The organism is Sphingomonas faeni (genome assembly GCF_003053745.1).
In the GTDB taxonomy this organism is placed as follows: Bacteria; Pseudomonadota; Alphaproteobacteria; order Sphingomonadales; family Sphingomonadaceae; genus Sphingomonas; species Sphingomonas faeni.
Genome location: NZ_QAYE01000003.1, coordinates 283,739 through 340,059, shown reverse-complemented (window position 1 = coordinate 340,059; position 56,321 = coordinate 283,739). Strand labels below are relative to the sequence as shown.

The window sequence follows — 56,321 nt, the reverse complement described above, 5'->3', positions numbered from 1 at the left end:
CGCCAGACGTTTCCACTGATCGCGTGTTCGACACTCACGCTTCTTCGTGGATTTTCGAATGAGACACGTGGTCGGCTCAACCGACGTTCTAATGAATTCGGAGTTTCTACCTTCGTAGATGCGCCCCATGTCGATTTGCGATATTCGACCAGTATCTACCTGTGATTGTGCATCCGCCGCACCGGTGACTAGCAGACCGATCAAAATAAGCCCCGCGTTCCGCATCGCACTCTCCATGCCAGACGTTTACGAAATTAAAGGTAACGTACTGAATCGCCGACGGGCACGCAACGCCCCTAGATATGCTTTGGCTCTCGGGATGATTAATAATCTTACGGCTCTTCGAAAGGTCCTCACTTCCGCCCGAACAGCTTCTCAATATCGCCGTGCGCGAGCTTCACCCAGGTGGGGCGGCCGTGATTGCATTGGCCTGAGTGGGGGGTGACTTCCATTTCGCGGAGGAGCGCGTTCATTTCGGGGACCGACAAGATGCGGCCGGCGCGGACGGAGCCGTGGCAGGCCATCGTGCCGGCTACTGCGTCTAGGCGCTCTTTTAGCGAGAGCGCTTCATCGAAGGCGGCGAGTTCGTCGGCGAGGTCGGTGACGAGGCCTTTGGCATCGCTTTGGCCGAGGAGTGCGGGTGTGGCGCGGACCAGCATGGCGTGGGGGCCGAAGCGTTCGAGGTCTAGGCCGAATTCGGAGAGTTCTTCGGCACGGGACTCGAGGCGGTCGCAGGCGGATTCGTCGAGTTCCACGACTTCGGGGATCAGGAGGGCCTGGCTCGCTATGGTGCCGCCGATCAGGGCTGCGCGCATGCGTTCGAGGACGAGGCGTTCGTGGGCGGCGTGCTGGTCGACTAGGACGAGGCCGTCTTCGGCTTCGGCGACTATGTAGGTTTTTGCGACCTGGCCTCTGGCTACGCCCATTGGGAAGGCGGCGGTTTGGGGCGGGAGTGACCAGGCCGGTTCGGCTCTTGCCTGCGGGGGTGCGGCGAAGAAGGTGGGGCGGGCTTCGTTTACGGTGCTGTAGCTTCGATTTTCCAGCGGGAGCCTTTGGGGCGTGCCCTCACCTTCCCATTCGCTTTGCGGACGGGCCCCTTCCTCTCCCCTGAGGGGAGAGGAGATGTTTTCCGGTTGCCACATCGAGAGGGCGGACTCGCTGGCGCGTTGGCTTCTGTGGCCGGCGGCATCGAGGGCGCGACGGAGGCCGGAGACGATCAAGCCGCGGACCATCGCGGGGTCGCGGAAGCGGACTTCGGTCTTGGCGGGGTGGACGTTGACGTCGACCTGGTCGGTCGGGATGTCGAGGAACAGCGCGACGACGGCGTGGCGGTCGCGCGGGAGCATCTCGGCATAGGCGCCGCGGATCGCGCCCATCAGGAGGCGGTCCTTTACCGGGCGGCCGTTGACGAAGAGATACTGGTGGTCGGCGATGCCGCGATTGTAGGTCGGCAGGCTTGCGACGCCGCCTAATACCACGCCGTCGCGTTCGAGATCGATCGCGACCGAATTGTCGGCGAGCGCGCGGTCGGTGAGCGTCGCCACCCTGCCCGGCCGGTCCTCGACCTGCATCGCCGACAGCGCGCGGCGGCCGTCATGCTCCAGGGTGAAGCCGATGTCGGGCCGTGCCATCGCGAGCCGGCGGACGACGTCGAGGCAGGCGGCGTATTCGGCGCGGGGGGAGCGGAGGAACTTGCGGCGGGCGGGGACGCGGGCGAACAGGTCCTCGACCACGACGCGCGTGCCGGGCGGGAGTGCGGCGGGGCCTTCGCGCTCCACCCGGCCATTGTCGACGGTACGTGCCCAGCCTTCGGCGCCGCGAATCCGGCTTTCGATCGTCAGCCTTGCGACGCTCGCGATCGAGGGCAACGCCTCGCCGCGAAAACCGAGCGTCACGACCGATTCGATAAACTCGTCGGGCAGCTTGGAGGTCGCGTGGCGTTCGAGTGCCAAGGCCATGTCCGCGGGGGTCATGCCGCAGCCGTCATCCGCGACTTCGATCCGCGAAGTCCCGCCTTCCACGAGGAGAATCGCGATGCGTCCTGCCCCTGCGTCGATGGCGTTTTCGACTAACTCCTTCAACGCGCTGGCGGGTCTTTCCACCACTTCACCGGCGGCGATGCGATTGACCAGATGCTCGGGGAGACGCCGTATTGACATGGGTTTGCGTCTAGACCAAGCGACGGCATCCCGCGACCCGCAAACGCAAGCACCCGGTGAGTTAAACACCGGCGGGCCACGCGAGATTTTTGTGCGATGGGCTGCCCGTCCGGCGGCCAAGGATTACGGGACCCTGATTGAATGGCCTTCTACTCGCGTTTCTTCAAGTTCATGTCGCACGACATGGCGATCGACCTCGGCACCGCGAACACCGTCGTCTACGTCCGTGGCCGCGGCATCGTCCTGAACGAGCCGTCGGTGGTCGCGGTCGAGACGATCAACGGCATCAAGCGCGTCAAGGCGGTCGGCGACGACGCCAAGATGATGATGGGCAAGACGCCGGGCAACATCGAGGCGATCCGTCCGCTTCGCGACGGCGTGATCGCGGACATCGATGTCGCCGAGCAGATGATCAAGTATTTCATCCAGAAGGTCCACGGCCCGCGCAAGTTCGCGCGCTGGCCCGAGATCGTGATCTGCGTGCCGTCGGGCTCTACCAAAGTGGAGCGCCGCGCGATCCGCGATGCCGCGTCGAACGCCGGCGCGTCGCAGGTCTGGCTGATCGAGGAGCCGATGGCGGCGGCGATCGGCGCGGACATGCCGGTGACCGAGCCGATCGGTTCGATGGTCGTCGATATCGGCGGCGGCACGACCGAAGTCGCGGTGCTGTCGCTGCGTGGTCTCGCCTACACCACCTCGGTGCGCGTCGGCGGCGACAAGATGGACGAGGCGATCGTCTCGTACGTCCGCCGCAACCATAACTTGCTGATCGGCGAAGCGACCGCGGAGCGAATCAAGAAGGAGGTCGGCATCGCCAAGCCGCCGGTCGACGGCATCGGCATGATCATCCAGATCAAGGGTCGCGATCTCGTCAACGGCGTGCCCAAGGAGATCCAGATCAACCAGGGTCAGATCGCCGAAGCGCTCAGCGAGCCGGTCGCCACGATCGTCGAGGGCGTCCGCGTCGCGCTCGAGAACACCGCGCCTGAGTTGGCCGCGGATATCGTCGACCAGGGCATCGTGCTCACCGGCGGCGGCGCGCTGCTCCAGGGTCTGGACGAAGTGTTGCGCGACGAGACCGGCCTGCCGGTGACGGTTGCGGAGGATCCGCTGACCTGCGTCGCGCTCGGCACCGGTCGCGCGCTCGAGGATCCGTTGTTCCGCGGCGTGCTGATGAGCGGCTAAGGGTTTGTTTTTGCTTTAAGACACGCGGACACGAAATCGCGTCGTCCGAGTCGCGGGGGTAGGTCCCCCTGCGCTTTGGCGGCGCCCGAGACAGGGGGACAGGCGCATGGCGCCAGCCCGCGACCGGCGCACGGGGTTTTCCCGGCGTCGGCAATATGGTGTGTTCATGGGCTATGTGCTCGCCGTCGCCGGTGCGGTGGTGGGCCTGGTGCTGCTTGTCGCGTCGACGTTCAATCCGCCGGCGTTTTCCGCACTGCGGATGGGCGTGGCGGGCGTGACGACGCCGGTGTCGACGGGACTCGCCACTGTTGGATCGTCGATCTCGGGGATTCCCGATGCGATCGGCAATTACTTCTTCGTGAAGCAGGAGAACGTCGCGTTGCGCGCCGATCGCGAGCGGACGCGGGCGCTGCTGATGCGCGCGCGGACGATCGCGTATGACAATCGCCGGCTGCGCAGCCTGCTCGCGATCCGCGAACGCTCGACTGTGCCGGTCGTGACCGCGCGGCTGGTGAGTTCGAGCGCGTCGAGCGGGCGGCGCTATGCGTTGCTCAACGCGGGGCGCTGGAACGGCGTGCTCCCCGGCATGCCGGTGCGCGGCCCCGACGGGCTGATCGGGCGCGTGGTCGAGACCGGCCCCAACGCGGCGCGCGTGCTGCTGCTGAGCGACGGGGACAGCATCGTGCCCGTCCGCCGCACGCGCGACGGGATGCCGGCGATCGCGGCGGGGCGCGGCGACGGGATGATCGACATCCGCTCGGTCAACGCCACCAACGTGCGCTTCAACGCGGGCGACCTGTTCGTGACGACCGGCACCGGCGGGATCTACGCGCCCGGCGTGCCTGTTGCGCGCGTCACCAAGGCGGGCTCGGACTCGGTGATGGCGCGCGCGTTCGCCGATCCCGACGCGCTCGACTTCGCGCTGGTCGAGCGGATGTTCATGCCGGTCCCGCCCCCTCGCCCGGTGACCGAGCAATGAGTCGCGCTCGCGTCGTCGATAGCGTCGACTACAAGCCGTTCGAGACCAAGATCCCGGCAGGCCGGTCGCGTGCGATCCCTTGGGCGACCGTCATGGCGGGATCGCTGATCACGATCATCCCGGTGGTCGCGACGATCCCGCTGCTGCCGCCGTTCGGGTTCGTCATGCTGCTCGCATGGCGGCTGCTCGCGCGGTTCGCGTTCAAGCCCTGGGCCGCCGCGCCGCTTGGTTTCTTCGACGACCTCGTCAGTGGCCAGCCGCTTGGCAGCGCCGTGCTGATGTGGTCGCTCGCGTTCGTCGCGATCGACATGATCGAACAACGCTTGGCCTTCCGCGACTATTGGCAGGACTGGCTGATCGCCGGCGGGCTGATTGCCGCGTGCATCCTGGTCGGGCGCTTCATCGCGGTGCCGGTCGGCGCGCATGTCGACACAATCCTGATCGCGCAGATCGCGGTCACGATCCTGATGTTCCCGCTGGCAGCCCGCATCGTCGCGGCGATCCAGAACAAGCGCGGTGCCGAGTGAGGAATACACCGCGCATCGTTACCGAGATGTCGCAGGCGTACAGCTTCTCGCGGCGCGCGTGGATGCTGGGCGCGGCGCAAGGCGGCGTGGGGCTGCTGCTCGCCGGGCGGATGGCGTGGCTGTCGATCGCGCAGAACGAACGCTACACGCAAATGTCGGAGAGCAACCGCGTCAACATGACGCTGTTGCCGCCGCGCCGGGGCTGGATCGTCGACCGCCACGGCGTGCCGATTGCCAACAACCGCACCGATTTCCGCGTCGACATCATCCCCGATCGCCTCCGCGACAAGGAGCGCGTGCTGCCGCTGCTCGGCCGCATCCTCCAGCTACCGCCTGAGGAAGTCGAGCGGATCGCGATCGATCTCGAACACGCCGCCGGGTTCCAGCCGGTCCAGGTCGCGGAGAATCTCGATTGGGAGCGGTTCGCGGCGGTCAGCGTCCGACTGCCCGAACTGCCGGGCGTCGCGCCCACCCGCGGGTTCGCGCGCAGCTATCCGGCGGGCGCCGCGGTTGCGCACCTGACCGGCTATGTCGGCGTGCCCAACGCCGAACAATACAAGAAGACGCACGATCCGCTGCTCGTCACGCCCGGCTTCAAGCTTGGCAAGGACGGGCTCGAGAAGATGCTCGAGGCCGAGCTCCGCGGCGTCGCCGGTGCCAAGCGCGTCGAGGTCACCGCGCGCGGCAAGCTCGTCGCCGAACTCGCCACCAAGCCCGACGTCCCCGGCAAGACAGCGCGGCTGACGATCGACGTCGGGCTGCAGGAATACGCGGCACGGCGGCTCGGCACCAACTCCGGGTCGGTCGTCGTGCTCGACACCCGTACCGGCGAGATGCTGGCGATGGTGTCGATGCCGGCCTATGATCCGAACAGCTTTTCGGATGGGATCAGCCATCTCGAATGGCAGATGCTGAGCGACGACGATCACGTGCCGCTGATGAACAAGGTCACGCAGGGGCTGTACCCGCCGGGCTCGACCGTCAAGCCGATGAACGGCCTCGCGCTGATGAACGCCGGCGTCGATCCGCTGACCCGCGTCAATTGTTCGGGCGCGATGCGGCTCGGGACCAGCGTGTTCCATTGCCACAAGAAAAGCGGCCACGGTCCGCTCGATCTTAAGAACGCGATCATGCAGAGCTGCGACATCTATTTCTACGAAATGGCGCGGCGGGTCGGCTACAACGCGATCGCGCCGATCGCGCGGACGCTGGGGATGGGCCAGAAGTTCGACCTGCCCTTCTCGACGCAGCGTTATGGCACAGTGCCCGATCCGGCGTGGAAGCTGAAGAAATACAAGCACGACTGGACCGTCGCGGACTCGCTGAACGCGTCGATCGGCCAGGGGTATGTGCTCGCCAACCCGTTGCAGCTCGCGGTGATGGCGGCGCGGCTCGCCTCGGGGCGCGCGTTGCAGCCGAGCATCCTGGCCGCCCAAGTCCACCGCGACTCCCCTGCCCTCGCGATCGATTCGGAGCATCTCGCGCGTGTTCGCGACGCGATGTTCGGCGTGATCAACCAGGGCGGCACCGGCGGTGCGGCGAAACTGCTGATCCCCGGCGTCGCGATCGCGGGCAAGACCGGCACCGCGCAGGTCCGCCGCATTACGATGGCGGAGCGACGCTCCGGCGTGCTCAAGAACGGGCAGCTGCCGTTCAAGATGCGCGATCATGCGCTCTTCATCGGTTTCGCGCCCGCCGATAATCCGCGGTACGCACTCGCAGTCGTGCTCGAGCATAACGGTCATACCGTGCGCAATCTCGACACGCCGATGATCGGCCGCGACATCATGACCTACATGCTCGACCGCGAGCGTGCGCTGAAGTCGCTCGCCGAAGTCGAACCGACCTGGGGCGGCGACATCCGCACGCGCATGGCGGCGACCGCGGAGACGTACCGCAAGGCGCAGTCCGCGCCGCCCGCCGCGATCGCCACCAAGACCGACGCGATCGTGCCCAGCGACGCCCCCGCGGTCGAGAACGCCACCGACATGGCCAACGCCACGCAGGAAGCGCTGACGGCACCGGGCGCTACGGTCGCCGAAGATGATTCAAGGGACCGCCAGCCGTGAACCGTACCGAGCGTCAGCGATGAACCGTATCGTCCCCGAACCGCTCGCAAAGCTGCCGTGGCGCGTCCTCCTGCTGGTGGTCGCGATCGGCTGTTTCGGCCAGGTGGTGCTGTATTCCGCGGCCGGCGGCTCGCTCAAGCCCTGGGCGCTGTCGCAGGGCATCCGCTTCTTCGTCCTGCTCGCCGGTGCGATCGCCTTGTCCTACGTCCCCGAGCGGACGTGGAAGGCGGGCTCGCTGCCGGCCTATGCGCTGATCGTCGTGTCGCTGGTCGCGGTCGAGATCCTCGGCAAGGTCTCGGGCGGGTCGCAGCGCTGGCTCGACCTCGGCTTTATCCGCCTGCAACCGTCCGAGTTCATGAAGCCCGCGATCGTGCTCGCCTGCGCGAAATTCTACGACATGCTTCCGCCTGGCGAGACGCGACGGTTCAGCGCGGTATGGCCCGCGGCGCTACTGATCGGCGTCCCGGCTGCGATCGTCATGAAGCAGCCCGATCTCGGCACCGCGTTGATGATCTGCGCGGGCGGCGCGACGGTGATGTTCCTCGCGGGGATCCCGCTACGTCTGTTCGTCGGCGGCGCGATCACCGCCGCAGTGGCGATCCCGCTCGCGATCAACTTCGCGTTGCACGATTACCAGCGCAACCGCATCCTCATCTTCCTCGACCCCGAGAGCGACCCGCTCGGCACCGGCTATCACATCAGCCAGTCGAAGATCGCGATCGGCTCGGGCGGGATCTGGGGCAAGGGCTTCCTCCAGGGCACGCAGAGCCACCTCGACTACCTTCCCGAAGGCCATACCGATTTCGTCTTCGCGACGATGGCGGAGGAATGGGGCCTGGTCGGCGGCTGCCTGCTGATCCTCGCCTTCCTGCTGGTGATCCGCTGGGGGATCGAGGTCGGCCAGCGCGCGCAGACCCGCTTCGGCCGGCTGACCGCCGCCGGGCTGTCGACGACGATCTTCTTCTACGTCGCGATCAACCTGATGATGGTGATGGGCCTCGCCCCCGTGGTCGGCATCCCGTTGCCGCTGGTGAGCTTCGGCAGTTCGGCGCAGATGACCGTGCTGCTGTGCCTCGGCATTTTGATGTCGATCGACCGCCAGAACCGCAAGACGGTCGGCTGGTAGGGCGAAAAACCGACTTATTTCGCGAAAAAGCGGCGCGATCGACGAAAACGGACTCCGATCGACGAAAAGGGGGTTGCGGGTCCCGATGAGTCTGCTAACAGCGCGCCTCCAGCAGCGGGGCGCCACACCAGGGCGCCGCTCAAAACCGCCCCGGAATGGACGCATAGCTCAGTTGGTAGAGCAGCTGACTCTTAATCAGCGGGTCCTTGGTTCGAGCCCAAGTGCGTCCACCATTCTCTTACAGCGTTAGATACCGGCACCGATTGGCCGCATCGGCGAGTGACCTGCATCAGGCAACTTTCGCAGAGCGGCGCCTCGCGCTATCGGTCGGCATGGCGCGTGTCCAAAAGCTGAAGGTGTACCGGACCGTAGCGGGTTTCTACGATGCGTATGTCGCTGCGCCGAGCCAGAAGGCGGCACTGGCGGCGTGGGGTAGTGACCGCGACTTGTTCGCGCGGGGCATTGCCGAGCAAGTCACGGATCCGGCGTTGATGGCGGAACCGCTGGCCTCCCCTGGCACGGTCGTGAAGCACTCGCGTGGGACGACCGCGGAACAGATTGCGGCACTGCCCGAACAGCGGGCGCCTGCCGCGTCGCGCGATACCGATGCGGATGCCGATCCTAAACCTACCGCGAAACCTCAGGCTAAACCCAAACCCAAGCCAAGGCCGAAACGCGACGAGCTTGATGCGGCTGAGGACGCTTTGACGTCGTTACAAGCAGACTTTGACCGGAAGAAGAAAGATCTCGTCGAACGCGAGGCGGCGCTTGCGCGGGATCGTCGCGCTTTGGAGCAGGCTCGCTCCTCCAGCATCGAGGCTGCGGAAAACGCGCTGAGGGGGCAAAAGCAGGCGTATGAGGAAGCCGTGCGTCGGTGGCGGGCGTCCCAAGAGTGAGTACTGCACGCGGATTTCTGACGTAGGCGTCGATAGTTGCGTATGTTCCGTCCGGGGGACTCCTTGGGGGCGAATGTCCTCGTCGGGTCGACGTCGCTACCGCGATGACGGTTCACGCTTCAGAGGTCTTGTGTAGAGCGCGCGCATTGCCGCCTCCATCTTATCGCGGTCGACACGAAAGACGACCGTCTGCGCGCGTTCGCCGAGATGTGGGCGGTATGCGTCGTGCCACGACAGGGTATCGCCATATCCGGCCGTCTGGCTGGTGTCGAAATCGATGTAGAGCGTCTCGGCGCGTGTGACGATGGCGGGCTCCAGCCAGACCATCGCCGCAATCTCGTCCCACATCGGAAACCCCGGTTCGAGCCCGGTCTGAAGTGTGTCGGTGAGCGCCGTGTGGGCTGGCTTGAGGCTGTCGAGGAAGCCGCGCGTCCACTGCGTGCCCGTCGACGGATCAATCGGGACCATCGTCACCTTCGGCCACGCGCCGTGCGCCATGATCCGTGCGGCTTCGGGATCCCAGCGGATGTTGAACTCGCGGCGCGGCGTGTTGACGAATTCGCGCGCAAACTCTGCAGCTGCCGGCGTGTCGAGCGACTGTTGCGGATTGAGGCTGCCGCCCATGTAGACGAGTTCCTTCACGTTCGCGGCAAAGCTCGGGTCGAGGCTTTGCGCGATCGCGATGTTGGTCATCGGGCCGGTGGCGAACAGCGTGATCTGGTGCGGGTGCGCGCGGACCATCCGGACGAGGAACGCGGCGGCGATCTCGGTGGACGGCTTGGTAACGGGATCGCCGATCGGCAGGCTGGGCACGACCGAAGGCGACGGCGTCCCGGAGGTGGACTGGCCCGAGCCGGCGGACGCGGGCTCCGTCCACGGCCCCTTGAACTCGAGCCGACCGTACAGCCCTTCCCACCGCTTGGTCGCCGCCTCGCTGTTCACCAGCGGATAGGTCGCGCCCGGCACCACCGGTACGTCGGTGCGCCCTAGGATCTCGACGGTCCGCAGCGCATAGGCCGTGGCGGTATCGCGCCAGACCGAACCACTGGTCGTGGTGATCCCCAGCACCTCGACGCCCGGTGCCTGAAGGAGCAGCGCGGGCGCGCCGTTCAGACCGACGACGTCGTCATCGATCAGAACGAGTCGCTTGCTCGGCGCTCCCTTCGCCGAGATGGCAATGGGCATCGCGAAAGCCAGCAGACCGAGGCCGACCGTAGAGAAGAAACGAAAGGCCATCGCGCAATTCCCTGCCTGACCGGCTAACCCGTCGCCTCATGTAAAGGCCGCGCGGAACCGACCGGTCACGCTCTCCGATCAGATCAGCACCTTGTCCAGCGTGATCGGCAGGTCGCGCACGCGCTTGCCCGTGGCGTTGTAGATCGCGTTCGCCACCGCTGCGGCGACGCCGGTGATGCCGATCTCGCCCACGCCGTGCGCGCCCATCGGCGTGTGCGGGTCGGCGATGTCGGTCCAGATCACGTCGATCTCGGGGACGTCGAGGTGCACGGGCACTTGATATTCGGCGAGGCTCGGGTTCATGATGCGACCGTTGCGCTCGTCGAACTGCGTCTCCTCCATCAGCGCCATGCCAAGGCCCATGACGATCCCGCCGCGGAACTGGCTGCGCGCGGTCTTGGGGTTGAGGATGCGACCGCAATCGAATGCGCCCAGGAAGCGGCTGACGCGCGTCTCGCCGGTGACCGCGTTGACGCGCACCTCGCAGAACAGCGCGCTGTGCGAATGCATCGACCAGTGCATCAGTTCGAGCGGCTGCGACGCCTCTTCGCTGACGACGACGCTCTCGCGCTGCGCCCGATCGAGGATCGAGACATAGCTTTCGCGTCGCAACGGATCGTCGAGCTTGGCCAGTCCGCCATCCTCGCTGCCGACCTCGTCGAGCGACAGGCCTGCGAGCGGCGAATCATTGCCCGCGAGTTTCAGCAGTTCGGCGACCAGCGCATGGTGTGCGGCGATCACCGCAGCGCCGATCGCCGCGGTCTGCTGCGACCCACCGGCCAGAATCGCGCCGGGGATGATCGAATCGCCATAGCCGACCGAGACGCGTTCGAGCGGGAGTCCGAGGCGATCGGCGGCGACCATCGCGGTCGTCGTCGACGTCCCCATGCCCATCTCATGCGCGGCGATCTCGACAAGGGCATGCCCGTCACGGCGCAGCGTGATGCGTGCGGCGGCGCCCGGCATCCGGTAATAAGGATAGGTCCCAGTCGCGCAGCCCATGCCGATCAGCCACTCGCCGTCGCGACGTGTTCCCGGCTCGGCGGTCCGGTCGTTCCAGCCGAACCGCTCCGCGCCGCTGCGCCAAGCCTCGACGATGTGGCGTGACGAGAATGGCAAGCCCGTGGTCGGATCCTTGTCCGGCTCGTTGCGGATGCGCAGCGCGATCGGATCCATGTCGAGTTCGACCGCCAGCTCGTCGATCGCCGATTCCAGCGCGAACGTGCCGACCGCCTCGCCGGGCGCGCGCATGAAGGTGTTGGCGAGCATGTTCATCGTGACCGTCTCGACCGACAGCTTGAAGCTGTCCGCCGCGTAGCCGCCGCGCGTGCCGAGGATGAACGGTTCGGGCATGTTGTTGTGCGGCGTCATCGCGGCGATGCCGGTGTGGACCAGCGCCTTGAAGCGGCCGTCCGCGTCCGCACCGATCGCGACCCGCTGTTCGGTCAGCGTACGGCCACCGACGACGCGGTACACGCCCTCGCGCGACAGTGCGATCCGGACCGGACGCCCAGCGAGCTTGGCAGCCGCGGCGCCGAGGATCTGGTGATCCCACAGGCATTTGCCACCGAACCCGCCGCCGACGAATGGCGAGGTGACGCGGACCTGCGCCGCCTTCAGGTCGAACACGTCGGCGATCGTCTGCGCCTCTGCGGTGACGAGCTGCGTCGCGTCGTGGACGACCAATTCGTCGCCGACCCACGCGATCGTCGCGGCATGCGGCTCGATCGCGTTGTGATTATGGCGCGGCGTGCGATAGACGTGATCGACCTTGTGCGGCGCCGCTGCCAGCATCGCATCCGCATCGCCGATCTGGTTGAGCAACGGCTGGCCCATGAACAGGCCCTGCTGGGGTCCTTCAGCCTTGGCCGCGGCGAGTGATGTGGTCGAAGGCTCGGCCGCATGGCTCGCGACGATCAGCGACTTGGCGTGATCGGCCTGCTCCTGCGTCTCGGCGAGCACGACCGCGATCGGCTGGCCGTTCCAGTGAACGCGGTCGTCCTGCATGACCGGCAGGTCGGCAGGCCCCGCCGCGGTGGGCGAAGAGCCGAACACCGCCGGCGGGTTCATCCGGGGCGCGTTCAGGTGAGTCATCACCGCCACGACGCCCGGCGCAGCCTCGGCGGCCGCCGTATCGATCGCCGCGATCCGCCCGCGCGGGATCGTCGCATAGGCGAGCGCGGCGTAGACCATGCCCTCCAGCGGAAACTCGGCCGCAAAGGTCGCCGCGCCGCGCACCTTTAGCGGACCATCGAGCCGCGAGACCGACGTACCAATCAGCCCGTGCTGCTGGCGGATCAGCGGATCGGGCACGCCTCCCGGAACCCAGCTGTCGGGGGCGAGCGGCACGAGCTTGCTCATCGCGCCCTGGACCAGGCCTTGCGCGGTTTCCTTGACCGTATCGACGATGCTCATGCTGCTGCTCCGGCAAGGTCGCCGAGCACGGCGACGAGGGTCCGCTTGGTCAGTGCGATCTTGAAACCGTTGTCGCGCAGCGGCACGGCGTCCGCCATCTCGGCGACGGCAGCGGCGAGGAACGCCTCCTCGGTCGCCGGACCGCCCCGCAAGACCGCCTCCGCCTTCGACGCGCGCCACGGCCTGTGCGCGACCCCGCCGAGCGCGATCCGCACGTCCTTGATGATGCCGTCCTCGATCTCCAGCGCGGCTGCGATCGAGACCAGCGCGAAGGCGTAGCTCGCCCGGTCGCGCACCTTGCGATAGGTCGAGTTGGTCGCGAAACTCAGCGGCGGCAGTTCGATCGCGGTGATGAGTTCGCCCGGCTCGAGCACGGTATCGAACTCCGGATGCTCGCCCGGCAGGCGGTGAAGATCGGTGAACGGCAAGGTGCGTGCCCCGCCCCGCCCGTGCAGATGCACGACCGCATCGAGTGCGGCGAGCGCCACGCACATGTCCGACGGATGCGTCGCGACGCACGCCGACGACGCACCGAGGATGGCGTGTCCTCGCGTAAACCCCTCGATTGCGTCGCAGCCCGACCCCGGCGCACGCTTGTTGCAGCGCGATCCGTCGGTGTCGTAGAAATAGGTGCACCGGGTTCGCTGGAGCAGATTGCCGCCGACCGTCGCCATGTTCCGGATTTGCGCCGACGCTCCCGCCAGGATCGCGCGCGACAGTACCGGATAGCGCGTCCGCACCGCCAGATGCTCGGCCAGCGCGGTGTTGCGGACCGCCGCGCCGATCATCAGCCCGCCACTCTCGGTCTCCTCGATCTCGGTCGACAGCCCGGTTACGTCGACCAGCGCACTTGGCCTAGCGACCGTCTCGCGGATCAGGTCGACCAGGTTGGTGCCGCCGCCGAGATAGGCCATCGCATTCGCCTGCCCGAGCCGGAGCGCGTCGGCCGCGTCTTCGGCCCGTGCATAGGTGAAGGGGGTCATGCCGCCATCTCCGCTGCCACGGTTTCGCGGATCGCGTCGATGATCCCGTTATGCGCACCGCAGCGGCACAGATTGCCGCTCATCCGCTCCTGCAATTCCTCGCGGGTCAGCGTCACGTCGGCGGTGAGATCGGCGCTGACATGGCTCGGCACACCGCGCTTCGCCTCCGCCGCCATGCCGATCGCCGAACAGATCTGGCCCGGCGTACAATAGCCGCACTGGAAGCCATCGTGATCGATGAACGCCTGCTGCAACGGGTGCAGCGCGTCGCCCTCGGCCAAGCCTTCGATCGTCGTTACCTGGCGCCCGTCATACTGCACCGCGAGCGCGAGGCAGGACACGATCCGCTCGCCATCGACGAGAACGGTGCAGGCGCCGCACGCGCCCTGATTACACCCCTTCTTGGTACCAGCCAGATGCAGCCCTTCGCGCAACAGATCGAGCAGTGAGACACGGGGATCGTCGGGCAGCGCAACCGCTGACCCGTTGATAAGTATCGACATCGCCACTCTCCTGTTGAGCCGACGGTGTCGTTGCATCCGCCGAGTCCGTATTTCAGTACCGAGCGGTATAGTCGCTCCCAGCGGGGTCTGCCAAGCGTCTGGCGGTGCGATCGTGAAGATAGATCGATGCCCTCTTGCCGCCGCGTCGCGCATCGGCGAGCATCACGTATCAAAGGGGGACTATGTGATGATCAAGGCATGGATGATCGGGCTGACGGCAATCGTCGCGGCACCGGTATTGGCGCAGGGCAAGCCATCGACCACGACCTATATCCAGGCGGGCACGGTGCTCGACCGGCCCGGCCAGACGCCGCGCGGCAACACCACGATCATCGTCCGCGACGGGAAGATCGTCGAACTGCGCGATGGCTTCGTCGCGCCGGAACAGGGGGCGAAGCTGATCGACCTGCGTACCGCGTTCGTACTGCCCGGGATGGTCGACATGCACGTCCATCTCTGGGGCATCGGCGGCGATCCGATGCGCGCGCGGCTGGAAGCGCTCAATCGCGACCGGTTCGACGACGAGATGACCGCGGTCGCCAATGCGCACACGACGCTGGCGGCAGGCTTCACCTCGGTTCGCGACCTGGGCGGCGACCCGCGCGGTATCCGGGCACTGCGCGATGCGATCGATGCCGGCACCGTCGAAGGGCCGAGCATCACCAACGCCGGCGAGATGATCTCGGTGACGGGCGGCCACGGCGACGGCGGCAACGGGCTGGCGGAAGAATTCGCGGACATGGTGCACGCGAAGGAAATGAACCTGTGCGACGGCCCCGACGATTGCCGCCGCGCGGTGCGGGCGCAGGTCGCGCTGGGCGCGCGCGTCATCAAGTTCGCGGCGACCGGCGGCGTGCTGTCGAACGTCAGTGGTGGCCTCGGCCGTGCGATGACACCCGAGGAAATGCGCGCGATCATCGAGACCGCGCATGCGCTCGGCCGCAAGGTCGCCGCGCACAGCCATGCCGCCGAGGGCACGAAGGCCGCGCTGGAAGCCGGCGTGGACTCGATAGAGCACGGCACGTTCCTCGACGACGAGACGATCCGGCTGTTCAAGACCAAGGGCGCCTATCTGGTGCCGACCGAGATCGCACCCGTCGCGGCGCTGGCGCAGGCGCGCGGCGGGGCGTTGCCGCCGGCGACGATCGTCAAGGCCGAGGCGGCGGCCGCGGCGATGGCAGCCAGCCACCGCCGCGCCTATGCCGCGGGGGTCAAGGTCGCGTTCGGCACCGATACCGGCGTGTCGAAGCACGGCGACAACGCCACCGAGTTCGCGCTGATGGTCAGGAACGGGCTCACCCCGACCCAGGCGATCGCCGCCGCCACGGTGGGCGCCGCAGACCTGCTCGGGCGCGACGACATCGGCACGCTGGCACCTGGCAAGACTGCAGACATCATCGCCGTTGCGGGGTCTCCGCTGCAGGACGTCACGCGGCTGGAACATGTCGAGTTCGTCATGCACCGCGGGGCGGTCGCGAAGACGCCTGCTGCCGGCATCTGATTGGCTGCCGCTCGGCGCGCGCTCAGCCGATGAGCATGCGCGCGCCGAGCGCGGCGAACAGCGCTGGCGGCATCACCACCGCGCCCACCTTGAGGAACCGCCAGAAGCCGACATCCTCGCCCTCGCGGCGGATTGCGGTCAGCCACAATATGGTGGCGAGCGAGCCGGTGATCGACAGGTTCGGGCCGAGATCGACGCCGATCAGCAGGCCGTCGGTGACAATCTGCGGAACGTGTGCCTGTTGCAGCGTGGTGCTGGCGATCAATCCAGCCGGCAGGTTGTTCATCAGGTTCGAGCCGAACGCCAGGATCGTACCCGCGATGCCTGCGGTCGTCGACGGCGACCGCGCCGCCCCCTCCGCCAGCCAGCGCGCCAGCATCGTGATAACGCCGGTGCTTGCGAGTGCCTCGACCAGCACGAACAGGCCCGCGACCAGCGGCAACACCGCCCAGGATACCGAACCGAGCGTCCTGAACGGCGACTTGCGCTCCCCGATGCAGATCGCGGCCATCGTCGCGATACCGGCAAGGCAGGTCGGCAGTCCTAACTCATACCCCTGCGCCGACGCGGCGATCAGCAGAACTGCGGTCGCGACGATCCCGCCGAGCGCGATCTTACCGCCACGCGGCAGATTGCCGGTCTCGACGACGGTCTCGCACTGGCCAGTGAGCCGCTCGCGCTCGACCCAGCGCAGGACGAGGAACGTCACGCCGATCGACAGCAACGACGGCAGCGCGAACGACGCCATCCACGCGCCGAGCAACGGCATTTCGCCACCGTACAACACAAGGTTCGCGGGGTTTGAAATCGGCAGGACGAAGCTCGCGGCGTTGGCGATCAGCGCGCAAGCGAACAGCATCGGCAGCGGGTCTGCCTTCGCCTTCTTCGCGGCGGCGTAGACGGCGGGGGTCAGCACCACTGCGGTCGCGTCGTTCGAGAGGAAGGTCGTGACGACGATGCCGACGCCGAAGACGAGCGCGAACAGGCGGCTGGTCGATCCCTTTGCGAGGCGGACGGCGTGCTCGGCCACCCAGTCGAACAGCCCCTGTTCGCGGGCGACTTCGGACAACAGCAACATGCCGATCAGGAACAGATAGACGTCGCCACCCTTCAGCACCGCGGCCCATGCTGCACCGGGCGACATCAGTCCGAACACGAGCAACACCGCAGCGCCAGCGACCGCCCAGACCGCTTCGGGCAGCTTGAACGGACGCGTGATCACGCCGAAGGTCGCGACGAAACAGATCGCCCAAATCGCGTAGGTGTGGAGCGTCATGCCGCGGGCATCCGGGAGCGGATACGCCGGATTATCGTCATCGTTGCGGTATTCACCAATCAAGTCCGTTCTTGTTCGGGCCGCGTTGCACGCCGTCGATACCACGATCGGGCCAGGCGCCGATCGCGTTCACGTCGCGGCCGAGCGCTACTGGAGGATTGCGCTTCGGTCTTGGCCCCGAGTTGCGGACGAGAATCTCGATCCGGTCCTCGCTTCCGTCACAGCGGACAGCGAGACGGTGGAGGCCGTCGGTTATGCCATCGACCGAGGCGCTCCAGAGCGAAGGCACGCCGTCGATGCGCGTCATCGGGATGACTTGGCCGTCATCGACGTGCAGCGACACCGCATCTGCGCCACCGAACACCTTCGCGCGGACCGTGAAGGCGCTGCCGGGTACGTTGTCGGCGCGCGCCGGGTCGGTGATCAGGCGGCGGTCGGCAGGGCTGGTGATCTGGACGAGTGGCCAGGGATCATTCACCGCCTGAAACCGCCAGCTCGGCACGCCGTCGTCGAGCGTGACGATCGAGAAACCAGGTGCGCCCTCCTCGATCTGGCCGGTCGAGCGGGTCGCGCCGTAGATCACGCGGCCGTCATTGAGCAGTTCGTTGTAATGCGTGTGGCCGGTGTCGACGAACGCGACGCGGTGCGCGGCGAACAGCCCGGCGATGCCATCTGGATCGTCGCGCAGGTCGCCGGGATAGGCATGCATGAACACCGCCACCGGCTCGCCAGCCACCGTGGCGGTGCTCAATTCGCGTTCGATCCAGGCGCGCTGGGCCGGGTCTATCCGAAAATCGGGACCGCCCTTCCCCGCCGAGACGATATCTAGGAACAGGCACCGATAGCCCGCGATCGTCTCCGCATAGGGCGCCATCTTCGCCGTGATCACGCACATCGCGGTCAGGTCGCCGGGTTCGAAATCATGATCGCCCGCCAGAACGTGCCACGGCAATGACAGCCCCTTCATCGCGTCCGCGATCCGCGCATATTGGTCGTCGGTACCGTGATTGGCATTGTCGCCGGGTAACAACGCGAAGTCGACCGCGTCGCCCAGATTCGCCTCGGCGCTCGCAACCAGCGCGCGAAACCGGGACAGTCCTTCATACCCATCGGCCTCGTCGACATGCAGATCGCCAAAGTGTATCCAGGTCAGGCATCCTGTCATTAAAGCACTTTCAAGTCGTGTGGCAGATGATCCGCCGATGCTGCCCATAGCGAGGCTGAGGGTTCATCGTTCCGTGACAATAGCTTCATGATTTGAGACTTAACGGACCCGTTCAGTTTCGGTTTAGCTTTTGACATCACTGGAAAATATCAAGCTAAACAATATTTCCGCGGCGTGGAAACTTTGCCCGTTGCCGCAGCTTTAGCGATCCGACGTCTCGCGGGTTTCTCGAGCGGCACCCGGCTCGACCACACCGATATTTCAGGGAATTCTCATGGCCACGACGGACACAGCATCCGCCAATAGCGGCAAGGCCAAGGGCGGGTCGGACGGCAAATCCGCGCCGAAGAAGACGCTCGACGCGCTGAACTTCTTCCTTGCCGACGTTCGCGACGGGCTCGGGCCTTATCTGGCGATCTATCTCGTCGCGGTGCGGGGCCCTGCGCATGGCTGGAACGAGGCGACGGTCGGCATGATCCTGACGATCGCCGGGATCGTCGGCCTGATCTCGCAGACACCGGCTGGCGGGTTGATCGATCGCAGCAGGAACAAGCCGCGGATCGTGATGATCGCCGCGCTGCTCGTGACGCTCAGCAGCGTGTCGCTGCCGATCGTCAGTGGCTTTACCGCGGTTGCGGTCACCCAGTCGATCGCGGCGGTTGCGGGCGCGGTGTTCGCGCCGGCGATCTCCGCCATCACGCTGGGGCTGGTCGGCCCGAAACTATTTGCCAAGCGCGTCGGTCGCAACGAGGCGTTCAACCACGCGGGCAACGCCGTGTCGGCGGCGCTCGCGGGCGTGCTCGCGTGGAAGTTCGGACCGGTCGTCGTCTTCTACCTGATGGGCGCGCTGACCGTTGCGAGCATCGTTACCGCGTCGCGGATCAGGAACGACGACATCGACAACGCGGTCGCGCGCGGTCTCGATTGCGAGCCGGAGGACGATTGCGAGGAGCCGAGTGGGTGGAAGGCGCTGGTCGAGAACAAGCCGCTGATGATCTTCGCGGGGACGGCGTTCCTGTTCCATCTCGCCAACGCGGCGATGCTGACGTCGGTCAGCCAGTTGCTCGCGCGGACCGTCGGTAAGGATCAGGCGACGTCGCTGACTGCCGCGTGCATCGTCGCGGCGCAACTGGTGATGGTACCCGTCGCGATCGTGGTCGGCCGCAACACCGAGAAATGGGGCACAAAGCCGCTGTTCCTCGTCGCCTTCGGATTCCTCGCGGCGCGGGGCGCCTTGTATACCGTGTCGGACAACCCGTGGTGGCTGGTCGGCGTGCAGGCACTGGACGGCATCGGTGCCGGTATCTTCGGCGCGCTGTTCCCGGTCGTGATCGCCGACCTGACCAAGGGGACAGGGCGCTTCAACGTCAGCCAGGGCGCGGTGGCGAGCGCGCAGGGCCTGGGTGCAGCATTGTCCGCGACGTTGGCGGGCGCGATCATCGTTTGGGCGGGCTACAGCGTGAGCTTTCTTACCTTGGCCGTCGTCGCTGGCGCTGGCTTCATGCTCTATTTCTTCGCGATGCCCGAGACGAAACAGAAGGCGGGGTGAGCCCCCCCTGCCTCACCGGTCGACGGCGATGGTCGGCAGATACCGCGGCGCCGACCGGGGCTTGGCGCGCTGTTCATAGGCATATCCGGCGCGCAGCACGGTCTGGTCGGCGTCCTTCGTGGCGATGAACGACAGGCCGACGGGCAATCCGCGTACGAGACCCATCGGCACGGTCAGGTGCGGATAACCGGCGACCGCGGGCAACGTCGCGGCGGAGGGTCCGGCATAGGTATCGCCGTAAACCGGGTCGCTCAGCCATGCCGCATCATAGGTCGGCTCGACCAGGATCTGCGCACCCGCCGCGCGCAGCATCGCGTCGATCCCCTGCGCTCCCGCCAGCCGCAGCGAGGTCGCGCGTGCGGCCTTGTACGCGGGATCGTCGAGCCCCTTGGTCTTGTCCGCATCGTCGAACAATTCCTGCGTGAAGAACGGCATCTCGGTCGCGGCGTTCGCGCGGTTGAAGGCGATCACGGCGCCCAGCGTCTTCGTCTGCACCGTCGATGGCGTGGTCGCAAGATAGGTGTTCAGGTCCGCCTTGAGTTCGGTTTTCAGGACCATCAGTTCCGCCTCGCCCAGTCCGTCGAGCTTCGGCGTCTTGACCTCGACCAGCACGGCACCCGCTGCTCGCAGGACGTCGAGCGCCGCATTGTAGCGGACTACGAGATCCGCGGACATGCCGTCGGGCCGGACGACGCCGACCCGCATGCCGGACAACGCGCTGGCCGAGAGCCCGGCGGCATAATCCCTGGTTACCGCGGCCGCCGTCACGCCGTCCGCCGGATCCGCACCGACCATGCCCGACAACAGGATCGCGACGTCGGTCACGCTGCGCGCCATCGGCCCCGGCGTATCCTGGCTATGGCTGATCGGCACGACGTGAGTACGACTGACCAACCCGATCGAAGGCTTGAAACCGACCAGACCGTTCAGGGACGACGGGCACACAACCGAACCGTCGGTCTCCGTGCCGACTGCCGCAGCGGCGAAACTCGCAGCGACTGCGGCTCCCGATCCCGAGGACGAACCACACGCGGTCCGGTCGAGCGCATAGGGATTGCGAACCAGCCCGCCGACCGCGCTCCAGCCGCTCATCGAATGAGTCGAGCGGATGTTCGCCCATTCCGACAAGTTGGTCTTGCCGAGGATGACCGCGCCCGCACGCCGCAGATAGGCGACCATCGGCGCGTCCCGGCGCGTCATGTTGTCGCGCAATGCGAGGCTACCAGCGGTCGTCGGCAGCGGATCCGCGGTCTCGATATTGTCCTTTATGAGGATCGGGATGCCGTGCAGCGGACCGCGCACATGCCCCGCCTTGCGTTCGGCATCGAGCGCCCTCGCCTGTGCGATCGCATCGGGATTGACCGCGATGACGCTATGCAGCGCCGGTCCCTTGCGATCCATCGCGGCGATCCGCGCGAGATAGGCCTGGGTTATGTCGACGCTGCTCGCGGCGCCGTCATTCATCAGCGTCCTCAACCGATCGAGCGATACTTCTTCGACAACCACCGTCCTGGCGAGAACGGGCGTGGCGACGCAGGCGAGCAGTACCGCAGTGATGAGACGACGCATGAGACCCCCGTAGACAATGTCGCAGGATGGTCCCGAGCCGCGCACCGATGCAAGCGGCATCTGCACGACGCGTATCCCGCTGAGGGCAGGCGATAAACTGCCGCCAGCGGGATGCCCGGTCAGGCGGCGACTAGGCCCGGCGCATAGTCCATCGCTTTTAGATCAGCGATCAGCCCCGGACCGGTCGGATTCCAGCCGAGTTGCGCGCGCGTCCAGTCGCTGGAGGCGAGCATGTCGAGCGAGGCGAACATCCCGAACCAGCCAAAATGATCGTTCGCCTGCTCCTGGGTCAGCGATAGCGTCGGCAGGCCCAGTCCGGCCGCAACAACCTCGGCGATCGCCCGCGCGCTGACGCCTTCCTCCGCAACGGCATTGTACCGCGCCCCCTTCTCGCCCTTGTCGAGGACGAGCGCGTAGAGTTTCGCGACGTCCAGCACGTGCGCAGCGGGCCAGCGATTGGCGCCGTCACCGACATAGGCGACCACGCCCTTCTCGCGCGCGATATCGACATAGGGCGTGATCAGCCCCTGCTTGACGGTATCGTGAACCTGCGGAAGGCGCATGACACGGACGTCCAGGCCGGCTTCCAGCAGCACCTGCCCCGCCTTTTCGGATGCAATCCGCGGATTGTGATAATCGGCGTTGAACGCGGACTCGAGCGCAGGCTCGCCGGGGCCAGTATCGCCGATCCCGGTACCCGACGTGATGATCAGGGGACGACCGCTCCCCTTCAGCACCTCCCCCATCGCGCCAATCACGCGGCGGTCCTTTTCGCAGTTCGCGACGAAGTTGGTGAACTCGTGATCAAACGCGGTGTGGATCACCGCATCCGCCTGCTCCGCCCCACTACGCAGGCTGTCGAGATCGACGAGATCGCCGCGATGTACGTCGGCGCCAGCTTCCTCAAGCGAACGAGCACCGGCGTCGGACCGGGTAAGACCCAGAACCTCATGCCCAGCACTCAGCAGTTCCGGCACGATACGCGACCCGATGAAGCCCGTCGCACCCGTCAAAAATACACGCATCCAAACTCTCCGATATTGTCCGGAGCAAGACTTGGGCGTACTTCGACACCTGTAAAAGTAGTGACCTTATCATGGTATAATCTTCAACAGGATGTCGATGTCTATCGAGACTGACAATGCGCTCGGCACGTTCCTGCGCGATCGCCGGGCACGCATGGACGCAGCAGCGTTCGGGTTCAGCGGTGGACGACGGCGGACGCCCGGCCTGCGCCGCGAGGAAGTCGCCCAGCGCGCGAACATCTCGGCGACCTGGTACACCTGGCTCGAGCAGGGCCGCGGCGGCGCTCCGTCGGCCGACGTCCTCAACCGCATCGCCGGCGGCCTGATGCTGACCGAGCCGGAGCGCGAGCACCTTTTCGTGCTTGGTCTCGGCCATCCGCCCGAAGCGACCTATCGCGCCTCCGACGAAGTCACGCCGCGGCTGCAGCGGGTGCTGGATGCGCTGGAATTCAGCCCGGCGATCGTCAAGACGCCGACCTGGGACGTGGTCGCGTGGAACGCGGCGGCGGCGACGCTGCTGACCGACTATGCGACGCTGCCGCGCGACCAGCGCAACATCCTGCGCCTGATGTTCACCAATGCGAGCATCAAGGCCGCGCAGGAGGACTGGCTCAACGTTGCCCGTTACGTCGTCGGCGCGTTTCGCGCGGATGCCGCGCGTGCAGGTGCGGGCGCGGAGATCAGCCAACTGGTCGAGGAACTGTCGCAGCTCAGTCCCGAGTTCGACGCGTTGTGGCGCGACAACAACGTTGCCCGGCACGCGGACGGCCTGAAGCGGCTTCACCACCCGGTACACGGCCTGCTCGAGCTCGAATTCTCGGCGTTTGCGGTCGACGGTCGGCCGGAACTCGGGATGATCGTCTACAATCCCGCCACCCCGGAAACGGCGCAGCGGATCCGGTCATTGATGGCGCCGACCGCCTGAGCCTTTCGCACGCGGATCGGCAGCTGCTCCTTTATTCCGACGAGCCGTCCGAACTCCTGTCGGCGCCGCCCCAGCCCGCCGCCTTGCGCAGTACGCGAGACAATTGCTCGACCGAATACGGCTTGTGGAGCAGTTCGAACCCGTGCGTACCATCCTGCGCGAGGATGTTGCTGTATCCCGACGTCAGCACGACCGGCAGGTTCGGATGGTCGGCGCGGATCGCCTTGCCGAGCTCGATGCCGTTCATCCCCGGCATCACCACGTCCGAGAACACAATGTCGAAGCGCGAGGCATCCTTGCCCAGCTCCGCCAGAGCCTCCTGCGCATTGGCCGCCCAAACCGTCACATAGCCAAGCTCGGCCAGCGACTGCGTCGTGAACGTCCCGACTTCCCTGTTGTCCTCGACGACCAGCACGCACGTTCCATGACCGTCGGCCAGCGTCTGGACGGTGTCGTCCTCGACCGGACGGTCGCTCTCGTCGACCTGCGGCAGGTACAAAGTGAAGGTCGCGCCCTCGCCGGGCGGGCTTTCGACGACGATGTCGCCCTCGGACTGTTTGGCGAACCCGAACACCTGGCTAAGCCCCAGGCCGGTGCCCTGCCCGACGCCCTTGGTCGTGAAGAACGGCTCGAAGATCCGCTCCAGTTTCTCGGGTTCGATGCCGGTGCCGCTGTCGGTCATCGAGATCGCGACATAGCGCCCAGGCACGGCCGGGTGCGAGCGAACGGCGGGGATGAACGATGCGGGCCGCACCGCGATCAGGATATGCCCCGCGCCGTCCATCGCGTCACGCGCGTTGACCGCCATGTTCACGAGTGCGGTATCGAGCTGGCTCGGATCGACGTTGGTGAACAGCGGCGTCTCGGGTACGTCGATGTCGATGACGATCCGCGAGCCCGTCAGCGTGCCCAGCATATCGGCGATGACGCGCAGGCTATGCCCGACGTCGATCACCTCGGGCTGGAGCGCCTGCCGCCGCGCGAAGGCGAGCAGCTGCCCCGTGAGTTTCGCGGCACGATCGGCGGTGTCGGAGATCGCGTCTATATAGCGCTCGCGCCGTTCCGCGCTGAGGTCCGGACGCTTCAGCAGGTCGGTCGCCGAGCGAATGACCGTCAGCAAATTGTTGAAATCATGCGCGACGCCGCCGGTAAGTTGGCCGACCGCCTCCATTTTCTGCGACTGGCGCAACGCGTCTTCGGCATGCTGGAGCTCGCCGGTCCGCGCCGCGACCTGCTGTTCGAGCGACGCCGCGAGAGCCGCGAGCTCCTGTTCCGTGCGACGCCGTTCGGTCGCGATCCGGGTGCGCTCGGCAACTTCACGAACGAACGCCACCTCGTCCGCGCGCCATTGCCGTGCACGGCCGCTGCCAAGATAGAGCATTGCAACCAGCCGACCATTCTCCATGATCGGTATGTTGACGATCGCGCGAACGGACACCGCCTCGAGTGCATCGACCGACGACCGCGTCCGCGGATCGTTATGCGTGTCCTCGATGCACACCTCGTCGCCGTTTTTGAGATCGTCGATGTACGTTCCGAAGCTGCGTAGATCGAAGCTACCGAAAAGGGGCGCGACACGCGGCGCACGCCAGTCGCGCATGATCGTGAGCGTGTCGGCGTCGATCTCGCCATAGCCCGCCCGATCCGCCCCGACCGTTTGGCCGATGATCCGCGCAGCCGCGAAGGAGATATCATCCGGTTCGTCCGTATCGCGAAACACGTCGCCCAGTTCGACGAGCGCCGCGCGCATGATCTCGCTGCGACGCTGGTCGGTGATGTCGGTCGAGACGCCGGCGATCCGCAACGCCTCGCCCTTGGTGTTGAAGAAGGGCTGGCCGCGCGAGGCGACCCAGCGCAGTTCTCCATCGCGCCGATAGATGCGGTAGACCACGTCATAGTCGGTGCCCTCCGCGACGCAGCGACGGACTTCGGCAACGCTTTTCGCCCTATCCTCGGGATGGATCGCCTCGAGCCGATCCTCGTAGGTGAAAGGCTCGTGACTGGGGCGGCCGAATATTTCCTTGCATGTATCGGAGGCAGTCAGCTGCTTGCTGGCGATCTCCAGGCTCCAGGTTCCGAAGCGCGCAGCCTTCAGCGTGAAGGCCAGCTCGCGCTCCTGCTCCTGCTGCATCCGCAACCGGTCGGTCAGCTCGGCCAGAAGCGCGGCATTGCTCGATTCCAAGCCTTGCAGCCGTTCGCGCTCGAGCGTCACATCGACCTGGCTGGCGAAGAAATAGGCGAGCACGCCTTCGGTATCGAACACGGGCGCCAGCAACAGGCGGTTCCAGAACAGCTCGCCGTCCTTGCGGTGGTTCTGGATGTCGATCTCGATCGGCCGGACCTGCCGCACCGCCTCGCGAATCTTGAAGACCGTCGCGGGATCGGTCTCCGCCCCCTGCAGGAACCGACAATTACGGCCGAGGATCTCCGCCCGGCTATACCCGCTCAACCGGCAGAACGCGTCGTTGGTGAAAACGACCGGATTGTCGGGCAACCGGGGATTGGTGATGATCATCGGCATCCGCGTAGCCCGCACGGCCGCGACGAACGGATCGGTGCCGACGTCCTGCGCGATCAGCTCGGCCGCGATCCGCTCGGCATCCGCCGTCATTTTCGGGGCGCTTTCGACGGCGCTGTCGATGATATCAGTCAAAACAGTCTACTCGTCGATGATCACCAATCACGGTATCTAGGGTAGCGACCAAATCATCGCAACGCCGACCATTGGATACTGAGCCAAATCAGCCGCATAGGTGGCAATCGAAATTTCGGTTTTACCTTTTCGACAGGGCTCGAAGCGAGGTTTGGCACGTTCGATCCGGTAGGGAATTCGAGAGGATGACATGCTTTTCAAATATTCGGCCGCAATCCTGACACTCTCGCTAGTCGCCGCGCCCGCCGCGGCACGGACCCCGCCGCCCGCCGGGATCTGGGCCAACCCGCACAACACCGTCCACGTGACCTTCAAGCGCTGTCGCGATGCGATCTGTGGAAAAGTCGTGTGGGCGAGCCGCACTGCGATCGAGGACGCGCAGCGCGGCGGCGTCGACCAGCTCGTCGGCGAGGAACTGTTCCGCGATTTCGTCGAGGACGAGCCTGGGCGATGGAGCGGCGAGGTCTTCATTCCCGATGTCGGCCAGACCGTGTCCGGCACGATCACGCAGATCGATGCCCGCACGCTGGTCGGCGAAGGCTGCATGTTCGCCGGGTTCGGCTGCAAGACGCAGTCGTGGAAGCGCATCAAGTAACGGATCGCCGCCGCTCGCGACCGGTGCAAAAAATTTCGTTCGGAAATCTTGACGCCTTCGGACGCGAAATTATTTCCCCGCTCGCCGGACGCGTCGATCGGTCCGGCGACTGAGGGCACCGGCTTTACCGGTGCTCCTCGTGCTCAGATTGCTCATGAGGAGGATTTGGATATGAGGACGAACTTCGACTTTACGCCTTTCCGCCGTTCCACGGTCGGTTTCGACCGGCTGTTCGACTTACTGGAAGCGACCGCGCGGACCGAAACGGCCGATGGCTACCCGCCGTTCGATATCGAACGCGAGAGCGAGGACAGCTATCAGATCACGCTCGCCGTTGCCGGGTTTCGCCCCGACGACATCGAGATCGTCGCGCAGAACAACCAGTTGACGGTCAGCGGGCGCAAGCCCGACGAACGCGACGATGGCCGCTTCGTCCACCGCGGGATCGCGACCCGTGCGTTCGAGCGCCGCTTCCAGCTTGCCGACTTCGTGCAGGTCCAGAATGCGAGCTTCGACAACGGCCTGCTGCGTATCGCGCTGAAGCGCGAAATCCCCGAGGCGATGAAGCCGCGCCGGATCGAGATCACCGGCGCTGCGGCGAACGATCGCAGCGGCGATCGTCTCGAAGACAAGCAGGCGGAACGCTCTGCTGCGTAAGGGGAATGACGACTGCCAGTCCGGGTGCTGGCAGTCGTTCTTTTATTCGGGCGTTATTTGAGGCGTCCGGCTTTAACGCGGCGGTGGCATCCGGACATGAATATCGGCAGCGGACGGCACGACATGGTTCGGTCGAGCGGTCATCCGCAGCCATCCGCCGCGGACCATGACGAGTGCTACGCCCGCGGCGATGACCGCCAGCCCGAACTCGATCTTGCGGATCGTATCGCGGTTGCGATCGTCGGTATTCCAGACCTTGTCCCAGTCGTCGTCGGATCGCTGCTCGCGGTGTCCCACGACGAGGTTGGAATCGTAATCGGTTTCGTAATCCGTATGATCCGTCATGCGGGGCTCCTCTCCGACGTCCGATCGACACAGTTTTTCGGCAGTGCGACCGTGGATCACGGTCCGCACTTGCAGCGCGTTGGTGTTGCGTAGTTCGCTATGAGGTCGTCGGATGTTCGATCGACCATCCACAGCTTTTTTATCAGTAGCGCAACGAATGCGTGCGCTTGGTGTCGTACGTCTTCGGTAATTCAAACAGCGGTATAGCGGCGGGAGCGATCATGCGCCCCCGCCGCGACACGCCGAGGCTTACTTGCCGCGGAGCGTGTTGATCAGGGCGATACCCAGTACACCGGCAACCGCTGCGGCGGTGAACGGACGCTCCTTCGAGAACTGGCGGACATAGTCGACCAGCGGACGGATATTCTCTTCGACGACGTCCTTGGCCTGGCCGACCGTCTTCTGGACGGTACCGGTCAGCTGATCCGCTGCGCCTTCGCTCTGCAACGACTTGTCGCCGATCGCGCCGCCAAGGGTTTCCTTGACCTTGCCGCTGACGTCGGTTGCTGCGCCGCTGAGGGTGTCGGTGTTCATGAATGATCTCCTTCGATACGTGGATGATGGGGCTTCAAACGATGAAGCGGACGGGAATATCCCGCACTGCTCCGCGCTTGTGAAAACGATAGGGTCGCACGGGCAAAGGGGTTCGGCGTCCGTTCGACCCGAAACTCATATTGCCCAGAGACATAACCCATCGGACCGCGGATGTTTCCGCAGTATTCCTGCACCCGAATCAGGTGCCAACCTACTAACCCGGCCGAGCGCGAGCCCGATCAGGACGAAAGCCGATCCCGCTGCATCGTCAGCGTGATGATCACCCCGCCCGTCGACCATTCATAGGCGATCGAGCCCCCAAGCTGCCCGGCAACGGTACGGCGGACGAGCTTGCTGCCGAAGCCTTCTCCGGCATTCGGGCTTTCGACTTCCGGGCCGCCGCGTTCGAGCCAGGTCAGGATCACTTCGTCGTCGGTCGCCGTGCTGGACAGGTCGAGCGTTCCGGTCGGTGCGGACAACGCGCCGTATTTCATCGAGTTGGTCGCAAGTTCGTGGATGATCAGCCCCAGTCCGGTCGCGGCATTCTCGCCGACGCCCATGCGCTCGACCGCGACGCGGATGCGGCCCTTGAAGGCGCCCATGTCGTCATAAGGTGCAAGCAACACCGAGAGCAGGTCGCCCAGCAACGCCGCGTCGCCCTGCCCGCCCGGCAACGGACGGACGAGATCGTGCGCCCGCCCCAGCGCGCTCAACCGCTCGGTCAGTTCGCGTGCCATGTCCTGCGTATTGGGTGCGGTGCGCGAAGTTATCGCGGTCAGGCCGCTCGCGATCGCCAGCAGGTTCTTGACGCGGTGGCTCATCTCGCCGGCGAGCAGTTCGTTGCCCTCCTCCGCCTGCTTGCGGCCGGTGACGTCGAGGAAGATGCCGAACATCGTCCGTCCGACGATCCCGACATCCTCGCCCTGCCCGCGCGCCGAAATCCAGCGGACCTCCTCGCCGATCATGATCCGGAAGTCGGTCTCGTAGCTGCCAAGCACCGCGCGGGTGGCGGCGAAGGCGGAGCGGACGCGGTCGCGGTCTGACGGATGGATATGCGCCGACAATTCCTCGAACGTGACTTCGGCGCGCCACGGGAGGCCCCAAAGCTCGAAGCCGCGCTCGTCCATCGTGAAGGCGTCGGTGTCGACGTTCCATGCCCACAGGGCAACGCCCGCCGCGCTGACTGCGAGCCGCAGATGGTCCGGGTCCCACGCGTGCGCCTTGGGTATTTCAGCAGTTCCGTCCGCAATCACTTCGGCAATCCCCCGTCCGAACGCAGAGCCCGGCCACGAAACCTAATACACACCGCGCGCGCTTTACGTTAACTTCGCGCAAGTGGCGGTGTTCGCCGCACTCACGGGTCTGCGGCCGCAGTTGAGGTCCTCCGACATCGCCCCTAGGAATGCGCACCACGAGGGCGGATCGGCGTGCTACTCGACCGGGCACTAGATGGACGAGGGTAGCGAAATGGACAGCATGACAGGCGATGCGCGACGGGACGCGACGGTGTTCGCCGATGTCGTCATCGTCGGCGGCGGGCACGGCGGAGCGGCGTGTGCGATCGCGTTGCGCAAGACCGGCTTCGAGGGATCGATCCTGATCGTCGGCAAGGAGGCGGAGCTTCCCTATGAACGACCGCCCTTGTCGAAAGAATATCTGTCGGGCGAGAAGGTCTTCGGCCGTATCCTGATCCGACAGGCGGCGTTCTGGACCGAGCAGCGCATCGATCTGCGGCTGGGATCGCGCATCGTATCGGTCGATCCGGTCGGCCACAGCGCAACGACCGAGGACGGTACGACGATCGGCTACGGGCGGCTGGTCTGGGCGACAGGCGGGACGCCGAGACGGCTGGCCTGCGCTGGCCATCATCTCACCGGCGTCCACACCGTGCGCGACCGCGCCGACGCCGACCGGATGATCGCCGAACTGCCGGATGTCGGGACCGCGGTCGTGATCGGCGGCGGGTATATCGGGCTCGAAGCCGCCGCGGTGCTGCGCAAGTTCGGTAAGTCGGTCATCCTGCTCGAGGCCTTGGACCGGGTGCTTGCGCGTGTCGCGGGCGAAGACCTGTCGCGGTTCTTCGAGGCGGAGCACCGCGAGCACGGCGTCGACGTGCGGCTGGGGCAGTCGGTCGACTGCATTCTGGGCGATGACCGCGTCACCGGGGTCCGGCTGGGGGACGGCACCGTCATCGCCGCCGACATGGTGATCGTCGGCATCGGCATCCTTCCCGAAGTCGCACCCCTGATCGACGCTGGTGCGGCGGGCGGCAACGGCGTCGCCGTCTATGGTGCATGCCGGACGAGCGTGCCGGACGTGTATGCGATCGGCGACTGCGCGTTGCACGCCAACCGGTTTGCCGGTGGGGCGGCAGTGCGCGTCGAATCGGTGCAGAACGCGAACGACCAGGCGACCGTCGTGGCGAAGGACATCGTCGGCCAGCCAGCGGTGTATGACGCGGTGCCGTGGTTCTGGTCGAACCAGTATGACCTGAAGCTGCAGACCGTCGGACTGTCGATCGGCTATGACGACACGGTCCTGCGCGGCGATCCGGCGACGCGTAAATTCTCGGTCGTGTACCTGCGCGACGGCCGCGTCATCGCGCTCGACTGCGTGGGAGCGGTCAAGGATTACGTCCAGGGCCGCAAGCTGGTGGAAACCGGTGCGATCATCGACCGGGCCATCCTCGCCGACCCCGCCATCATGCTGAAGGACATGGTGCCGCTGGACTCGCCGACGCTTTCTTGACTCCGGTTCGGCATCGGTCGCACTTTGCGGTCGAACAGCGCGGATATCGGATCGCATGGCAATGACGAGTATCGGCGCATGACGGCGCTGGCGGGCCTGCGGGTCGTCGAGTTCGCCAGCATCGGGCCGGGCCCGCATGCGGCGATGCTGTTGTCGGATCTCGGTGCGGAGGTACTGCGGATTGAGCGGCTCGGCGGCGGTTTTCGCAATCCCGTGCTGGACCGTGGTCGTGCGCGGCTTGCGCTGGATATCCGAACGCCGGAGGGACGAGACCGGGCGCTTGCGATCACGGACCGCGCCGATGTCGTGATCGAAGGGCTTCGACCGGGGGTAATGGAGCGGCTCGGCCTCGGCCCGGACGTGATGCTCAAGCGCAACCCGCGGCTTGTCTACGGGCGAATGACCGGGTGGGGACAGACCGGACCGCTCGCACAGGTGGCGGGCCACGACCTCAATTACATCGCACTCAGCGGCGCCCTGGCAGCGATCGGCCCGCCGGGAACACCGCCGCCGCCGCCGCTCAACCTGATCGGCGATTTCGGGGGCGGGTCGCTGTATCTCGTCACCGGTATCCTTGCGGCGCTGCTCGAACGCGCACGATCGGGACTGGGCCAAGTCGTCGATGCAGCGATCGTCGACGGGGTTTCGTCGATGATGGCGCTGTTCGCGGGAATGGTCCCGGCCGGGGTGATGTCGATGGACCGCGACCGTGACCTGCTCGGCGGCGCGGCGCCGTTCTACCGCTGTTACACCTGCGCCGATGGGCGGTACGTCTCGGTCGGCGCGATCGAGCCGAAATTCTATGCCGAGCTGCTCGATCGGCTGGGGCTACCCGACGACCTCGCGGCGGAGCAGATGGTCGTCGAGCGCTGGCCCGAAACCGCGCGACGATTTGCCGCCGTATTCGTGACCAGATCACGGGACGAGTGGTGCGCCGCGCTCGAAGGCACCGACACGTGCTTTGCGCCCGTGCTCGAACTCGACGAGGTGCCGACGCACCGCCACATGGCGGATCGCGGCGTCGTCGTCGACGGCATCTGGCAGGCAGCCCCTGCCCCGCGCCTGTCCCGCACGCCGGGCCGAATCGCCCCCAGTTCCGATGGCACGGCGCTGCTGGCGGAATGGGGCGTCGGCTAGGACGCCCCGATCACGCGCGGCCGACTTGCCGCAACAGATGCTCCGCGCGCGACAGATACGGTCGGTCGAGCATGCCGCCCTTGTAGCCGATCGTACCGACGCCGGGATTGGCCGCGAACAGATCGACGATCGCCTGCGCCTCGGCGATCTCCGCCTCGGTCGGCGTGAAGGCGGCGTTGATCACGTCGACCTGCGCCGGGTGGATCGCAAGCATCCCGCGGTAACCGTCACGCCGGACCTGCTCGGCGCGCGTCTTCAGCGTGTCGAGGTCGCGGAAGTCCCCCTGGATCGTCTCGATCGCGGTGACCCCCGCCGCCGCAGCACCCAGCAGGCACATCGACCGCGCCAGTTCATAGGTGAAGCGATAGCTGCCATCCGGATTGCAGTTCGCGCTCGCGCCGATCGAATCCGCCAGGTCCTCCGCGCCCCAGGTCAGTGCGACCACCCGAGGCGCGCCCTTATAGTCGCCGGTGTGGAACATCGCTTCCGCCGTCTCGGTGATCAGTACGATCACCGGGGTCGACCCGATCGCGATGCCGTTCGCCGCCTCGAACGCGGACAGGTAATGATCGAGCCGCTCGACATCCTGCCGACCCGTAACTTTCGGCAGCATGATACCACCCGGCCGCGCGGGCATGATCGCGGCGAGATCGGTCAGCGTATATGGTCCGTCGAGCGGATTGACCCGGACCCACATCCGCGCGCGGTGTGCGACATTTGCGGTCAGCACGTCGTGGGCGGTCTGGCGCGCGAGTGGCTTGTTCTCGGTCGTCACCGCGTCTTCGAGGTCGAACAGGACGATGTCGGCGCTGCCTTCGACCGCCTTGATCATCTTGCGTTCGCTGTCCCCCGGCGCGAACAGCCAGGAACGCATTTTCAACGATGCAACGGACATGGCGGCATGGTCCCAGACGGATCGAAACAGGTGCGTTGCGTACGGCGTCGATCGCGGGCGGGCAACTGCGGCGCAGGGTTCGCCGCGAAATCGTGCATGGTGCGCGGCGCCGTCATTGCGGCATGAGATAGCGAAGCGTTCCCCGACCGAAGAATGCATTGATTGCCGACACCGCCCTGCGCCGGGCAAACGGCGCCGCGGAGACACATTATGGCGAAGACACTCACCCATCTGGAACGGCTCGAGGCGGAGGCGATCCACATCCTGCGCGAAGTCGTCGCCGAGGCCGACAAGCCGGTGATGCTGTATTCGGTCGGCAAGGATTCGGCCGTGATGCTGCACCTCGCGCGCAAGGCCTTCTACCCCTCGCCCCCGCCCTTCCCGCTGCTGCACGTCGATACGACCTGGAAATTCCAGGAAATGTACAAGTTGCGCGACCGGATGGCGGCCGAGAGCGGGATGGAGTTGCTCGTCTACCAGAACCCCGAAGCCGCCGAGCGTGGGATCAATCCGTTCGATCACGGTGCACTTCACACCGACATGTGGAAGACGGAGGGCTTGAAGCAGGCGCTCAACCTTCACGGGTTCGACGCGGCATTCGGTGGCGCGCGGCGTGACGAGGAAAAATCGCGCGCGAAGGAACGCATCATCTCGTTCCGCACCGCGACGCATGGCTGGGATCCGAAGAACCAGCGCCCCGAATTGTGGAACCTCTATAACGCGCGGAAATCGAAGGGCGAGAGCATCCGCGTGTTCCCGATCTCGAACTGGACCGAACTCGACGTCTGGCAATATATCCAGCTCAACGACGTGCCGATCGTGCCGCTCTACTATGCTGGCGTACGCCCCACGGTCGAGCGCGACGGCATGCTGCTAATGGTCGACGACGATCGCTTCCGCCTCGAACCCGGCGAGGTCCCGATCGACCGCTCGATCCGTTTCCGTACGCTCGGCTGCTATCCGCTGACCGGCGCGGTCGAGAGCACGGCGTCGACGCTGTCCGAGATCATCCAGGAAACGCTGTTGACCACCACCAGCGAGCGCCAGGGTCGCGCGATCGACAAGGATGCCGGCGGCGCTGGCATGGAGAAGAAGAAGCAAGAGGGGTATTTCTGATGCGGCCTCGTTCGCTTTTTGTCGTCATCCCCGCGCAGGCGGGGATCCAGAAACTCCGGACCCACGTAACCGAAACGTTGCGCTTATGGATTCCCGCCTTCGCGGGAATGACGAGGTAAGAGATGGCCACCACAGTGCAAACCTCCGCCTACCAGACCGACGCGTTGATCGCCGAGGATATCGACGCGTATCTCGACCAGCATCGCAACAAGACGATGCTGCGCTTCATTACCTGCGGTTCGGTCGATGATGGCAAGTCGACGCTGATCGGCCGGCTGCTGTATGATTCGAAGATGATCTTCGAGGATCAGCTTGCGGCGCTCGAAGCAGACAGCAAGCGGGTTGGCACGCAAGGTGGCGAGATCGACTTCGCGCTGCTGGTCGACGGGCTCGCCGCCGAGCGCGAACAGGGCATCACGATCGACGTCGCCTATCGCTTCTTCTCGACCGAAAAACGCAAGTTCATCGTCGCGGATACGCCGGGTCATGAGCAATATACCCGCAACATGGTGACCGGCGCCTCGACCGCCGATCTCGCCGTGATCCTGGTCGATGCGCGCAAGGGCGTGCTGACGCAGACCAAGCGCCACAGCTATCTCGCGCACCTGATCGGCATCCGCAACCTCGTGCTCGCGGTCAACAAGATGGACCTGATCGGCTACGATCAGGCGCGCTATGAAGAGATCGTCGCGGAGTATTCGGCGTTCGCAAAAAGCATCGGCATCACCGCGTTCACGCCGATGCCGATCTCGGGCTTCAAGGGCGACAACATCTCGATCGCGTCCAACACCATGGCCTGGTATTCCGGCCCGACGCTGATGGAGCATCTCGAAGCCGTGGATGTCGATGTCGACGACGACCAGGCCAAGCCGTTCCGGATGAGCGTGCAATGGGTCAACCGCCCCAACCTCGATTTCCGCGGCTTCTCCGGCCAGATCGCCGCCGGTACGGTCAAGCCGGGCGACGCGATCCGCGTGCTGCCCGGCGGCAAGACGTCGACGATCAGCCGGATCACGACGCTCGACGGCGATCTCGACGAGGCGGTCGCGGGGCAGTCGGTCACGCTGTCGTTCGCCGACGAGATCGACTGCTCGCGCGGCAACGTCATCGCCGCGTCGGATGCGCCACCCGAGACTGCCGACCAGTTCGAGACGACGATCGTCTGGATGGACGACGAGCCGCTGATCGTCGGCCGCTCCTATTGGCTGAAGCTTGGCACCCAGATGGTGTCGGCGACGGTGCGAGAGCCGAAATATCAGGTCAACGTCAACACCATGGAGCGGCTCGCGACCAAGACGCTCGAGCTGAACGCGATCGGCGTCGCGGAGATTACGACGGACCGCGCGATCGTGTTCGAGGCCTACGCGCAGGACGGCGCGGCACCGAACAAGGTGCTCGGCGGGTTCATCCTGATCGACAAGATCACCAATGCGACCGTCGCGGCGGGGATGATTCATTTTAGCTTGCGCCGCTCGCAGAACGTCCATTGGCAGGCGACGGACATCGGCCGCGAGGCGCATGCCGGGCTGAAGAACCAGAAACAGGCGGTGCTGTGGTTCACCGGGCTGTCGGGCGCGGGCAAGTCGACGATCGCCAACGAGGTCGAGAAGCAGCTCAACCTGATGAACCGGCATACCTTCCTGCTCGACGGCGACAACATCCGCCACGGGCTGAACAAGGATCTGGGCTTCACCGAGGCCGACCGGATCGAGAATATCCGCCGCGTCGGCGAGGTCGCCAAGCTGATGGCGGACGCCGGGCTGATCGTGCTCACCGCGTTCATCTCGCCGTTCCGCGCCGAGCGCGACATGGTGCGCGCGATGCTGCCAGCGGGCGAATTCATCGAGATCTTCGTCGACACGCCGCTCGATGTGGCGGAAGGTCGCGACGTGAAGGGCCTCTACAAGAAAGCACGGGCGGGCGATTTGAAGAACTTTACCGGGATCGACAGCCCTTACGAGGCGCCGCTCAACGCAGAGATTCGCGTCAACACGGTCGAGATGACGCCGGCCGAAGCCGCCGCGTTCATCGTCCGCCAGATCATGCCGCTCAAGTGACCGTCATTGAAAGCGACGTCCGTCTTGCCGAACGCCTTGCCACCGAGGCGGGCGAGATCTTGCTCGCGCTGCAGAAAAGCAGCGGGCTGACCGGCAAGGATCTCGGCAAGGCGGGCGACGAGCAGGCCAATACCTTCCTCATGCGGATGCTGCGCGCCGCGCGGCCCGACGACGCGATCCTGTCCGAGGAAGAGAAGGACACGGGCGATCGCTGTTCGGTGCGCCGCGCCTGGATCGTCGATCCGCTCGACGGCACGCGCGAATATGGCGAAGGGCGGACCGACTGGGCGGTGCACGTCGCGCTTGCCATCGACGGCGTCGCCGTCGTGGGCGCCGTGGCGCTGCCGGGACTCGGGATCACGCTGACATCGGGTTCACCGAAGCCGCTGGAACCCGCGGGCGATCCGCTCCGCATGCTGGTCAGTCGCAGCCGTCCGGCACGCGAGGCGGTGGCGGTCGCCGAGACGTTGGGGGCGACGCTCGTGCCGATGGGCTCGGCGGGCGCGAAGGCGATGGCGGTGGTGCGCGGCCAGGCCGACATCTACCTCCACACCGGCGGGCAATATGAGTGGGACAATTGCGCACCGATCGCGGTCGCGCAGGCGGCCGGGCTCCACGTCAGCCGCGTCGACGGATCGCCGCTCGTGTATAATTGCGCCGATCCGTATCTGCCCGACCTGCTGATCTGTCGGATGGAACTGGCGGCGCGCGTGCTCGACCTGGTGAAAGCACTACCGCCCGCCTGAACGGCGGACGGTATCAGCCGTCGGAGGCCACCAGCTCGACGAACTCGAAGTCGTAGCGCTGCCAGCCGCGTTGCGCCGCGGCCTCGGCAAGTGCGTTGCGCTTCTTCTTCGCTTCGACCAGCGACTTGGTGTGGCCCCAGAAGATCTCGGTCTTGCCGTTGGCCAGCACCGCGACGATCCGCCAGTAATGCGTGAACGGCGTCGACGTCGGGCCGATCGTCTTCACGTAACCGTCGGGCAGCGTCGCGGTGAGGTAGCGTTTCTTGGCCATGACGCTGCCGTTAGCCGTCCGCGCGATCGGACGGAAATGCTTAGTCGAGCGCAGCGTCCGTGCCGATCCGATCGAGTGTCGCGATCGCGTCGGCTGGCAGCACGATGTCCCCCGCCGCAAGGTTCTCGCGCAGATGACCGACCGACGACGTGCCGGGGATGAGCAGGATGTTAGGCGAACGCTGCAACAGCCAAGCGAGCGCGACCTGCATCGGCGTCGCGTCCAGGTCCCGCGCGACGTCCGACAACGCGGTCGATTGCAACGGCGAGAACCCACCGAGCGGGAAGAACGGCACATACGCGATCCCCGCCTCCGCCAGATCGTCGATCAGCGCATCGTCGTCGCGGTGCGCGAGGTTATACTGGTTCTGCACGCAGGCGATCGTCGCCATCGCGCGCCCTTCCGCGACCTGCGTCGGCGTGACGTTGCTGAGACCGATATGGCGAACCAAACCCTGGCGCTGGAGATCGACGAGCGTCGCGAGCGGCTCGGCGATCGAGCCCTCGGCGGGTCCATGCGCATCGAACATCGCACGCAAATTGACGATGTCGAGCGTTTCCAGCCCGAGATTGCGCAGATTATCGTGGACCGCGCTGGTCAGGTCCGCGGCCGAGAAAGCGGGATCCCATGAGCCTTCAGGTCCCCGCCGCGCGCCGATCTTCGTGACGATCACGAGGTCGTCCGGATACGGGTGCAGCGCCTCGCGGATCAGGCGATTGGTGACGTGAGGGCCGTAGAAGTCGCTCGTGTCGATGTGGTTCACGCCTGCCTCGATTGCCACGCGAAGCACCGCAATCGCCGCGTCGGGATCCTTTGGCGGCCCGAACACGCCGGGGCCGGCGAGTCGCATGGCGCCGTAGCCGAGACGGTTGACGGTGCGGCCTGCGAGCGGGGCGGTGGTGGTGATGCCGTGCGTGGTCATGATCCGGTCCTTTCGAAGTGTGACCTTCATATGGGCGGCGTTGGCTGTTACGATAACGCGGCAGTATCGGCACGGGCTGTACGGGAGCACGCACAATGGCAGTGGATGCAGGCGATCTCTCCGCGTTCGTAACGGTCGCGCGGGCGGGCGGATTTCGCGACGGCGCACGGATCAGCGGTGGCAGTGCGTCGGGGCTGAGCGAAGCGGTTCGCCGACTGGAGGCGCGGCTCGGCGTACGGTTGCTCAACCGGACGACGCGGAGCGTGGCGCCGACCGAAGCCGGTGCGCGCCTGCTCGACCGGCTCGGCCCCGCGCTCGCGGAAGTCGAGGCGGCGCTCGACGTCGTCAACGGCTATCGCGACTTGCCGGCAGGACCGTTGCGGCTGAACGTGCCGGTCAGCGCCGCGCGCCTGGTCCTGCCCGCGATCGTGCCGGCGTTCCTTGCCGCCTATCCCGATATCCGGCTGGAGGTGATCGCGGAGGACAGCTTCGTCGACATGCTCGCGGCGGGGTGCGACGCCGGCATCCGCTACGACGAACGACTGGAACTTGACATGATCGCGGTGCCGATCGGTCCGCGCGAGCAACGGTTCGCGACGGCGGCGTCCCCCGACTATCTCGCCCGCCGGGGCACGCCCGTGCATCCCCGCGACCTGCTCGACCACGCCTGTATCCGCGGCCAGTTCTCCAGCGGCTCGATGATGCCCTGGGAGTTCGAGCGCGATGGCGAGATCGTCAAGGTCGAGCCCGGCGGACCGCTGATCGTCCGCGTCGGCGCGGCCACCGATCTCGCGGTCGATGCGGCGCTGGCGGGGACCGGCATCATCCACCTGTTCGAGGATTGGCTGCGACCGCATCTCGACAGCGGTGCGCTGGTGCCCGTGCTTGAGCCGTGGTGGCAGCGCTTCTCGGGTCCGTTCCTTTATTATTCGGGACGGCGGTATCTCCCGGCGCCACTGCGCGCGTTCATCGATTTCGTTGCGACCAGGCGCTCCGAAAAATGACCCATGTCCGACCATCCTCTGAAATATGCCGAACACACTCGTGCGGCAGGACCGGCGAATGATCCCACGTCCCGTGCCCGACCTTGCGAAACCCGTGCTGCTGGTGGTCGATGACGATCACATGATCCGCACGCTCCTGGCGGAGAGCCTCGGCACGCACGGCTATCAGGTCGAGACCGCGACCAACGCGCAGGAGATGGACGGCGTGCTCGCGCGGTGTGCGGTGTCGCTGATCCTGCTCGACGTGATGATGCCCGGCGAGGACGGGCTGTCGGTGTGCCGTCGCTTGGCGCGGACGGGGGCACCGCCGGTGGTAATGTTGAGTGCGCTCGGCGACGAGCCCGACCGAATCCTGGGGCTGGAGATCGGTGCGAGCCATTATCTGTCCAAGCCGTGCAGCCCGCGCGAAATCCTGGCGACCGTTCGTGCCGCGTTGCGGGCACGCGAGATGCAGGATGCGGGCGACAGCCGCGCGTTCGGGTTCCTCGGCTGGCGAGTCGATTTCGCGGCGCACGAGCTGTTTGATCCCGACGGCACGCTGATCGACCTGACCGACGGCGAGTTCGCGGTACTGCGCGCGTTCGTCGAGCGACCACGGCGCGTGCTGGCGCGCGATGCGTTGCTGGAAGCGGCACGAGGGCCGGATACCGATGCGTTCGACCGCGCGATCGACGTGCAGGTCAGCCGCTTGCGCCGCAAGCTGCGCTCGCACGACGACGAGATCATCCGGACGATCCGCAACGAAGGCTATTTCTTCGTTCCCCGCGTGGTGCGTCTGTGATGCGCGACCAGAAGGCCACAGCCGCCAAGATCGACCAGCCGATGCGGCGTAACCCTCAGCGATCCTGGCCGATGTTCCTGCGCATCTTCGTGCTGGGGCTGACGACCGTGTTCCTGGTCCAGATCCTGAACTTCGCGATCGTGTTGCTGATGCCGCCACCGCGGCCGCAGATCTTTACCGCCAACCGGGTCGCTGCCGTCGCGCGGACTGGGCGAGACCCGACCGGTCAGCTCAAGGTCGAGATTGCAACCGGCCCACCCCACCCGACCGACAATCCCCGCGACGCTCGGCTCGCCGAATCGATCGCCGCCGATCTAGGACTGCCGCGGACCAAGGTGACCGTCGAGACCGAGCGATCGGCGATGCCGCTGTTCGCGGGCGCACTGCGCCCACCGCTGCCGCTCGGCATGGGACGGTCGGCGCACCTGCCGCAATCGTTCGACAATGCGCTGTTCGGCCCGTTCGTCGTGTCGATCGAGACGCCGAGCGGCCGGTGGCGCGTGATCCGGCCGACGCACACCACGATCGGCCCCTGGCGTATGCGGATCGTGCTGTGGTTCCTTGTCGCGATGGTCGTCGCGGCGGCGGTGGCCTGGGTGATGGCGCGGCGCGTGGTAAAGCCGATCGCGCTGTTCGCCGCCGCCGCCGAGCGTCTCGGTCGCGATCCGCGCGCCGAACCGCTGCCGATCGTCGGCCCGCCCGAGATCGCCGAAGCGGCCACCGCGTTCAACCTGATGCAGGAGCGCCTGAACCGCTATGTCGAGGATCGGACCACGCTGATCGCCGCGGTTGCGCATGATCTGCGGACGCCGTTGATGCGGCTGTCGTTGCGGCTCGAAAAGGCGCCCGACGATATCCGGGCGGCAAGTGAGGGCGACATTCAGGAGATGAGCGAGCGGATCGGTTCGGCGATGGCGTTCGTCCGCGACATGACCCGGCATGTCCGCCGCCAGCGGCTCGATCTACGGTCGCTCGCTGAAAGCGTCGCGGATGATTTTGCCGATCGCGGCGATGCGGTCGCGTTGCTTCCGGGCGACCCGCTCGCGCTAGAGGGCGATGCCCCGTCGTTGAAGGCGCTAATCGCGAACCTGGTCGGCAACGCCGTCAAATATGCCGGCCATGCCGAGGTGGAGGTGCGCTGCGAGGGTGGCGTGGCGATCGTCGAGGTGTGCGACTCGGGACCGGGCATGGCGCCAGCTGATCTCGCCCGCGCGTTCGAGCCATTCTTCCGCGCCGAGCAATCGCGCAATCGCGACACGGGCGGCAGCGGACTTGGCCTTGCCAGCGTCCGCGCGGTGGCGCGCGCGCATGGTGGCGATGCGACGATCGAGAACCGACCTGGCGTCGGGTTGCTCGCGCGCGTGACGTTGCCGATCTGAACTGCTGAAGCGAGCAGCCGAAACATCGCGGCAACGATCGCCGTGTCAGACGGACATCACGGCATTTCGGGAGATTGCATGCGTATCCTTTACCTCGGCATCGCCGCCGCGCTGGCCGGATGCTCGGCTCAGACGCCGCACCCTCAGGGCGGACACGGTCCGGCGCGAGGCCGCGGCCAGTTGTTCATCAGCCCGATGGGCGAACCGTTCCGCGCTTCGCTGAAGCCGGGCGCGGCGCAGGATCTGTGGTTCGCGAGCGCGGATACCAATGGCGACGGGCGGATCACGATGGCCGAATTCCAGCATGATGCCGCGCGCTTCTTCGCCGTGCTCGATCGCGGCAAGGACGGCGAGATCGATCCCGACGACATCGCCTATTACGAGAACGTGCTGGTTCCGGAGATCCGCGTGGCGTCCGGCGGCCGTGGGCCAACGTCCGAAGGTGGCGAGCGAGGCCGTGGCGGACGCCGACGAGGTGGCGGCGGGTCCGGCGGTCAGGGCATGCAAATCGGCAATGGCGACAAGAAGAGCACCGCCGCCGTCCACGAACGCATCGGCGCCGCGCGCTACAGCTTCTTCGACCTGCCGGAGCCGGTGATCGCAGCCGACGCGAACCTCAATCGCGGTATCGACGCGAGCGAGTTTGCCAAGGCTGCGGCAACGCGCTTCGCCGCGCTCGACCGTAACCATGACGGCGCGCTGACCCACGGCGAACTCCCACGCGCGGGCGGCGAGACGTGGCGGAACGGCTCGGACGAACCGACCGCCCCGCCTCCGGAACGTCGCGACCCCTGACGCTTAGGGCGGCGGTCGAATCAGCCGAGCAGGCCCGACACGATCCAGCGGCGGCTGACCGCGGACTTGACGATCGCCGCGCCGCAGCACCGGCAGGCGGAACGCTGGATCGGCTCACCCTTCACGTCGCGGTGCCGGGATCGCGGCATGTGGCGGCCGATTGCACAATTGCCGGGTCGTGATGGTTGAGCCTGCATACCGCTTCCTTCGTGCACCAGTCGTCGAATGATCGAGCTGGCGGTGTGACAGGCGAAGTTTTCCGCGGTGTTTCGGCAGCCGCGCGTGACACTGAATTCATGTAGCCATGGCGGTGGTTTCGGCGTTCAGTGCGAAGTACCCCCCGCGGTGTCCTGGCGTCCGTTCCGGCGCGACGGCGGCGCGTCACTTGGAGCCGACCATGGCCGAAGCCGAACTCGTCGCTTTTTCCAATATCCAGTTGCGGCCCGACCCTTCGCGGACCGTGATCCGGCCGTTCAACATCGAATATCCCGGCGCGTTCAACGTCGATGGCCACCCCCGTGCCGCCCGCGTGATCGATCGCGTGCAGTCGCTGTCGCCCGACGAACTCCGCGCCGAGCGTCGTCGCGTCATGGAGTCGCTCGACGAACGCCACCGCGATGTCGACGAGCTTCTCCTGCACCGGTTCAGCGAGATCATGGCGGTGCTGAAGGACCAGCGCGAGATCGACACCGACCAGAAACTGCTGATCGGCGCCTATCTCAGCGGCGAATATTCGTTCGAGGCAGCCGCGCTGTTCAACCCGAGCATGGTGCTCGATCCCGACCAGTCGAAGGCACCCGAAGGCGGCCTGCGCTTCATCCTGTCGCTGCGCGGGATCGGCGAAGGCCATGTCTCGTCGGTGACGTTTCGCACCGGAAGCTGGTCGCCCGGCGACGGTTTCTCGGTCGACCCGTCGAGCCAGACCGCGGTGCCGCCGCGCGTCACGCCGACCGATCAGGGTGCGACCGATGGCGGTCCCACCCGACTGGAATGCGGTGGCAGTCGTGAATTGTCGGAGACGGTAATCTTCCCGATCCTGCCGAGCCAGCATCAGGGGATCGAGGACCTGCGGCTCGTCCGGTTCGAGGACGCCGGCAAGGTGCAGTATCTCGGCACCTATACCGCGTTCAGCGGCGCAGAAGCGCGCTGCGAACTGCTCCGCGGCGAGGACTTCAAGACGTTCGAGATGCAGCCGATGCGCGGCGCAGTTTCGGCGACCAAGGGCATGGCGCTATTCCCACGCAAGATCGACGGGCGCTATGCGATGCTCGGACGGCAGGACAACGAGAACATCTGGTACCTGACCTCGGACGACCTGCTGACCTGGGACGGCGGCACCAAGATCGTCGAGCCGAAATGGCCGTGGGAGTTCATCCAGATGGGCAATTGCGGATCGCCGATCGAGATCGACGAGGGTTGGCTGGTGCTGACCCACGGCGTCGGCAGCGTCCGCAACTACTGCATCGTCGCCTGCCTGCTCGACAAGGCCGACCCGACCAAATTGCTCGCGCGGATGACCGATCCGTTGATCGTCCCAAGCCCGACCGAACGCGACGGTTATGTGCCGAACGTCGTCTATAGCTGCGGCGGAATCGTCCACGATCGCACGCTGTTGCTGCCGTTCGGCGTGGCGGACAATTTCGCCTCGTTCGCGACGGTGGATGTCGGGCGGTTGCTTGCGGCGATGGCGTGAAGGCCTCGCTAATCCTCCCCCGCTAGGGGGAGGTGGCTGACACTTGTCAGACGGAGGGGGAGGACACGAAGCAGCAGTTCGCCCTTACCTCCCCCTCCGTCACCTCCGGTGCCACCTCCCCCTGGCGGGGGAGGATCGTGCGTCCAAAGATACGTCAGGTCAGACGAAGAGTGCCTTACCCGCGAAATCTTCCGCCGCAACCGCATCGATCTGCCGCTCGATCCCGCGCGTGAGTCCCGCCGGAACAGTCACCGCGAAACCCCGCGCGAGCAGTCCATCGACCGCCCAACGGACGCAGTAATCCGCCGCGACACCGATTACCGTAACCTCCGTAACGCCACCTGCCGCCAACGCCGCGAAGAAAGCCTCGCGCTCAATAGTCGGCCGTTCGGCATTCCGCGCATCCTCGATCACCAGACCCGGCTCGGCCCACATGTCGAACACCCCCTTCTCGATCCGCCACGCAGGGATCGCCGGGTCGACCAGCGCGACGTCGAGCATGTTGCCCCACCCTCGCGTCCCCCGCACGCAGTGGATCGGAAACATCTGCGCCTCGGGCGACGCGGCGTAGGTCTCGACGAAATGCGTGTCGAACGTGAACAGGACGCCGACAACCTCGTCAGGCGTGAGAGCCGACAGCCACGCCTGCATCGGCGCGACCAGTGCGTCGGCCCCTACCACGCTCAGCGCGCCCTCGCCCGCCATAAAATCCCACTGCGTATCCACCACGACCACGAACCGCGCCATCGCCCATCTCCTTTGCCCGCTGCTTGACACAAACGCGTCTTCTCGGACACCCGGCCCCTACGCAACGCAGGAGCCCATGCGCATGGCCGTGACCGATATCGCCACCCGGACGTACAATCACAATTTCCGGCTCGATCCGATCGTCCGCAGCCTGCTCGATACCGATTTCTACAAGCTGTTGATGTTGCAGATGATCCGGCAGGCGTATCCCGACGTCAGCGCCACCTTTGCGCTCATCAACCGCACCAAGACGGTGCGGCTCGCGGAGATCGTCGACGAGGCCGAACTGCGCGCGCAGCTCGATCATGCGCGGACGCTGCGGTTCGCGAAGAAGGAGCTGATCTGGCTCGCGGGCAACAGCTTCTACGGCAAGCAGAAGATGTTCGGGCCCGAGTTCCTCGCCTGGCTCGCCGAGTTCCAGCTGCCGGCGTACGACCTGCGCAAGGTCGACGGACAGTACGAACTGCATTTCGAAGGGCCCTGGAGCCACACGACGATGTGGGAAATTCCCGCACTGACGATCATCAACGAACTGAAGTCGCGCGCGGCCCTGCGTGATCGCGGCCGGTTCGCGCTCGACATCGTCTACGCGCGCGCCAAGGCCAAGCTGTGGGAGAAGGTCGAGCGGCTGCGCGAACTGCCCGACCTCGTGCTGTCGGACTTCGGCACGCGGCGCCGGCACGGATTCCTGTGGCAGCGCTGGTGCGTCGAGGCGCTGAAGGAAGGGCTCGGCGACCGCTTTATCGGTACGTCGAACGTGCTGCTGGCGATGGACGCCGACCTCGAGGCTATCGGGACCAACGCGCACGAGCTGCCGATGGTGACCGCCGCGCTGGCGAACAGCGACGCCGAGCTTGCGGAAGCGCCGTACCGCGTGCTCGAGCATTGGCGGCAACATTATAACGGCAATCTGCTGATCGCCCTCCCCGATGCGTTCGGGACGACCGCGTTCCTGCGCAATGCGCCGCACTGGCTGGCGGAATGGACCGGCTTCCGTCCCGACAGCGCGCCGCCGATCGCGGGCGGCGAGCAGATCATCCGCTGGTGGGAGGAGCAGGGCGTCGATCCCAAGACCAAGCTGCTGATCTTCTCCGACGGGATGGACATCGACACGATCGAGCAGACGTATCGCCATTTCCACGGCCGCGTGCGGATGAGCTTTGGCTGGGGGACCAACCTGACCAACGACTTCCGCGGCTGCGATCCCGACGGCGCGGCGGCGCTGGAGCCGATCTCGCTGGTCTGCAAGGTGATCGCTGCCAATGGCCGCCCGGCGGTAAAACTGTCCGACAATCCGGCGAAGGCGACGGGCGAACCGACGGAGATCGCACGGTATCTGCGCGTATTCGGTGAAGCGGATCGCGCCGCGGCGCCCGTCCTGGTCTGAGTACAGGCGTGTCCTGCGCGCAACACGCAGGACACATTTAGCAACAAAATTGTCGCATCGCGCAATCCCCCCTTGCTTCATTACGCTTCTGAGCCATCATTCGCACACATAAGATAAGTGAGCGGATGTTTGCCGGGGCGCGGACAAGGGGAAAAATGTTGAAGCGTGGGTTCAAGACGTTCACGGGCGCGAGCAAATATGCCGGCGCCAGCGGGTTGGCATTGGTGGCGATGCTCACGGCGATGCCGGCATTCGCACAAGCGGTGACGACGCCGGCCGCGGAGGGCGTGCAGGCTGCCGACCCATCCGTAGACCAGGCTGGCGGAGATGAGATCGTCGTGACCGGATCGCGCATTCGCCGCAGTCCGCTCGACCAGCCCTCCCCCGTCGTCACGGTCGATGCGCAGTCGATCCAGCGCACCGGGCTTTCGTCGGTCGCCGACGTCCTCCAGCGGCTGCCAAGCGCGGCCGGCGGGCTCAATTCGAAGGTCAACAATTCGGGTAACATCGGCAATCCGCCCGACGGTGGCGGCGTTGGCGCAGGGTCAGCCGAGATCGATCTGCGTTATCTCACCGCCAAGCGGACGCTGGTGCTGGTCGACGGCCTGCGCTTCGTCAACGGCGCCTCGGCAAGCGGCATTCCCTCGACGGTCGATCTCAACACGATCCAGGTCGGCTCGATCGAGCGGATCGAAATCCTCCAGTCGGGCCAGTCGCCGCTCTATGGCTCCGACGCGCTGGCCGGCGTCGTCAACATCATCACCAAGTCGCAGCAAAAGGGCCTCAAGGCGTCTGCGCAGTTCGGCACGTTCCGGCAGGGCGACGGCCATACGCAGGACTATAACGTCAGCTACGGCATCCAGGCGCCGCGCACGAGCGTGGTGTTCGGCGGCAGCTACGTGAAGCAGGAGGCGGTCAGCACGCGCGATCGTAGGATCTCGCAGTTCCCCAACCCCGGCCAGACAAGTTGCTCGGACGTCATTGGTGGCTGTTCGGGCGCTACCCCCAACGGATTCTTCCAGGTCGGTGGCCGGAACCTGACGTTGAAGTCGGCGCCTATCCTCGGGCGGCCACGCTACGACGCCGCCAATCCGACCGGCCCGAACAGCGATTTCAAGGAGTTCACCTCCGCCGACCGCTTCAACTTCTCGCCGTTCAACTATTTCCTGACCCCGTCGGAGCGCTACGGCTTCTTCGTCAGCGCCAAGCAGGAACTCACCGACACCGTGAACCTGCGCGTGAAGATGAACTACACGCGACGCAACTCGCAGAATCAGGCGGCGTTCCTGCCGCTCGTGATCGGGCCGGACGCTGGCAACGGCAATTTGCTCGACACGATCTCGGTCGATGCGACCAACCCCTTCAATCCGTTCGGCTACACGCTGTCGGCGGGCGGCGCAGGCAATGGTCCGGCGAACTATTCGACGGTGCGTCGTCGCCTCGTCGAGGCTGGCCAGCGGACCTATTCGCAGACCGTCGACACGATGTCTGCGACCGCGACGCTGGACGGCTCGTTCAACGTCGGCAGCCACAAATTCTACTGGGACGTGAATGCGGTCCTCGGCTTCAACGACGCCAAGCAGCTGTTCACGGGCAACATCAACGCGGCCAATCTCGCTCAGGCACTAGGCCCGGTCGCGAACTGCACCGGGGCATGCGTACCGTTCAACATCTTCGGTGGCGCAGGCTCGGTCACGCCGGCGATGCTCGGCTTCATCGCATTCGACGAGCGTGCGCGCAGTTCGCAGAGCCTGGAGGACTATACCGCCAACATCTCGGGCGACCTGTTCGACCTTCCCGCCGGCGCCGTGGGTCTCGCCGCGGGCTATGAGCACCGCGTCCAATATGGCAGCTTCACGCCCGATCCGCTGATCACCGCAGGGCTCGGCGCCGATATCCCGGCGCAACCGGCACGCGGGCACTTCAACTCGGACGAAGTCTATGCCGAGTTGCGGGTACCGCTGATCCACAACACGCCACTCATCCAGTCGCTCGAGATCGGCGGCGCGGTGCGGCATTCGAACTATTCGATCAGCGGCAGCAACACGACCTATACCGGCAGCGGCCTGTGGAAGCCGTTCAGCGACCTGCTGTTGCGCGCCTCCTATGCGCAGGGCTTCCGCGCACCGAGCATCGGCGAATTGTTCGGCGCGGCATCGCGGTCGGATGCCGCGATCGACGACCCCTGCACCAATGTCGCGGGATCGCCGTTCCAGTCGTCCGCGACCGTCCGCGCCAACTGCATCGCCAACGGCGTGCCCGCGAACGGCAGCTATCAGGAGCCGAATGGCGGACAGCTGAGCGTGCTGACCGGCGGCAATGAGGCGTTGAAGCCCGAGACGTCGCGGACATGGCTGTTCGGCGCGGTGTATGCGCCAAGCTGGGCACGGACCAGCGGGATCGCCAGCCAGCTGAGCATCGAGGGCAATTACTACGACATCAAGGTCGACGACGCGATCGCGGCGACCGACGCGACGCTGACGCTCAGCCGCTGTTCGCAGGCGGCGGACGCCCTCAGTTGCGCGGCGATCTCCCGCACGCCCAACGGGATCATCTCGCGGATCAACGCGCAGTTGCAGAACATCGGCGGCATCCGCACCCGCGGCGTCGACGTCACCGCGGTTTATCGCTCGCCGCAGACCTCGGCGGGCACGTTCGGGCTGTCGCTCAACGGCAATATCCTGCTGAAATACGCCGAAAGCTTCCCGGCGACGGTCGGCTTCACCACCACCAATTACCAGGGTACGACGCGTGGCTCGCCCGAGCAGTCCTATCCGAAGTTCAAGGGCAATGCGGTCGTCGACTGGGACATCGGCATGGCGCGCGCCTCGTTCACCGGCCGCTACATCAAGAGCGTGAAGGAAGCGGACGGCAAGACACTCGACAACACCTTCTACGGCGACGTGCAGGTTACGCTGTCGCCGGGCTGGCTGGAGAACCGGCTGGGGCTGACGATCGGCGTGAACAACGTCTTCAACCAGGACCCGCCGGCCTGCTACAGCTGCACCGGACCGAACTACGACCCGAGCACCTATGACGTGCCGGGGCAGTTCGGGTATGTCCGGCTGTCGTGGGGGCTTTGATCTTATGAAATGCCGGTCCGCTCATTGTGAGTGGGCAGGCTAATCGATCCTCCCCCGCCAGGGAGAGGTGGCGCGAAGCGACGGAGGGGGAGGATACGGAACAGCGGTTTCCCTTTCCTCCCCCTCCGTCAGGCAAGCGCCTGCCACCTCCCCCTGGCGGGGGAGGATCACAAAGTTCGGCCTAGTCCTCGACGAGCTTCATGAAACGGCGCTCTACCGGGGCCAGCACCGGGCCTAGCTCATGCCCGCGCTTCACCACCGCGCCGCCCTCGCCGATCAGCGCCCACATTCCCTGCTTGTTACGCAGCGACGGGCGCTTCTCGATCCTGAACTCCGGCCGTTCGGCGGCGCGGCGAAAGGCGGCGAAGACCGCGGCATCCTTGCCGAGATCGATCGCGTAGTCGCGCCAGTGACCCGCCGCGACCATCCGACCGTACAGGTCCAGGATCCGGTTCAGTTCGAGGCGTTCGAAGCCGACCTGCGTCGCCTTGGACGGTGTGGGAAAAGGTACGACGCCCATCAGTTACTCACCATCATGCGCGGTCGCGGCGGTCCTCTGGATGCTCGTCGGCGAGCAGCGCGTCGAGCCGCTTGCGCATCGTCTCCAGCTCGCAGCGCATGATCTCCATCTTCTGCGTCGCGGGATCGAACATCTCGCTGCACGGCGTACCGTAGGGCACGAAACGCGGCACCTCGGGCGCGTTGCCGCCCTCGATCGTCGTCGCGCGGGCTGGGATGCCGACCACCGTCGTGCCAGCCGGCACGTCGCGCGTCACGACCGCGTTGGCGCCGACGCGCGAGCGCTTGCCGAGCGTAATCGGGCCCAGCACCTGCGCGCCCGAGCCGATGATCGCGCCATCGGAGATGGTCGGGTGGCGCTTGCCCTGAACGCCGTTGTCGGGGCTGGTGCCGCCGAGCGTGACACACTGGTAGATCGTGACGTCGTCGCCGATCTCCGCGGTCTCGCCGATCACGACGAAACCGTGGTCGATGAAGAAATTGCGGCCGATCGTCGCGCCCGGATGGATGTCGATCGCGGTCGCGAAACGCGACCAATGGTTGACGCAGCGCGCGAGGAAATAGAGTTTCGCCTTGTACAGGCGGTGCGCGATGCGGTGATAGCCGAGCGCCCAGACGCCGGGGTACAGCATGATTTCGGCGCGCGAATGCGGGGCGGGATCGCGGGCGCGGATCGAATCCAGATAGGCCAGTAATCCGCTCGACATCCGCAGTCCCCTTCGCGATTTCCGTATCTAGGGTATCGGGCGGCCGATTTCCAGAACCGCTCATCAGGGCTGCATCGCGCCATAAGGATCGGGGTAAAGCCTATCTTTGTTGTGGGATAAGCCCGCGCGTTGCAATCTGGGCCCAATATTGAGGGGATGCCGATGTTCGACCTGACGACCTTGAGCTTCGAGACGCTCCTGCCCTTCATACTTGTCGGGTTCGCCGCGCAGATCGTCGATGGCGCGCTGGGGATGGCGTTCGGAGTGATTTCGAACACGCTGCTGCTGTGGGTCGGCGTACCTCCGGCCGCGGCGTCGGCGGGAGTGCATACCGTGGAGACCTTCACCACCGCGGTGTCGGGGATCAGCCATGTGCTGCACAAGAACGTCAACTGGACGCTGTTCCTGCGGCTGATGATCCCGGGCGTGATCGGCGGCGTGCTGGGCGCGTACGTGCTATCGAACATCGATGCGAGCACGGCGAAACCGTTCATCCTGGCGTATCTAACGTCGATCGGCGTGTATCTGTTGTGGCGGGGCTTGCGCTATCCGCCCAAGCAGAAGGAGCCGAAAATCGTCGAGCCGCTCGGGCTGGTCGGCGGGTTTCTCGATGCGGCGGGCGGTGGCGGCTGGGGGCCGGTGGTGACGTCGAACCTGCTGGTGCAGGGGGCGTCGCCGCGGACCACGATCGGTACGGTGAATACGGCGGAGTTTTTCCTGACCGCGACGATTTCTGCGACGTTCATCACGCAGCTCGGCTGGGCGGCGTTCACGCAGGCTACGGTGGGTCTGCTGATCGGCGGGGTGTTGGCGGCACCGTTTGGCGCGATGCTGGCGAAGCGCGTGCCGGCGAAGACGTTGATGGTGCTGGTCGGGGTGATCCTGACGATCACGAGCTTGTTCGGCCTATACCGCGCGATCTGGCACTGATTACTTCTTGCCCCTCCCTGGAAGGGAGGGGTCGGGGGTGGGTCGGCGTCCGTATCAGGCGACGTTCGCGACACAGGCAGGCCAACCCACCCCCAGCCCCTCCCTTCCAGGGAGGGGAGCTTCCCGGCTTCAGGTCACAGCGTCGCGTGGACCGTTGCGACCGCCGCCATTACCGCGCCGATGCGGACCGAGGTCTGGATCGCTTCCGCCGTCACGCCGGCCTTCTTCAGGATCTGCTCGTGGCTGTCGATGCACATGCCGCAGCCGTTCATCGCCGACACGGCCAGGCTGAACAGCTCGAAATCGACCTTGTCGATCCCCGGCTGGCCGATCACGTTCATCCGCAGCTTGGCCGGCATGTTGCGGTATTCCTGGTTCCCGGCGAGGTGCGTGAACCGGTAATAGACGTTGTTCATCGCCATCACTGCCGCCGCCGCGCGCGCCGCATTGGCCGCCTCGGGCGAAAGCTTGGGCGCGCATTCGGCCTCGGCGGCCTCGACCAAAGGCTTGTAGCCAGAGCCGTGCGCGCAGGTCAGCAGCAGGCCGTATTTGCGCTGATCGGTGAGGTGAGTCTCGTTGAGGAGCGAGCCGACGTTGAGGCGGATGTCCTTGGCGTAGTCCGGGAGTGTCCCGGCGAATTCCTTGAGCGACATATGATTCTTCCTCCCCTCCCGCCTGCGGGAGGGGACTGAGGGGTGGGCCCGCGCTCACCATGAACGGATGCGTTCGGGGAGCGCGCGGGCCCACCCCCTGCCCCCTCCCGCAAGCGGGAAGGGGAAAGAAGATTTTAGTTACGCAGCGAGCTGGAGGACGTCGTCGCCCTTGTTCCAGTTGCACGGGCAGAGCTCGTCGGTCTGCAGCGCGTCGAGCACGCGGAGCGTCTCGGCGGGGTTGCGGCCGACGTTCAGGCCGTTGACCTGGACCGCCTGGATGACGTTGTCGGGATCGATGATGAAGGTCGCACGGAACGCGACATGCTCGTTCTTGTCGACGATGCCGAGCGCGTCGGCGAGCTTCGCGCCGTTATCCGCAAGCCACGGGAAGTCTGCGGCGGCAAGGTCCGCGTCCGACTTGCGCCAGGCGAGGTGGACGTGCGCGGTATCGGTCGACGCGCCGATCAGCACGGCGTCGCGGTCCTCGAAATCGCCGCGGATGTCGCTGTAGCCGACGATCTCGGTCGGGCACACGAACGTGAAGTCCTTCGGCCAGTAGAACAACACCTTCCACTTGCCGGGATATGCCGTCGTCACGTCGAGCGTCTCGCCGGCAGGCAGTGCGGCAACGCCCTGCTGGACGGGAATGGTCATCGATGGGAACTGGTCGCCGATGGTCAACATGATGGAAGCCTCCTGGAAATAAACTTGGCTCCAGGCATCCTCAAAGGCGGCGGTTGGCCCGCTCGGTTGTTGTGCATTGCGGTATAGGGGGCTGGTGTAATCGATCCAACGCTCTATTTATCATCTGATGATCGATAGAGGCGATTAATGGCTGCGACCTACCTACCCACGTTGAAACAGTTGCAATATCTTGTTGCGCTGAAGGACCACGGTCATTTCGGACGCGCTGCGGAAGCGTGTTTCGTGACGCAATCGACGCTGTCGGCGGGCCTGCGCGAGCTCGAAACGCTGATCGGCGTGGTGCTCGTCGAGCGCACCCGGCGAGTCGTGCGGTTCACGCCGCTGGGCGACGGGATCGCCGACAAGGCGCGGCGCGTGCTACGCGAGGCGGAGGAACTGGGCGACATGGCGCGCGCCGCCGGCCAGCCGCTGTCGGGCGACATGCGGATGAGCGTCATCCCGACGATCGCGCCGTTCATGCTGCCGAGGATCCTGCCACGGCTCCGGAAGGACTATCCCGACCTGAAGCTGTTCCTGCGCGAAGAGCCCAGCGGCCCGGCATGCGAGGGGCTGCACAACGGCCGGACCGACTGCGTGCTGCTGGCTCTCCCCTACGCGTGTGGCGAGGTGACGTCAGAGACGCTGTTCGAGGATCGCCTGTTCGTCGCGTATCCTTCGGGCGAGGAGCCGACCGCGCTGCCGGCGATCCCCGCGTCGGCGATCGACGAGACCCGGTTGTTGCTGCTCGAGGACGGGCATTGCCTGAAGGACCACGCGCTCGGCGCTTGCAACCGGCCGGAGTTGCGTGCGGAGGCGACGATGCTGGGAACGTCGCTGCACACGATCGTCCAGATGGTCGACAATGGCCTTGGCATCACGATGCTGCCGGAAATGGCGCTGAAGGCGGGGATCCTCGACAACACCAATATCACCGCAAGGCCGCTCGACGAGAAGAATGCGGTGCGGCGGATCGCGCTCGTCTGGCGCAGGGCGAGTCCGCGAGAGAAGGACTTCCGGTTGATGGCGAAGGCACTGGCCGACGTTCAGTAACTGCACTTCTACTCCCATCCCTGTTAGGGAGGGGTTGGGGGTGGGTCGGCCAGCTTGGGTCGCCGACGGTCCAAGATGCGGAAGCCGACCCACCCCCTGCCCCTCCCTTTCAGGGATGGGAGGCCGTTGCGAACTGGGCGCGCTCGGTCTTCACCCCATCCCGAGATCGACACGCTTGCGCAACCAACTCGGGCTTCGATCGTATGTTTCCCAGTTCCCGCTGGAGATCGAACGATGTCGAAGACGCTTCCACTGCTGCTGATGACCAGCGCGCTGGCACTCGCCGCGTGCAGCGGCAAATCCAAGGACGACGTAGCCAGCGCCTCGACGACGCCCGCCAATCCCGCACTGGCGGTACCGAACGGGCCGCCCGCAGTCGCCAACCCGACCGTCGGCGGCGTGCCAATGATGGCGACGCGGACGATCGTCGACAACGCGTCGGCGGCGCCTAACCTGTCGACCCTGGTTGCCGCGGTAAAGGCCGCGGACCTGGTCGGCACGCTGTCCGGCCCCGGCCCCTTCACCGTATTCGCGCCGACCAACGATGCGTTCGGACGGCTCGCGCCCGGCATGGTCGACACGTTGCTGAAGCCAGAGAACAAGGCCTCGCTGACCAAGGTGCTGACGTATCACGTCGTGCCGGGCGTCATCACTGCCGACGATCTGCGCCAGCGCATCGCGGCCGGTGGCGGTACCGCGACGTTGACCACGGTCGAGGGTGACCCGATCACTGCGACAATGGTAGGCGCAGTCATCGCGCTCACCGACGTCAACGGTAACAAGAGTTATGTCGAGACCGCAGATGTCCGCCAGTCGAACGGCGTCGTTCACGTCGTCAATGGCGTGATCGTCCCTAAACTGAGCTAAATATGAGTTAGACAGGCTCGGTTCATCGTACCGATGCTACGGCCTGTCGGTGAAATAGTTGAGATCGCCGCCTCTATCCCCAAATTCCATCGTTCGAGTTTCATCCGTCCCAATCACAATCTCTGGAGTTGCAGATGACTGTTAAGACCAACCTTATGATTGCTGCGGCAACGAGCCTGTTTATTGCCACGGGTGCGACTGCCCAGACGGCAGCGCCAACCGCGCCGCGGACTGCGGCACCGGCCGCACCACAGACGGCGATGCCAGCGACGCCATCCACTCCGGCGGCACCTGGCACGGCGGTTGCTCCGCAACAGCCCGGCGCGCCTGTCGCCCCGACTGCGGCGGCAACGACGACCATCGCCGCTGCACTGCCAACGCTGCCGAACCGCGCGACGCTGGCAAAGCTGGTGACCGCCGCGAAGTTGCAGGCGACGCTCGCAGGCCCTGGCCCGTACACGCTGTTCGCACCGAGCGACGAGGCCTTCACGCGCCTGCCCGCCGGTGCGCTCGACACGCTGTTGAAGCCTGAGTCGGCACCGACGCTGGCGACGATCATCAAGTATCACGTGGTCGCCGGCGCGCTGACCGCGGACCAGTTGAAGGCCCAGATCACCGCGGGCGGTGGCAAGGCCACGCTGACGACGCTGGCAGGCCAGCCGCTGATCGCAGGGCTTGGGCCGAACGGCAACATCGAGTTGACCGACACGGCTGGTATCAAGTCGTACGTCGATACGGCGGACATCAAGGAGACGAACGGCGTCGTTCATCTCACCAACGGCATGAGCGTTCCGAAGCTCGGCTGATGCGACTACGGGCCGCGATCCCATCCGGGAGCGCGGCCCGCACTACTTTGTTTCCCCGCGAAGGCGGGGATCCAGTCTGGGCTCCCGCCTTCGCGGGAGAACATTCTTTGGGTTAGCCCTTCGAGATATCCCAGCGTGCCGCGGCCGCGTGGTCGCCATCACGTGCTTCGACCCAGCTGGCTTCGACACCGCGCGTTTCGCGCTTCCAGAACGGCGCATCGGTTTTCAGCCGGTCGATCAGATACGCGCAGGCCTCCAGTGCCGCGCCACGGTGCGCCGCCGTCGCCGCAACGAATACGATCCGCTCTCCCGGATGCATCGGTCCGACGCGGTGCACGATGATCGCCGCACTCAGCGACCAGCGCTCGATCGCACCCTCCGCAACCTTGAGCAACGCCGCCTCGGTCGCACCGGGATAATGTTCGAGTTCGAGCGTCCCCACGCCGTCGTCAGCGCGCACCAGCCCGGTGAACGTCGCCACCGCGCCCGCTTCTGCCGCCTCGGCGCGCGTCATCTCGGCCGCGATATCGATCGGCAATTGCTGGACCGAGATATGGATCATCCGCCGGTCACCGGTGGGAAGATAGCGATCTCCTGCGCGCGGCCGATCGGCGTATCGAGCGGCACGAAGTCCTGATCGATCGCCGCGCGCAACCGCGATCGGTTCTCGAAAGCCCCCGCATGTGCCGGGCTCGTCTCGGCCAGCCAGTCGACCAGATCCGCTACCGTCAGGACGTTTGCAGGGGGCTCGACCGACTCTTCGCCCGTGCCGATACGTTCGCGCACCCAGGCGAAATACACCATTCGTACCGTCATGTTCAGTCCATGTGCTTCAGGCCGACGCGGAGGTAATCCCATCCGGTCAGCAACGTGAGGACGGCCGCACCCCATAGCGCGACGATGCCGACGGTGTGGACCCAGATCATCTCGGGTACCGAACCGCCGAGGATGATTCCGCCGAGCGACACGAGCTGCAGCGTCGTCTTCCACTTGGCGAGCTGCGATACCGGCACCGAAACCTGAACTTGCGCCAGGAACTCGCGCAGGCCCGACACCGCGATCTCGCGCAACAGGATCACCAGCGCGGCGATAACATGGATGCCGGCGATATCCCGCGTGCCGACGAGGATCAGGATCACTGCGGCGACCATGATCTTGTCGGCGATCGGATCGAGGAAGATGCCCAACCGCGATACCGCACCGCTCGACCGCGCGAGATACCCATCGAAATAATCGGTGATGCCCATCAGGCAGTACAGCACGAAGGCGATGCCGTACCCCGCCTCCCAGTCGGGCCACCACAGGAACCAGACCAGCAGGGGCACCGCGACGATCCGCGACAATGTCAGGAGGTTAGGCAAGCTCAGCACCCACCACCCCTATACCGGTCGGTCGCGGGGCGAAACCGGTTTAACGTTGGCGTGCGGATGACGCTCGGCTAAGGTTCGACACATTACCGCAACGATCAGGGC

Annotated in this window: 52 protein-coding genes and 1 tRNA gene; 28 read left to right on the top strand and 25 right to left on the bottom strand. The window is 65.8% G+C overall.

Translation table 11 applies throughout. The features are described 5' to 3' along the window. Nucleotides 1-353: 353 nt before the first annotated feature. Entirely contained in the window at nt 354-2,159 is a 1,806-nt protein-coding gene (mutL, locus tag C8J25_RS08140) for a DNA mismatch repair endonuclease MutL (protein WP_107953939.1), read from the bottom strand. 141 nt (nt 2,160-2,300) lie between these two features. On the opposite strand from mutL, the gene C8J25_RS08135 reads away from it, so the two are divergent. The 7 genes from C8J25_RS08135 (at nt 2,301) to C8J25_RS08105 (ending at nt 8,941) form a co-directional block, all read left to right on the top strand. After that, entirely contained in the window at nt 2,301-3,344 is a 1,044-nt protein-coding gene (locus tag C8J25_RS08135; protein WP_055878614.1) for a rod shape-determining protein, read from the top strand. A gap of 106 nt (nt 3,345-3,450) precedes the next feature. Beyond that, nucleotides 3,451-4,323 (top strand): rod shape-determining protein MreC, encoded by an 873-nt coding sequence (locus tag C8J25_RS08130; protein ID WP_107953937.1) that lies wholly within the window; start codon nt 3,451-3,453, stop codon nt 4,321-4,323. Further along, a complete protein-coding gene (gene mreD, locus C8J25_RS08125; protein WP_082440961.1) occupies nt 4,320-4,850 on the top strand; it encodes a rod shape-determining protein MreD in 531 nt (176 codons plus the stop codon). The genes C8J25_RS08130 and mreD overlap by 4 nt, the downstream gene beginning before the upstream one ends. Before the next feature lie 26 nt (nt 4,851-4,876). Continuing rightward, entirely contained in the window at nt 4,877-6,919 is a 2,043-nt protein-coding gene (gene mrdA, locus C8J25_RS08120) for a penicillin-binding protein 2 (protein ID WP_208622555.1), read from the top strand. 19 nt (nt 6,920-6,938) lie between these two features. Then, a complete protein-coding gene (gene rodA, locus C8J25_RS08115) occupies nt 6,939-8,045 on the top strand; it encodes a rod shape-determining protein RodA (protein WP_107953933.1) in 1,107 nt (368 codons plus the stop codon). Between the two features lie 157 nt (nt 8,046-8,202). Then, nucleotides 8,203-8,278 (top strand) — tRNA-Lys (locus C8J25_RS08110). A 99-nt stretch (nt 8,279-8,377) separates the two neighbouring features. After that, nucleotides 8,378-8,941, top strand: a complete 564-nt coding sequence (locus C8J25_RS08105) for a hypothetical protein (protein WP_107953931.1) — start codon at nt 8,378-8,380, stop codon at nt 8,939-8,941. Between the two features lie 96 nt (nt 8,942-9,037). Here the strand turns inward: C8J25_RS08105 and C8J25_RS08100 are convergent, their stop codons facing one another. From C8J25_RS08100 to C8J25_RS08085, 4 genes are all read right to left on the bottom strand, one after another. Continuing rightward, nucleotides 9,038-10,177: a nucleoside hydrolase gene (locus C8J25_RS08100; protein ID WP_107953929.1), complete on the bottom strand. Its 1,140-nt coding sequence runs from the start codon at nt 10,175-10,177 to the stop codon at nt 9,038-9,040. Between the two features lie 78 nt (nt 10,178-10,255). Then, nucleotides 10,256-12,592: a xanthine dehydrogenase family protein molybdopterin-binding subunit gene (locus tag C8J25_RS08095; RefSeq protein WP_107953927.1), complete on the bottom strand. Its 2,337-nt coding sequence runs from the start codon at nt 12,590-12,592 to the stop codon at nt 10,256-10,258. Then, complete coding sequence (locus C8J25_RS08090) at nt 12,589-13,575, bottom strand: FAD binding domain-containing protein (protein WP_107953925.1); 987 nt, start codon at nt 13,573-13,575, stop codon at nt 12,589-12,591. Before C8J25_RS08090 ends, C8J25_RS08095 begins: the two co-directional genes overlap by 4 nt. After that, nucleotides 13,572-14,078 carry a 2Fe-2S iron-sulfur cluster-binding protein gene (locus C8J25_RS08085; protein ID WP_107953923.1) on the bottom strand — a complete coding sequence of 169 codons (507 nt, stop codon included), beginning with the start codon at nt 14,076-14,078 and terminating at the stop codon, nt 13,572-13,574. Before C8J25_RS08085 ends, C8J25_RS08090 begins: the two co-directional genes overlap by 4 nt. Before the next feature lie 187 nt (nt 14,079-14,265). Here C8J25_RS08085 and C8J25_RS08080 point away from each other — a divergent pair, with 187 nt between their 5' ends. After that, the gene (locus C8J25_RS08080) at nt 14,266-15,579 is read left to right on the top strand and encodes a metal-dependent hydrolase family protein (protein ID WP_244186890.1); all 1,314 of its coding nucleotides are present in this window, start codon (nt 14,266-14,268) and stop codon (nt 15,577-15,579) included. Nucleotides 15,580-15,601: 22 nt separating this feature from the next. Here C8J25_RS08080 and C8J25_RS08075 read toward each other — a convergent pair whose 3' ends face one another. Next, nucleotides 15,602-16,855: an arsenic transporter gene (locus C8J25_RS08075; RefSeq protein ID WP_107954024.1), complete on the bottom strand. Its 1,254-nt coding sequence runs from the start codon at nt 16,853-16,855 to the stop codon at nt 15,602-15,604. 52 nt (nt 16,856-16,907) lie between these two features. Further along, entirely contained in the window at nt 16,908-18,020 is a 1,113-nt protein-coding gene (locus C8J25_RS08070) for a metallophosphoesterase family protein (RefSeq protein ID WP_107953921.1), read from the bottom strand. A 274-nt stretch (nt 18,021-18,294) separates the two neighbouring features. Here C8J25_RS08070 and C8J25_RS08065 point away from each other — a divergent pair, with 274 nt between their 5' ends. Then, nucleotides 18,295-19,569 (top strand): MFS transporter, encoded by a 1,275-nt coding sequence (locus tag C8J25_RS08065; RefSeq protein WP_107953918.1) that lies wholly within the window; start codon nt 18,295-18,297, stop codon nt 19,567-19,569. Between the two features lie 12 nt (nt 19,570-19,581). On the opposite strand, the gene C8J25_RS08060 is transcribed toward C8J25_RS08065, so the two are convergent. Beyond that, nucleotides 19,582-21,138 (bottom strand): amidase, encoded by a 1,557-nt coding sequence (locus C8J25_RS08060; RefSeq protein ID WP_107953916.1) that lies wholly within the window; start codon nt 21,136-21,138, stop codon nt 19,582-19,584. Nucleotides 21,139-21,257: 119 nt separating this feature from the next. After that, on the bottom strand, nt 21,258-22,163 hold the full coding sequence (locus tag C8J25_RS08055) for an SDR family oxidoreductase (protein WP_107953913.1): 906 nt from the start codon (nt 22,161-22,163) through the stop codon (nt 21,258-21,260). Between the two features lie 97 nt (nt 22,164-22,260). Here C8J25_RS08055 and C8J25_RS08050 point away from each other — a divergent pair, with 97 nt between their 5' ends. After that, on the top strand, nt 22,261-23,088 hold the full coding sequence (locus C8J25_RS08050) for a helix-turn-helix transcriptional regulator (RefSeq protein WP_107954023.1): 828 nt from the start codon (nt 22,261-22,263) through the stop codon (nt 23,086-23,088). Between the two features lie 31 nt (nt 23,089-23,119). Here the strand turns inward: C8J25_RS08050 and C8J25_RS08045 are convergent, their stop codons facing one another. Beyond that, on the bottom strand, nt 23,120-25,741 hold the full coding sequence (locus C8J25_RS08045; protein WP_244186888.1) for a PAS domain-containing protein: 2,622 nt from the start codon (nt 25,739-25,741) through the stop codon (nt 23,120-23,122). A gap of 190 nt (nt 25,742-25,931) precedes the next feature. On the opposite strand from C8J25_RS08045, the gene C8J25_RS08040 reads away from it, so the two are divergent. Both C8J25_RS08040 and C8J25_RS08035 read left to right on the top strand, forming a co-directional pair. Further along, nucleotides 25,932-26,336 carry a DUF2147 domain-containing protein gene (locus tag C8J25_RS08040; RefSeq protein WP_107953911.1) on the top strand — a complete coding sequence of 135 codons (405 nt, stop codon included), beginning with the start codon at nt 25,932-25,934 and terminating at the stop codon, nt 26,334-26,336. A 171-nt stretch (nt 26,337-26,507) separates the two neighbouring features. Then, nucleotides 26,508-26,993, top strand: coding sequence for an Hsp20 family protein (locus C8J25_RS08035; protein WP_107953909.1), 486 nt, complete (start codon nt 26,508-26,510; stop codon nt 26,991-26,993). Nucleotides 26,994-27,065: 72 nt separating this feature from the next. Here the strand turns inward: C8J25_RS08035 and C8J25_RS08030 are convergent, their stop codons facing one another. From C8J25_RS08030 to C8J25_RS08020, 3 genes are all read right to left on the bottom strand, one after another. Continuing rightward, on the bottom strand, nt 27,066-27,338 hold the full coding sequence (locus C8J25_RS08030; protein ID WP_107953907.1) for a hypothetical protein: 273 nt from the start codon (nt 27,336-27,338) through the stop codon (nt 27,066-27,068). Nucleotides 27,339-27,587: 249 nt separating this feature from the next. Beyond that, nucleotides 27,588-27,872: a CsbD family protein gene (locus tag C8J25_RS08025; RefSeq protein ID WP_056057800.1), complete on the bottom strand. Its 285-nt coding sequence runs from the start codon at nt 27,870-27,872 to the stop codon at nt 27,588-27,590. Between the two features lie 239 nt (nt 27,873-28,111). Next, nucleotides 28,112-29,125 carry a sensor histidine kinase gene (locus C8J25_RS08020; protein ID WP_208622552.1) on the bottom strand — a complete coding sequence of 338 codons (1,014 nt, stop codon included), beginning with the start codon at nt 29,123-29,125 and terminating at the stop codon, nt 28,112-28,114. 214 nt (nt 29,126-29,339) lie between these two features. Here C8J25_RS08020 and C8J25_RS08015 point away from each other — a divergent pair, with 214 nt between their 5' ends. Together C8J25_RS08015 and C8J25_RS08010 are read left to right on the top strand one after the other, a co-directional pair. Beyond that, nucleotides 29,340-30,620: an NAD(P)/FAD-dependent oxidoreductase gene (locus tag C8J25_RS08015; protein WP_244186886.1), complete on the top strand. Its 1,281-nt coding sequence runs from the start codon at nt 29,340-29,342 to the stop codon at nt 30,618-30,620. Nucleotides 30,621-30,698: 78 nt separating this feature from the next. Beyond that, complete coding sequence (locus C8J25_RS08010) at nt 30,699-31,757, top strand: CaiB/BaiF CoA transferase family protein (protein WP_107954019.1); 1,059 nt, start codon at nt 30,699-30,701, stop codon at nt 31,755-31,757. A gap of 10 nt (nt 31,758-31,767) precedes the next feature. On the opposite strand, the gene C8J25_RS08005 is transcribed toward C8J25_RS08010, so the two are convergent. Then, a complete protein-coding gene (locus C8J25_RS08005; RefSeq protein ID WP_244186900.1) occupies nt 31,768-32,631 on the bottom strand; it encodes an HpcH/HpaI aldolase/citrate lyase family protein in 864 nt (287 codons plus the stop codon). Between the two features lie 231 nt (nt 32,632-32,862). On the opposite strand from C8J25_RS08005, the gene cysD reads away from it, so the two are divergent. The 3 genes from cysD to C8J25_RS07990 all read left to right on the top strand — a co-directional run bounded on the left by cysD (nt 32,863) and on the right by C8J25_RS07990 (nt 36,571). Continuing rightward, nucleotides 32,863-33,768 (top strand): sulfate adenylyltransferase subunit CysD, encoded by a 906-nt coding sequence (gene cysD / locus C8J25_RS08000; RefSeq protein WP_107953903.1) that lies wholly within the window; start codon nt 32,863-32,865, stop codon nt 33,766-33,768. A 122-nt stretch (nt 33,769-33,890) separates the two neighbouring features. Beyond that, a complete protein-coding gene (gene cysN / locus C8J25_RS07995) occupies nt 33,891-35,825 on the top strand; it encodes a sulfate adenylyltransferase subunit CysN (protein WP_107953901.1) in 1,935 nt (644 codons plus the stop codon). Further along, nucleotides 35,822-36,571 carry a 3'(2'),5'-bisphosphate nucleotidase CysQ gene (locus C8J25_RS07990; RefSeq protein WP_107953899.1) on the top strand — a complete coding sequence of 250 codons (750 nt, stop codon included), beginning with the start codon at nt 35,822-35,824 and terminating at the stop codon, nt 36,569-36,571. Before cysN ends, C8J25_RS07990 begins: the two co-directional genes overlap by 4 nt. Before the next feature lie 13 nt (nt 36,572-36,584). On the opposite strand, the gene C8J25_RS07985 is transcribed toward C8J25_RS07990, so the two are convergent. Next, nucleotides 36,585-36,842, bottom strand: coding sequence for a hypothetical protein (locus C8J25_RS07985; protein ID WP_107953897.1), 258 nt, complete (start codon nt 36,840-36,842; stop codon nt 36,585-36,587). Nucleotides 36,843-36,882: 40 nt separating this feature from the next. Next, nucleotides 36,883-37,764 carry an aldo/keto reductase family oxidoreductase gene (locus C8J25_RS07980; protein WP_107954018.1) on the bottom strand — a complete coding sequence of 294 codons (882 nt, stop codon included), beginning with the start codon at nt 37,762-37,764 and terminating at the stop codon, nt 36,883-36,885. A 95-nt stretch (nt 37,765-37,859) separates the two neighbouring features. Between C8J25_RS07980 and C8J25_RS07975 the strand changes: the two genes are divergently transcribed. The 4 genes from C8J25_RS07975 to C8J25_RS07960 all read left to right on the top strand — a co-directional run bounded on the left by C8J25_RS07975 (nt 37,860) and on the right by C8J25_RS07960 (nt 41,723). Next, entirely contained in the window at nt 37,860-38,768 is a 909-nt protein-coding gene (locus C8J25_RS07975) for a LysR family transcriptional regulator (RefSeq protein WP_107953894.1), read from the top strand. 58 nt (nt 38,769-38,826) lie between these two features. Further along, nucleotides 38,827-39,549 carry a response regulator gene (locus tag C8J25_RS07970; protein ID WP_208622551.1) on the top strand — a complete coding sequence of 241 codons (723 nt, stop codon included), beginning with the start codon at nt 38,827-38,829 and terminating at the stop codon, nt 39,547-39,549. Next, nucleotides 39,549-40,928, top strand: a complete 1,380-nt coding sequence (locus C8J25_RS07965; protein WP_244186885.1) for a sensor histidine kinase — start codon at nt 39,549-39,551, stop codon at nt 40,926-40,928. The genes C8J25_RS07970 and C8J25_RS07965 overlap by 1 nt, the downstream gene beginning before the upstream one ends. 78 nt (nt 40,929-41,006) lie before the next feature. Beyond that, complete coding sequence (locus C8J25_RS07960; protein WP_107953891.1) at nt 41,007-41,723, top strand: EF-hand domain-containing protein; 717 nt, start codon at nt 41,007-41,009, stop codon at nt 41,721-41,723. Between the two features lie 20 nt (nt 41,724-41,743). Here C8J25_RS07960 and C8J25_RS21300 read toward each other — a convergent pair whose 3' ends face one another. After that, complete coding sequence (locus tag C8J25_RS21300; protein ID WP_279628743.1) at nt 41,744-41,872, bottom strand: hypothetical protein; 129 nt, start codon at nt 41,870-41,872, stop codon at nt 41,744-41,746. Between the two features lie 248 nt (nt 41,873-42,120). Between C8J25_RS21300 and C8J25_RS07955 the strand changes: the two genes are divergently transcribed. After that, the gene (locus C8J25_RS07955; protein ID WP_107953889.1) at nt 42,121-43,416 is read left to right on the top strand and encodes a glycoside hydrolase family 130 protein; all 1,296 of its coding nucleotides are present in this window, start codon (nt 42,121-42,123) and stop codon (nt 43,414-43,416) included. Nucleotides 43,417-43,575: 159 nt separating this feature from the next. On the opposite strand, the gene C8J25_RS07950 is transcribed toward C8J25_RS07955, so the two are convergent. After that, entirely contained in the window at nt 43,576-44,163 is a 588-nt protein-coding gene (locus C8J25_RS07950) for an isochorismatase family protein (protein WP_107953887.1), read from the bottom strand. Between the two features lie 82 nt (nt 44,164-44,245). Between C8J25_RS07950 and pncB the strand changes: the two genes are divergently transcribed. Together pncB and C8J25_RS07940 are read left to right on the top strand one after the other, a co-directional pair. Continuing rightward, the gene (gene pncB / locus C8J25_RS07945) at nt 44,246-45,550 is read left to right on the top strand and encodes a nicotinate phosphoribosyltransferase (protein WP_107954016.1); all 1,305 of its coding nucleotides are present in this window, start codon (nt 44,246-44,248) and stop codon (nt 45,548-45,550) included. Nucleotides 45,551-45,705: 155 nt separating this feature from the next. Beyond that, complete coding sequence (locus C8J25_RS07940; RefSeq protein WP_107953885.1) at nt 45,706-48,633, top strand: TonB-dependent receptor plug domain-containing protein; 2,928 nt, start codon at nt 45,706-45,708, stop codon at nt 48,631-48,633. A gap of 181 nt (nt 48,634-48,814) precedes the next feature. Here C8J25_RS07940 and C8J25_RS07935 read toward each other — a convergent pair whose 3' ends face one another. Both C8J25_RS07935 and epsC read right to left on the bottom strand, forming a co-directional pair. Next, nucleotides 48,815-49,153, bottom strand: coding sequence for a DUF2794 domain-containing protein (locus C8J25_RS07935; protein WP_107953883.1), 339 nt, complete (start codon nt 49,151-49,153; stop codon nt 48,815-48,817). Nucleotides 49,154-49,166: 13 nt separating this feature from the next. Then, entirely contained in the window at nt 49,167-49,859 is a 693-nt protein-coding gene (gene epsC / locus C8J25_RS07930; protein WP_107953881.1) for a serine O-acetyltransferase EpsC, read from the bottom strand. 162 nt (nt 49,860-50,021) lie between these two features. Between epsC and C8J25_RS07925 the strand changes: the two genes are divergently transcribed. Further along, nucleotides 50,022-50,789: a sulfite exporter TauE/SafE family protein gene (locus C8J25_RS07925; RefSeq protein ID WP_425275458.1), complete on the top strand. Its 768-nt coding sequence runs from the start codon at nt 50,022-50,024 to the stop codon at nt 50,787-50,789. A 134-nt stretch (nt 50,790-50,923) separates the two neighbouring features. On the opposite strand, the gene ahpD is transcribed toward C8J25_RS07925, so the two are convergent. Together ahpD and C8J25_RS07915 are read right to left on the bottom strand one after the other, a co-directional pair. After that, nucleotides 50,924-51,442, bottom strand: coding sequence for an alkylhydroperoxidase, AhpD family (gene ahpD, locus C8J25_RS07920; protein WP_056057750.1), 519 nt, complete (start codon nt 51,440-51,442; stop codon nt 50,924-50,926). A gap of 138 nt (nt 51,443-51,580) precedes the next feature. After that, a complete protein-coding gene (locus C8J25_RS07915; RefSeq protein WP_107953877.1) occupies nt 51,581-52,126 on the bottom strand; it encodes a peroxiredoxin in 546 nt (181 codons plus the stop codon). A 147-nt stretch (nt 52,127-52,273) separates the two neighbouring features. Between C8J25_RS07915 and C8J25_RS07910 the strand changes: the two genes are divergently transcribed. The 3 genes from C8J25_RS07910 (at nt 52,274) to C8J25_RS07900 (ending at nt 54,849) form a co-directional block, all read left to right on the top strand. Then, complete coding sequence (locus C8J25_RS07910; protein ID WP_056057748.1) at nt 52,274-53,176, top strand: hydrogen peroxide-inducible genes activator; 903 nt, start codon at nt 52,274-52,276, stop codon at nt 53,174-53,176. A 234-nt stretch (nt 53,177-53,410) separates the two neighbouring features. Continuing rightward, a complete protein-coding gene (locus tag C8J25_RS07905; protein WP_167397686.1) occupies nt 53,411-54,043 on the top strand; it encodes a fasciclin domain-containing protein in 633 nt (210 codons plus the stop codon). A 134-nt stretch (nt 54,044-54,177) separates the two neighbouring features. After that, nucleotides 54,178-54,849: a fasciclin domain-containing protein gene (locus C8J25_RS07900; protein WP_107954014.1), complete on the top strand. Its 672-nt coding sequence runs from the start codon at nt 54,178-54,180 to the stop codon at nt 54,847-54,849. Nucleotides 54,850-54,961: 112 nt separating this feature from the next. Here C8J25_RS07900 and C8J25_RS07895 read toward each other — a convergent pair whose 3' ends face one another. From C8J25_RS07895 to pgsA, 3 genes are read right to left on the bottom strand one after another with little or no spacing between them, the layout of a single operon-like run. Then, the gene (locus C8J25_RS07895; protein WP_107953875.1) at nt 54,962-55,411 is read right to left on the bottom strand and encodes a molybdenum cofactor biosynthesis protein MoaE; all 450 of its coding nucleotides are present in this window, start codon (nt 55,409-55,411) and stop codon (nt 54,962-54,964) included. After that, on the bottom strand, nt 55,408-55,665 hold the full coding sequence (gene moaD / locus C8J25_RS07890; RefSeq protein ID WP_107953873.1) for a molybdopterin converting factor subunit 1: 258 nt from the start codon (nt 55,663-55,665) through the stop codon (nt 55,408-55,410). Before moaD ends, C8J25_RS07895 begins: the two co-directional genes overlap by 4 nt. Before the next feature lie 2 nt (nt 55,666-55,667). Next, a complete protein-coding gene (pgsA, locus tag C8J25_RS07885; protein ID WP_107953870.1) occupies nt 55,668-56,219 on the bottom strand; it encodes a CDP-diacylglycerol--glycerol-3-phosphate 3-phosphatidyltransferase in 552 nt (183 codons plus the stop codon). Nucleotides 56,220-56,321 lie beyond the last annotated feature (102 nt).

Coding starts and splice junctions, on each gene's coding strand:
- cysN (WP_107953901.1), top strand. CDS start 33,891: ATGGCCACCACAGTGCAAACCTCCGCCTACCAGACCGACGCGTTGATC.
- C8J25_RS08090 (WP_107953925.1), bottom strand. CDS start 13,575: ATGACCCCCTTCACCTATGCACGGGCCGAAGACGCGGCCGACGCGCTC.
- C8J25_RS08060 (WP_107953916.1), bottom strand. CDS start 21,138: ATGCGTCGTCTCATCACTGCGGTACTGCTCGCCTGCGTCGCCACGCCC.
- C8J25_RS08015 (WP_244186886.1), top strand. CDS start 29,340: ATGGACAGCATGACAGGCGATGCGCGACGGGACGCGACGGTGTTCGCC.
- C8J25_RS08075 (WP_107954024.1), bottom strand. CDS start 16,855: ATGACGCTCCACACCTACGCGATTTGGGCGATCTGTTTCGTCGCGACC.
- C8J25_RS08030 (WP_107953907.1), bottom strand. CDS start 27,338: ATGACGGATCATACGGATTACGAAACCGATTACGATTCCAACCTCGTC.
- C8J25_RS07905 (WP_167397686.1), top strand. CDS start 53,411: ATGTCGAAGACGCTTCCACTGCTGCTGATGACCAGCGCGCTGGCACTC.
- C8J25_RS07915 (WP_107953877.1), bottom strand. CDS start 52,126: ATGTTGACCATCGGCGACCAGTTCCCATCGATGACCATTCCCGTCCAG.
- C8J25_RS21300 (WP_279628743.1), bottom strand. CDS start 41,872: ATGCCGCGATCCCGGCACCGCGACGTGAAGGGTGAGCCGATCCAGCGT.
- epsC (WP_107953881.1), bottom strand. CDS start 49,859: ATGTCGAGCGGATTACTGGCCTATCTGGATTCGATCCGCGCCCGCGAT.
- C8J25_RS07950 (WP_107953887.1), bottom strand. CDS start 44,163: ATGGCGCGGTTCGTGGTCGTGGTGGATACGCAGTGGGATTTTATGGCG.
- C8J25_RS07975 (WP_107953894.1), top strand. CDS start 37,860: ATGGCAGTGGATGCAGGCGATCTCTCCGCGTTCGTAACGGTCGCGCGG.
- C8J25_RS08025 (WP_056057800.1), bottom strand. CDS start 27,872: ATGAACACCGACACCCTCAGCGGCGCAGCAACCGACGTCAGCGGCAAG.
- C8J25_RS07985 (WP_107953897.1), bottom strand. CDS start 36,842: ATGGCCAAGAAACGCTACCTCACCGCGACGCTGCCCGACGGTTACGTG.
- C8J25_RS08055 (WP_107953913.1), bottom strand. CDS start 22,163: ATGCGTGTATTTTTGACGGGTGCGACGGGCTTCATCGGGTCGCGTATC.
- C8J25_RS08095 (WP_107953927.1), bottom strand. CDS start 12,592: ATGAGCATCGTCGATACGGTCAAGGAAACCGCGCAAGGCCTGGTCCAG.
- C8J25_RS08100 (WP_107953929.1), bottom strand. CDS start 10,177: ATGGCCTTTCGTTTCTTCTCTACGGTCGGCCTCGGTCTGCTGGCTTTC.
- C8J25_RS07900 (WP_107954014.1), top strand. CDS start 54,178: ATGACTGTTAAGACCAACCTTATGATTGCTGCGGCAACGAGCCTGTTT.
- C8J25_RS08065 (WP_107953918.1), top strand. CDS start 18,295: ATGGCCACGACGGACACAGCATCCGCCAATAGCGGCAAGGCCAAGGGC.
- C8J25_RS07935 (WP_107953883.1), bottom strand. CDS start 49,153: ATGGGCGTCGTACCTTTTCCCACACCGTCCAAGGCGACGCAGGTCGGC.
- C8J25_RS07955 (WP_107953889.1), top strand. CDS start 42,121: ATGGCCGAAGCCGAACTCGTCGCTTTTTCCAATATCCAGTTGCGGCCC.
- moaD (WP_107953873.1), bottom strand. CDS start 55,665: ATGACGGTACGAATGGTGTATTTCGCCTGGGTGCGCGAACGTATCGGC.
- C8J25_RS08035 (WP_107953909.1), top strand. CDS start 26,508: ATGAGGACGAACTTCGACTTTACGCCTTTCCGCCGTTCCACGGTCGGT.
- C8J25_RS08130 (WP_107953937.1), top strand. CDS start 3,451: ATGGCGCCAGCCCGCGACCGGCGCACGGGGTTTTCCCGGCGTCGGCAA.
- C8J25_RS08135 (WP_055878614.1), top strand. CDS start 2,301: ATGGCCTTCTACTCGCGTTTCTTCAAGTTCATGTCGCACGACATGGCG.
- rodA (WP_107953933.1), top strand. CDS start 6,939: ATGAACCGTATCGTCCCCGAACCGCTCGCAAAGCTGCCGTGGCGCGTC.
- C8J25_RS08050 (WP_107954023.1), top strand. CDS start 22,261: ATGTCTATCGAGACTGACAATGCGCTCGGCACGTTCCTGCGCGATCGC.
- C8J25_RS07910 (WP_056057748.1), top strand. CDS start 52,274: ATGGCTGCGACCTACCTACCCACGTTGAAACAGTTGCAATATCTTGTT.
- C8J25_RS08010 (WP_107954019.1), top strand. CDS start 30,699: ATGACGGCGCTGGCGGGCCTGCGGGTCGTCGAGTTCGCCAGCATCGGG.
- pncB (WP_107954016.1), top strand. CDS start 44,246: ATGGCCGTGACCGATATCGCCACCCGGACGTACAATCACAATTTCCGG.
- C8J25_RS07895 (WP_107953875.1), bottom strand. CDS start 55,411: ATGATCCATATCTCGGTCCAGCAATTGCCGATCGATATCGCGGCCGAG.
- C8J25_RS07980 (WP_107954018.1), bottom strand. CDS start 37,764: ATGACCACGCACGGCATCACCACCACCGCCCCGCTCGCAGGCCGCACC.
- C8J25_RS08080 (WP_244186890.1), top strand. CDS start 14,266: ATGATCAAGGCATGGATGATCGGGCTGACGGCAATCGTCGCGGCACCG.
- C8J25_RS07965 (WP_244186885.1), top strand. CDS start 39,549: ATGCGCGACCAGAAGGCCACAGCCGCCAAGATCGACCAGCCGATGCGG.
- C8J25_RS07925 (WP_425275458.1), top strand. CDS start 50,022: ATGTTCGACCTGACGACCTTGAGCTTCGAGACGCTCCTGCCCTTCATA.
- C8J25_RS07960 (WP_107953891.1), top strand. CDS start 41,007: ATGCGTATCCTTTACCTCGGCATCGCCGCCGCGCTGGCCGGATGCTCG.
- C8J25_RS08085 (WP_107953923.1), bottom strand. CDS start 14,078: ATGTCGATACTTATCAACGGGTCAGCGGTTGCGCTGCCCGACGATCCC.
- cysD (WP_107953903.1), top strand. CDS start 32,863: ATGGCGAAGACACTCACCCATCTGGAACGGCTCGAGGCGGAGGCGATC.
- C8J25_RS08105 (WP_107953931.1), top strand. CDS start 8,378: ATGGCGCGTGTCCAAAAGCTGAAGGTGTACCGGACCGTAGCGGGTTTC.
- ahpD (WP_056057750.1), bottom strand. CDS start 51,442: ATGTCGCTCAAGGAATTCGCCGGGACACTCCCGGACTACGCCAAGGAC.
- mrdA (WP_208622555.1), top strand. CDS start 4,877: ATGTCGCAGGCGTACAGCTTCTCGCGGCGCGCGTGGATGCTGGGCGCG.
- C8J25_RS07970 (WP_208622551.1), top strand. CDS start 38,827: ATGATCCCACGTCCCGTGCCCGACCTTGCGAAACCCGTGCTGCTGGTG.
- C8J25_RS07940 (WP_107953885.1), top strand. CDS start 45,706: ATGTTGAAGCGTGGGTTCAAGACGTTCACGGGCGCGAGCAAATATGCC.
- C8J25_RS08070 (WP_107953921.1), bottom strand. CDS start 18,020: ATGACAGGATGCCTGACCTGGATACACTTTGGCGATCTGCATGTCGAC.
- C8J25_RS08005 (WP_244186900.1), bottom strand. CDS start 32,631: ATGCGTTCCTGGCTGTTCGCGCCGGGGGACAGCGAACGCAAGATGATC.
- C8J25_RS08040 (WP_107953911.1), top strand. CDS start 25,932: ATGCTTTTCAAATATTCGGCCGCAATCCTGACACTCTCGCTAGTCGCC.
- mreD (WP_082440961.1), top strand. CDS start 4,320: ATGAGTCGCGCTCGCGTCGTCGATAGCGTCGACTACAAGCCGTTCGAG.
- mutL (WP_107953939.1), bottom strand. CDS start 2,159: ATGTCAATACGGCGTCTCCCCGAGCATCTGGTCAATCGCATCGCCGCC.